Source organism: Psychrobacter jeotgali (assembly GCF_904846315.1).
GTDB lineage: Bacteria > Pseudomonadota > Gammaproteobacteria > Pseudomonadales > Moraxellaceae > Psychrobacter > Psychrobacter jeotgali.
Genome location: NZ_CAJHAF010000001.1, coordinates 980,414 through 1,038,084 on the forward strand (window position 1 = coordinate 980,414; position 57,671 = coordinate 1,038,084).

General features: G+C 43.5%; 40 protein-coding genes, 1 tRNA gene and 1 pseudogene (1 of these 42 cut by a window edge). 25 read left to right on the forward strand and 17 right to left on the reverse strand.

Features of this window, described 5'->3' with window-relative positions; translation table 11 throughout:
• Positions 1 to 44: 44 nt before the first annotated feature.
• The gene (locus JMX18_RS04000; protein WP_201584621.1) at positions 45 to 947 is read right to left on the reverse strand and encodes a hypothetical protein; all 903 of its coding nucleotides are present in this window, start codon (positions 945 to 947) and stop codon (positions 45 to 47) included.
• 264 nt (positions 948 to 1,211) lie between these two features.
• Here JMX18_RS04000 and JMX18_RS04005 point away from each other — a divergent pair, with 264 nt between their 5' ends.
• The 7 genes from JMX18_RS04005 to JMX18_RS04035 all read left to right on the forward strand — a co-directional run bounded on the left by JMX18_RS04005 (position 1,212) and on the right by JMX18_RS04035 (position 10,027).
• Complete coding sequence (locus JMX18_RS04005; RefSeq protein ID WP_201584624.1) at positions 1,212 to 2,213, forward strand: LysR family transcriptional regulator; 1,002 nt, start codon at positions 1,212 to 1,214, stop codon at positions 2,211 to 2,213.
• Between the two features lie 166 nt (positions 2,214 to 2,379).
• A complete protein-coding gene (locus JMX18_RS04010; protein ID WP_201584627.1) occupies positions 2,380 to 3,654 on the forward strand; it encodes an NRAMP family divalent metal transporter in 1,275 nt (424 codons plus the stop codon).
• A gap of 402 nt (positions 3,655 to 4,056) precedes the next feature.
• Positions 4,057 to 4,947, forward strand: coding sequence for a methylisocitrate lyase (gene prpB, locus JMX18_RS04015; protein ID WP_201584629.1), 891 nt, complete (start codon positions 4,057 to 4,059; stop codon positions 4,945 to 4,947).
• A gap of 47 nt (positions 4,948 to 4,994) precedes the next feature.
• Positions 4,995 to 5,585 (forward strand): DUF2059 domain-containing protein, encoded by a 591-nt coding sequence (locus JMX18_RS04020; protein ID WP_201584632.1) that lies wholly within the window; start codon positions 4,995 to 4,997, stop codon positions 5,583 to 5,585.
• Between the two features lie 82 nt (positions 5,586 to 5,667).
• Positions 5,668 to 6,795 carry a bifunctional 2-methylcitrate synthase/citrate synthase gene (prpC, locus tag JMX18_RS04025; RefSeq protein ID WP_201584637.1) on the forward strand — a complete coding sequence of 376 codons (1,128 nt, stop codon included), beginning with the start codon at positions 5,668 to 5,670 and terminating at the stop codon, positions 6,793 to 6,795.
• Between the two features lie 317 nt (positions 6,796 to 7,112).
• The gene (acnD, locus tag JMX18_RS04030; protein WP_201588210.1) at positions 7,113 to 9,752 is read left to right on the forward strand and encodes a Fe/S-dependent 2-methylisocitrate dehydratase AcnD; all 2,640 of its coding nucleotides are present in this window, start codon (positions 7,113 to 7,115) and stop codon (positions 9,750 to 9,752) included.
• Positions 9,753 to 9,874: 122 nt separating this feature from the next.
• The gene (locus tag JMX18_RS04035; protein WP_265088811.1) at positions 9,875 to 10,027 is read left to right on the forward strand and encodes a type II toxin-antitoxin system Phd/YefM family antitoxin; all 153 of its coding nucleotides are present in this window, start codon (positions 9,875 to 9,877) and stop codon (positions 10,025 to 10,027) included.
• Positions 10,028 to 10,114: 87 nt separating this feature from the next.
• On the opposite strand, the gene JMX18_RS04040 is transcribed toward JMX18_RS04035, so the two are convergent.
• Together JMX18_RS04040 and JMX18_RS04045 are read right to left on the reverse strand one after the other, a co-directional pair.
• The gene (locus tag JMX18_RS04040; protein ID WP_201584639.1) at positions 10,115 to 10,405 is read right to left on the reverse strand and encodes a type II toxin-antitoxin system RelE/ParE family toxin; all 291 of its coding nucleotides are present in this window, start codon (positions 10,403 to 10,405) and stop codon (positions 10,115 to 10,117) included.
• 17 nt (positions 10,406 to 10,422) lie between these two features.
• On the reverse strand, positions 10,423 to 10,644 hold the full coding sequence (locus tag JMX18_RS04045) for a TA system antitoxin ParD family protein (protein WP_058368813.1): 222 nt from the start codon (positions 10,642 to 10,644) through the stop codon (positions 10,423 to 10,425).
• 114 nt (positions 10,645 to 10,758) lie between these two features.
• Between JMX18_RS04045 and prpF the strand changes: the two genes are divergently transcribed.
• The 5 genes from prpF to JMX18_RS04070 all read left to right on the forward strand — a co-directional run bounded on the left by prpF (position 10,759) and on the right by JMX18_RS04070 (position 17,016).
• Positions 10,759 to 11,988, forward strand: coding sequence for a 2-methylaconitate cis-trans isomerase PrpF (gene prpF, locus JMX18_RS04050; protein ID WP_201584642.1), 1,230 nt, complete (start codon positions 10,759 to 10,761; stop codon positions 11,986 to 11,988).
• A 107-nt stretch (positions 11,989 to 12,095) separates the two neighbouring features.
• The gene (locus JMX18_RS04055; RefSeq protein WP_227674550.1) at positions 12,096 to 13,943 is read left to right on the forward strand and encodes an ABC transporter ATP-binding protein; all 1,848 of its coding nucleotides are present in this window, start codon (positions 12,096 to 12,098) and stop codon (positions 13,941 to 13,943) included.
• 170 nt (positions 13,944 to 14,113) lie between these two features.
• Positions 14,114 to 14,521, forward strand: a complete 408-nt coding sequence (locus tag JMX18_RS04060; RefSeq protein ID WP_201584644.1) for a hypothetical protein — start codon at positions 14,114 to 14,116, stop codon at positions 14,519 to 14,521.
• Positions 14,522 to 14,674: 153 nt separating this feature from the next.
• Positions 14,675 to 15,286 carry a GNAT family N-acetyltransferase gene (locus JMX18_RS04065; protein ID WP_201584658.1) on the forward strand — a complete coding sequence of 204 codons (612 nt, stop codon included), beginning with the start codon at positions 14,675 to 14,677 and terminating at the stop codon, positions 15,284 to 15,286.
• A gap of 227 nt (positions 15,287 to 15,513) precedes the next feature.
• Positions 15,514 to 17,016, forward strand: a complete 1,503-nt coding sequence (locus JMX18_RS04070; RefSeq protein ID WP_201584676.1) for a bifunctional 2-methylcitrate dehydratase/aconitate hydratase — start codon at positions 15,514 to 15,516, stop codon at positions 17,014 to 17,016.
• Between the two features lie 77 nt (positions 17,017 to 17,093).
• On the opposite strand, the gene JMX18_RS04075 is transcribed toward JMX18_RS04070, so the two are convergent.
• On the reverse strand, positions 17,094 to 17,861 hold the full coding sequence (locus JMX18_RS04075) for an SDR family oxidoreductase (RefSeq protein WP_201584678.1): 768 nt from the start codon (positions 17,859 to 17,861) through the stop codon (positions 17,094 to 17,096).
• Positions 17,862 to 18,058: 197 nt separating this feature from the next.
• Here JMX18_RS04075 and JMX18_RS04080 point away from each other — a divergent pair, with 197 nt between their 5' ends.
• Both JMX18_RS04080 and JMX18_RS04085 read left to right on the forward strand, forming a co-directional pair.
• Positions 18,059 to 19,411, forward strand: a complete 1,353-nt coding sequence (locus JMX18_RS04080; protein ID WP_201584680.1) for a DUF2868 domain-containing protein — start codon at positions 18,059 to 18,061, stop codon at positions 19,409 to 19,411.
• A 182-nt stretch (positions 19,412 to 19,593) separates the two neighbouring features.
• Positions 19,594 to 21,108: a DUF3482 domain-containing protein gene (locus JMX18_RS04085; RefSeq protein WP_406947362.1), complete on the forward strand. Its 1,515-nt coding sequence runs from the start codon at positions 19,594 to 19,596 to the stop codon at positions 21,106 to 21,108.
• A 206-nt stretch (positions 21,109 to 21,314) separates the two neighbouring features.
• Here JMX18_RS04085 and JMX18_RS04090 read toward each other — a convergent pair whose 3' ends face one another.
• The 3 genes from JMX18_RS04090 to JMX18_RS04100 all read right to left on the reverse strand — a co-directional run bounded on the left by JMX18_RS04090 (position 21,315) and on the right by JMX18_RS04100 (position 24,504).
• A complete protein-coding gene (locus JMX18_RS04090) occupies positions 21,315 to 22,322 on the reverse strand; it encodes an ArsA family ATPase (RefSeq protein ID WP_201584683.1) in 1,008 nt (335 codons plus the stop codon).
• Between the two features lie 50 nt (positions 22,323 to 22,372).
• A complete protein-coding gene (locus tag JMX18_RS04095) occupies positions 22,373 to 22,648 on the reverse strand; it encodes a cory-CC-star protein (RefSeq protein ID WP_201584685.1) in 276 nt (91 codons plus the stop codon).
• 176 nt (positions 22,649 to 22,824) lie between these two features.
• Positions 22,825 to 24,504 carry a carbon starvation CstA family protein gene (locus tag JMX18_RS04100; RefSeq protein ID WP_201584686.1) on the reverse strand — a complete coding sequence of 560 codons (1,680 nt, stop codon included), beginning with the start codon at positions 24,502 to 24,504 and terminating at the stop codon, positions 22,825 to 22,827.
• 455 nt (positions 24,505 to 24,959) lie between these two features.
• Between JMX18_RS04100 and JMX18_RS04105 the strand changes: the two genes are divergently transcribed.
• Both JMX18_RS04105 and JMX18_RS04110 read left to right on the forward strand, forming a co-directional pair.
• Entirely contained in the window at positions 24,960 to 25,628 is a 669-nt protein-coding gene (locus tag JMX18_RS04105) for a hypothetical protein (protein WP_201584695.1), read from the forward strand.
• A 111-nt stretch (positions 25,629 to 25,739) separates the two neighbouring features.
• Entirely contained in the window at positions 25,740 to 26,303 is a 564-nt protein-coding gene (locus JMX18_RS04110) for a hypoxanthine-guanine phosphoribosyltransferase (protein WP_201584697.1), read from the forward strand.
• A gap of 67 nt (positions 26,304 to 26,370) precedes the next feature.
• Here JMX18_RS04110 and recD read toward each other — a convergent pair whose 3' ends face one another.
• The 3 genes from recD to JMX18_RS04125 all read right to left on the reverse strand — a co-directional run bounded on the left by recD (position 26,371) and on the right by JMX18_RS04125 (position 37,802).
• Positions 26,371 to 28,575, reverse strand: a complete 2,205-nt coding sequence (gene recD, locus JMX18_RS04115; RefSeq protein ID WP_201584699.1) for an exodeoxyribonuclease V subunit alpha — start codon at positions 28,573 to 28,575, stop codon at positions 26,371 to 26,373.
• Between the two features lie 67 nt (positions 28,576 to 28,642).
• Complete coding sequence (locus tag JMX18_RS04120; protein ID WP_201584707.1) at positions 28,643 to 33,211, reverse strand: UvrD-helicase domain-containing protein; 4,569 nt, start codon at positions 33,209 to 33,211, stop codon at positions 28,643 to 28,645.
• Positions 33,212 to 33,281: 70 nt separating this feature from the next.
• Entirely contained in the window at positions 33,282 to 37,802 is a 4,521-nt protein-coding gene (locus JMX18_RS04125) for an exodeoxyribonuclease V subunit gamma (RefSeq protein ID WP_201584714.1), read from the reverse strand.
• Between the two features lie 459 nt (positions 37,803 to 38,261).
• Here JMX18_RS04125 and JMX18_RS04130 point away from each other — a divergent pair, with 459 nt between their 5' ends.
• Both JMX18_RS04130 and JMX18_RS04135 read left to right on the forward strand, forming a co-directional pair.
• Positions 38,262 to 38,804, forward strand: coding sequence for a hypothetical protein (locus JMX18_RS04130; protein WP_201584716.1), 543 nt, complete (start codon positions 38,262 to 38,264; stop codon positions 38,802 to 38,804).
• A 46-nt stretch (positions 38,805 to 38,850) separates the two neighbouring features.
• Positions 38,851 to 39,714, forward strand: coding sequence for a hypothetical protein (locus JMX18_RS04135; RefSeq protein WP_201584718.1), 864 nt, complete (start codon positions 38,851 to 38,853; stop codon positions 39,712 to 39,714).
• A gap of 103 nt (positions 39,715 to 39,817) precedes the next feature.
• On the opposite strand, the gene JMX18_RS04140 is transcribed toward JMX18_RS04135, so the two are convergent.
• Both JMX18_RS04140 and JMX18_RS04145 read right to left on the reverse strand, forming a co-directional pair.
• A tRNA-Arg gene (locus JMX18_RS04140) sits at positions 39,818 to 39,893 on the reverse strand.
• 79 nt (positions 39,894 to 39,972) lie between these two features.
• Positions 39,973 to 41,112: a M14 family metallopeptidase gene (locus JMX18_RS04145; protein ID WP_201584727.1), complete on the reverse strand. Its 1,140-nt coding sequence runs from the start codon at positions 41,110 to 41,112 to the stop codon at positions 39,973 to 39,975.
• A gap of 879 nt (positions 41,113 to 41,991) precedes the next feature.
• Here JMX18_RS04145 and JMX18_RS04150 point away from each other — a divergent pair.
• The 4 genes from JMX18_RS04150 (at position 41,992) to JMX18_RS04165 (ending at position 47,688) form a co-directional block, all read left to right on the forward strand.
• A complete protein-coding gene (locus tag JMX18_RS04150; RefSeq protein WP_201588212.1) occupies positions 41,992 to 42,648 on the forward strand; it encodes a YoaK family protein in 657 nt (218 codons plus the stop codon).
• 126 nt (positions 42,649 to 42,774) lie between these two features.
• A complete protein-coding gene (locus tag JMX18_RS04155) occupies positions 42,775 to 43,476 on the forward strand; it encodes a hydrolase (RefSeq protein ID WP_201584736.1) in 702 nt (233 codons plus the stop codon).
• A 135-nt stretch (positions 43,477 to 43,611) separates the two neighbouring features.
• Positions 43,612 to 45,498, forward strand: a complete 1,887-nt coding sequence (locus JMX18_RS04160) for an amidohydrolase (protein ID WP_201584737.1) — start codon at positions 43,612 to 43,614, stop codon at positions 45,496 to 45,498.
• A 303-nt stretch (positions 45,499 to 45,801) separates the two neighbouring features.
• On the forward strand, positions 45,802 to 47,688 hold the full coding sequence (locus tag JMX18_RS04165) for an autotransporter domain-containing protein (RefSeq protein ID WP_201584744.1): 1,887 nt from the start codon (positions 45,802 to 45,804) through the stop codon (positions 47,686 to 47,688).
• A gap of 167 nt (positions 47,689 to 47,855) precedes the next feature.
• Here JMX18_RS04165 and JMX18_RS04170 read toward each other — a convergent pair whose 3' ends face one another.
• The 3 genes from JMX18_RS04170 to JMX18_RS04180 are packed head-to-tail and all read right to left on the reverse strand — an operon-like array spanning position 47,856 to position 51,139.
• On the reverse strand, positions 47,856 to 48,614 hold the full coding sequence (locus JMX18_RS04170; RefSeq protein ID WP_201584746.1) for an ABC transporter ATP-binding protein: 759 nt from the start codon (positions 48,612 to 48,614) through the stop codon (positions 47,856 to 47,858).
• Positions 48,607 to 49,836: an ABC transporter permease gene (locus JMX18_RS04175; protein ID WP_227674551.1), complete on the reverse strand. Its 1,230-nt coding sequence runs from the start codon at positions 49,834 to 49,836 to the stop codon at positions 48,607 to 48,609. The genes JMX18_RS04170 and JMX18_RS04175 overlap by 8 nt, the downstream gene beginning before the upstream one ends.
• A 31-nt stretch (positions 49,837 to 49,867) precedes the next feature.
• Positions 49,868 to 51,139 (reverse strand): efflux RND transporter periplasmic adaptor subunit, encoded by a 1,272-nt coding sequence (locus tag JMX18_RS04180; RefSeq protein WP_201584748.1) that lies wholly within the window; start codon positions 51,137 to 51,139, stop codon positions 49,868 to 49,870.
• A gap of 250 nt (positions 51,140 to 51,389) precedes the next feature.
• Here JMX18_RS04180 and JMX18_RS04185 point away from each other — a divergent pair, with 250 nt between their 5' ends.
• From JMX18_RS04185 to JMX18_RS04195, 3 genes and pseudogenes are all read left to right on the forward strand, one after another.
• Positions 51,390 to 51,908, forward strand: a complete 519-nt coding sequence (locus tag JMX18_RS04185; RefSeq protein ID WP_201584750.1) for a DUF302 domain-containing protein — start codon at positions 51,390 to 51,392, stop codon at positions 51,906 to 51,908.
• A gap of 196 nt (positions 51,909 to 52,104) precedes the next feature.
• A pseudogene (locus tag JMX18_RS04190) lies at positions 52,105 to 52,302 on the forward strand (IS3 family transposase); the annotation flags it as partial.
• 256 nt (positions 52,303 to 52,558) lie between these two features.
• Positions 52,559 to 54,037: an anion permease gene (locus tag JMX18_RS04195; protein ID WP_201584754.1), complete on the forward strand. Its 1,479-nt coding sequence runs from the start codon at positions 52,559 to 52,561 to the stop codon at positions 54,035 to 54,037.
• Between the two features lie 169 nt (positions 54,038 to 54,206).
• On the opposite strand, the gene JMX18_RS04200 is transcribed toward JMX18_RS04195, so the two are convergent.
• Both JMX18_RS04200 and putA read right to left on the reverse strand, forming a co-directional pair.
• Positions 54,207 to 54,899, reverse strand: a complete 693-nt coding sequence (locus tag JMX18_RS04200) for an aldehyde dehydrogenase family protein (protein ID WP_201584756.1) — start codon at positions 54,897 to 54,899, stop codon at positions 54,207 to 54,209.
• A gap of 11 nt (positions 54,900 to 54,910) precedes the next feature.
• Positions 54,911 to 57,671: the 3' portion of a bifunctional proline dehydrogenase/L-glutamate gamma-semialdehyde dehydrogenase PutA gene (putA, locus tag JMX18_RS04205; RefSeq protein WP_201584758.1), read on the reverse strand. 476 nt of this gene lie beyond the right edge of the window; 2,761 of the gene's 3,237 nt are visible here — the last part of the coding sequence; its start codon lies off the right edge, out of view — the gene reads right to left on this strand; it ends in the stop codon at positions 54,911 to 54,913.

Below are 57,671 nucleotides of genomic sequence, written 5' to 3' on the forward strand. Positions count from 1 at the left end.
TTTTTCGCATTGCGATTATAACGGACTTTTATTAAAAAATATCGTTATTCTCGATATAAAGTACTTTGCGACTCTTGTTTAAAGTCTTCAATACTGATACCGATAGTTTGGTCTTTCTCCTTGTCAGGAGTTGTTGGCGCTTCTAGGTTTTGATCAGGGTTGGCGTTTTCTACTACTTCATTTTCGATTACAGCTCCTTCCTTTTTTATTATAGTTCCCGTCGTATCCTCTATATCTAAATGGTTGTCTGATATTGTTAGCTCCAACTTTGCTACTGAATCTAATACTGTTGATGCTATCGCCGCTGACTCATCAGTGCTAACCGTATCGCTATCAGCTGGCGGGTTGACCTTCTCTTCTTTAAGTGCTGGTTCAGTATTAATTATTGGAACCTCAGTAGCCGAGTTATTTAAATAAGAGAACTTACCACTAGCTATTACCACCATAATGGCACCGGTGAATAAAACCAAAACGATACTGCTAATAATTAAATTTTTACGACTGATAATATTAAACTTACTCTTCTGTTTATCTTGCTTTGCAGCGAATAAATCTACTTCTGATGGTGATTGTGATACCCCACTGGCATTTATAGAGGGATTACTTTCACCTTGATAGCCAATATCGATATCTGTCGATAAGCTGTTATCCTCTGTTATATCATTTATCGCATTTTGCTCTATAGAATCATTTTCGCCTTGATCTGTATCTTGGTTTTTTAAGTCTTGATCTGAGGTTTTGGAGTAATCCCAAATAGGCAATCCTTCTAGATTTAGGCTTTTGTCCTTGGCGGGGTGTCTGCTTTTTTCTTTATGGCCTATAGCTTCGACGCGCTCAACAAAGCGCTCATAGATTTTATTACTACTTTTCATTCTACGGGTTTTATTACGAGTAGACTTTATTTGATCGGATATGGAATCAACATTATGGTCATTTGAGTCTTTCATAGGCTGCCAAATCAGTTTTATGAATAATCTTAAACACTCGTTAAGGTTACGTTATGCTACTTTATATTACTATTTTGTAACTATATATGATACCTCCTTATAAATCGACTGCTATCTATAGTATTAGGCGGCTTAATAACTCATAAACTGATTAAAATCTGATTAATTAAATACAGCTCACAAAGGCGTGAGACAACTAGCTATAATAAAATACCAGCGATAAAGCCCTTATCGAAAATTGGATATAAAGTTGGAATAAAAATTATGGACCTAAAGCAGCTCAATGCTTTTGTTGCGGTCGCTGATTTACAAAGCTTCAGTGCTGCCGCCAAGATAACCGGACTATCGCAGCCTAGTCTTAGTCGGTTACTTAAGCAGCTGGAAACTGATATGAATGTAGCGCTGATCGATCGTTATCATCGCCCATTACAACTGACTGAAGCCGGCTTATTCTTTTATGACAAAGTTCGGGCGTTACTGATAGAGCTTGATACCATTACTAACATGACCAAGCGTATGTCTGCGCCCAGTAGTGCGCTTAATATTGGTTTTGTACCCTCGGTCCTTTATGGATTATTGCCGGAGATTATCGCCGACTTTAAACACAGCGCGCATCAGGGCGCTAATGAAGCTGACATTGAGGTTAACCTCAAAGATATCAGCTCTTATCAGCAAATCGAAGCGCTTAAGACGGGCGAGATTGACGTAGGGTTTGGCCGCTTTGCTCATCAAGATCCATGGATACAGCAGATATTACTACGTCACGAACGTTATGTAGTGGCGCTGCCAAAGGCCCATCCCCTAGCGCAGAATGAGGAGCAACGCTTAATCGATTTGGCCAATAACCGATTAATTCTATACCATCAAACTCATCTGCCAGTATCAACTACGGCAGCTACTATCATAAAAACCCCAAATGGTATGGATAAAGATATAGATAGTACCGAGCCTGTTACTGAACCCTTGCTACATCTGTTCGCGCAGCACGGTATCACCCCACTTATGACGACTAAAGTCAGTGATTTACAAGTGGCACTGGGTCTAGTTGCAGCGGGCGAAGGCATAACTTTGGTTCCTGCCAGCCTAAAATCTATGCGTACTGAGCAGATAAGCTATCAACCCCTTATCCACGAAAATGTCACCTCTCCTGTCTATTTGCATACGCTAAAAGACTTTATTCATCCCAAAATCCCTGACTTATTGAGATCTGTTTATCAGGTTTATGAGCAGCGGGGTATTACTTACCGAGTTCAGCAGTTTATTTAAGTGTATCAAGCCTATAGCCAACTATTCATTGGCTGTCCTAGTAAAAATAATCATTATCGTCTCAATCTTAGGTATGCTAAAGTCAGCGCTGCTACTTTACATTTGCTTACCTGCAGCTCATCACAAGGCCGTGTTAGCTTGCCATTAGTTAGACTTTGAGGAAGTTATGAACACACAACAAATGAATAATCCCAGTGACGCCAGTGAGGCGAAAGAGGGCTTTAGTTGGCGAATTTTTGGTCCAGGTATTTTGATGGCGACGGCCGCTATTGGCGGCTCGCATCTTATCTCCTCAACCCAAGCTGGCGCTATTTACGGTTGGCAGTTGGCTATTATGATTATCCTTGCCAACGTTTTTAAATACCCATTTTTCCGTTTCGGAACGGACTATGTTTATGATACGGGCGAGAGTTTGATTGCCGGCTATGCCAAACGCTCAAAAGTCTATTTATGGGTTTACTTTATCTTATCCATACTATCAGCGGTTATTAGTACCGGTGCGGTGTCTTTGATTGCAGCGGTGATATTAGGCTTTATGTTGCCTGCTTCTATTGGCTTATCAACGATTAGTTTATCGCTGATAATTGTGGCGGTGTGCTGGGTATTCTTGATCGCTGGTCATTATAAGCTGCTAGATGGCGTGACTAAATGGATTATGATTGCGCTAACCGTAGCCACATTAGCGGCCGTCATTATTGCGGCTGGCAAGCCTACTGTTGTGACCGCAGACTTTGTCGCTACCTCCCCTTGGAATTTAGCGACTTTAGGGTTTATTGTGGCGCTAATGGGCTGGATGCCAGCGCCACTTGAGTTTGCAGCGATTACCTCTATGTGGACGTCTGCCAAGCGAAAAGCGGATCATACCACTCACCGCCAAGGCCTACTTGATTTCAATGTGGGTTATTCAGTCTCTGCTATTTTGGCTTTATTTTTCTTAGCATTGGGTGTTTTTGTTCAATATGGCTCCGGTCAGGAAATCGAAACCGCTGGCGGCGCCTACATCGGTCAGCTTATCAGTATGTATACCAATACTATTGGCGAATGGTCTAGATTGCTGGTAGCCTTCGTGGCCTTTATGTGCATGTTTGGCACCACCATCACTTGCGCCGACGGTTATGGGCGTGCCAATGCAGAATGCTGGCGCCTAATTAAGGGCGAAAGTGAGATTAACAAAAAACAAGTCGCCTTTTGGACCAGCTATGCTATCGGCGGCGGGCTCATTATTATTATCTTCTTCACCGGCCAGCTAGGCGCCATGCTCAAGTTCGCTATGATATCAGCCTTTGTTTCTGCGCCTATCTTTGGTTGGTTGAATTATACTTTGGTCAAAGGTCATCAAAAGATATCAGCCGGTATGAACGCCCTATCGATTGCTGGATTAATATTCCTGACCCTTTTTGCCTTATTATTTTTAGCCAATCTTGCGGGTTTCTTTGGTTAAATAAATAGTACGAAGCGCTCGATTAAATATTGATAAATCAGACCCTTTTAGCTTAGCTATTAGGGTTTTTTATTAGATATGAAATATAAGCCAGAATTACAAATGAAAGCCTGTATAGAGGCAAGATGAAATATATGTAACTAAATGTAAAAACTATCAGCCACTAAGGTTTTGGTTTCCATCATTTTGAATAATGAGAATGGTAAATTACTAATTAATAGATAACACTATTTATTATATGAATATTATTAATTTAAATTAAAATTATTTTTAAAACATCTTAACTATAGAGATAATAACCCCTTCCAAATTGAGGAGATTGCGTATATTCTAAGTCAATAAGGATTGTATCGAAATCCAAGTTTTCCCCCTATGACCTACCCTTTATGCAAGGATTCTCACATGAGCTCATCAGCTGGCGCGCGCTTTCGCAGTGCAATGAAACAAAAAAATGATAATAATCAACCGCTACAAATCGTCGGCACTATTAATGCTTACACGGCGATGATGGCGACTCAAGTCGGTCATCAAGCTTTGTACCTCTCGGGTGCTGGAGTAGCCAATGCCTCTTTTGGTCTACCCGATCTAGGTATGACTAGCCTTGATAACGTCTTAGAAGATGCCCGCCGTATTACTGACGCAGTTGAAACGCCTTTATTAGTGGATATCGATACCGGCTTTGGTGGCGCTTTTAATATCGCCCAGACCATTAGAAAAATGGAAAAAGCGGGTGTTGCTGCTGTGCATATCGAAGACCAAGTGGCGCAAAAGCGCTGTGGTCATCGCCCTAATAAAGAAATTGTTAGTATCTCCGAGATGGTAGATCGCCTAAAAGCCGCCCTAGATGCCAAAACTGATCCTGACTTTGTAGTTATGGCGCGTACGGACGCTCTATCTGTCGAAGGCCTTGACGCTGCGGTTGAACGCGCAGTTGCTTTTCAAGAAGCCGGCGCCGATATGATCTTCGCTGAAGCATTGACTGATATTAAGATGTATCGTAAATTTACCGATGTGCTCGATATTCCGGTACTAGCAAACATGACCGAATTTGGTCAAACTGACCTTTATACTACTGAGCAGTTATACGGTGTAGGCGTTGATATGGTGCTCTATCCTCTATCCGCCTTCCGTGCCATGAATAAAGCGGCGCTCAACGTTTATCAGCATATCTTAGATGATGGCACCCAAGAGAATGTCGTTGACACTATGCAAACCCGTATGGAGTTGTATGACTTCTTAAACTATCATGAGTTTGAGCAAACGCTCGATAAACTTTTTGCTGACAATAAGTAAAAAGCAAACAGCTCTCTTTGCCTCTTTACTTTATTTTTAGGATATTTATGTCGGTTTTATCCAAAGCTGTTTTATCAAAAGTATCAACTCTGCCACTCTCATTGCTTGGCAGCATGCTAGGCGTAGTCATACTGATGAGCGGCTGTGAGCAGAATAGCAGCCGTGGAGCAGAAGATTTAGTGATTACCGACATCGCATTAGAGGGCTTAAATGATGCTTTTTTTACCCCACTTATTAATAGTAGCAGCTTAAGTGATGAGCAAAAATCTTGTCTTGAAGCACGAGATAAGAATTTGGGTCGTGCCGAGCTACAAAGTTTTTATAGAGAGCAGTTCTCTGAGGACGAGATACAAGAGCTGGAGGATTTTTATACCTCTGATGCTGGCGAAAAAATGCTAGATTATAGCAATCAGCAAATACTTATTATGAGCGGAGAAAAGGTATCTAGAGCGGTATCTGCTCCCACCAAAGAACAGCAAGCTCAAATACAAGCATTTATGAAATCACCAGTTGCTATAAAGTATATACAATTGACCAGTGCTGAAGGTGAAGGCAGTACCATGGGAGCACTGATAGCACCTATGAATGCTGAATTTGAGCGCTGTAATATAGATTTAGATATGTCCGAATTCGTATAGTTTTATCTAAATTGTTCATTAATAGTGCTTTGTTAATGAATAACAACGTTACCACCACGCTACCAACAAAAGGAATTTAATCATGGCAGCAAAGAAAGAACTCTCAGGCGCAGGACTACGTGGTCAGGTCGCAGGCAAAACCTCACTTTCAACCGTTGGCAAATCAGGCTCAGGTCTGACTTATCGCGGCTATGATGTCAAAGATTTGGCTGAGCACTGTGTCTTTGAAGAAGTGGCTTACTTGCTACTTTATGGCAATTTGCCGACCCAAAGCGAGCTTGATACCTATCAAGCCAAACTCAAAAAACTACGCGGTCTGCCGCAGCCTCTAAAAGACGTCCTTGAGCGTATCCCTGCTGATGCTCATCCTATGGATGTCCTGCGTACTGGTTGCTCAATGCTCGGTAACCTTGAAATGGAAACCGACTTTGATCAGCAAAATGACAAGACTGATCGTATGCTGGCAGTATTCCCCTCGATCATCAACTACTGGTATCGCTTTAGCCATGATAACGTACGCATCGAAACCGAAACCGATGATGACACTATCGGCGGTCATTTCTTGCATCTGCTCAAAGGTGAAAAACCAAACGAGCTGCACGAAAGAGTAATGAACGTCTCGCTTATCTTATACGCTGAGCACGAGTTTAACGCCTCAACTTTTACCGCGCGTGTTTGCGCATCGACCCTATCAGACATTCACTCTTGTATCACTGGTGCCATCGGCTCACTACGCGGTCACTTGCATGGCGGCGCTAACGAAGCAGCGATGGATATGATTGAAGGCTTTAGCTCGACTGACGAAGCTGAAAAAGAGATGATGGCAATGCTTGAGCGTAAAGACAAAATCATGGGCTTTGGTCATGCTATTTATAGCGAATCTGATCCACGTAACGTCATCATTAAAGAATGGGCTGAAAAGCTTGCCGACGATGTTGGTGATACCGTGTTATATCCAGTATCAGTACGCTGTGAAGAAGTCATGTGGCGCGAGAAGAAGCTGTTCTGTAACGCAGACTTTTTCCATGCTTCAGCCTATCATTTTATGGGCATTCCAACCAAGCTGTTTACGCCGATTTTCGTCTGCTCACGTCTAACCGGCTGGGCGGCGCACGTCTTTGAGCAGCGCGCTAATAACCGTATTATTCGCCCAAGTGCGGAGTACATCGGTGAAGAGCCAAGAGACGTACCTGCTATTGCAGATCGTTAATTTTTGATATAAAGATTGTAGGGTGTGCCTTGCGCACCAATTATTGGATATAACTTCCTTAATGGTGCTGCTTGTCGCACCCTGCACTTCTATTTATTTCGTGAATCCCTTTTATTGAATCATGTTTATTTAGCAAAGCCTATTGCTAAGGATAAGTTTTGCTAAGTAAATGATTTTTATGACTTTAATTTAACCAAATATGTTTAAAGTTATATAACCGTTTTATTTTCAACTCACTATACCACTTTATTTATAAAGGAAAGCACGCCATGAGCGACGATAGCAAGCAGCCTTTAACGCAAGTTAATCCGCAAACCATGAACGAGCAATATAAAAAACCCTTACCCGGTACAGATCTGCATTATTTCGATGTCGAGCAAGCGGTTAATGACATTGAGCCTGGTGCTTATGCCAAACTGCCTTTTAGCTCAAAGGTACTTTGTGAAAACCTAGTGCGCCGCTGTCCACCAGAAGATTTAACCGATGCGCTCAAGCAGCACATTTACCGCAAACAAGACCTTGATTTTCCTTGGTATCCTGCGCGTGTGGTCTGCCATGATATTTTAGGTCAAACCGCTTTTGTCGACTTGGCAGGCTTGCGTGATGCTATCGCAGCGGAAGGCGGCGACCCGTCCAAAGTCAACCCTATCGTACCAACACAATTGATCGTTGATCACTCCTTAGCCGTTGAGCACGCAGGCTTTGAAGAAGATGCGTTTGAGAAAAACCGCGCTATCGAAGAGCGCCGTAACGAAGACCGTTTTCACTTTATCAATTGGTGCCAGTATGCCTTTGATAATGTCAACGTGGTACCGCCGGGTAACGGCATCATGCACCAAATTAACCTTGAGAAAATGTCGCCCGTGGTACAAGTGGTCGCTGACCAAGACGGCGATGCCATCGCCTTCCCTGATACTTTAGTCGGTACCGACAGTCATACGCCGATGGTCGATGCGCTAGGTGTGATCTCAATCGGTGTCGGCGGTCTAGAAGCTGAAAGCGTGATGCTGGGCAACCCCTCATACATGCGTCTGCCTAATATCGTTGGTGTGGAGCTGACGGGTAAGTTGCAAGAAGGTATTACTGGTACCGATCTAGTGCTGGCAATGACCGAGTTCTTACGTGATGAAGGCGTGGTATCGGCTTATCTTGAGTTTTTCGGTGAGGGCGCACGCAATCTAACCGTTGGCGACCGCGCTTCTATCTCTAATATGACCCCAGAATATGGCGCCACCGCAGCGATGTTCTCCATCGATGAGCAAACTATCGACTATTTACGTTTAACGGGTCGTACCGAGCAGCAGATCAAAACCGTTGAAGCTTATGCCAAGCAAGCGGGTCTGTGGGCAGATAGCATGGTAGATGCTGAATATGATCGTGTACTCCGTTTCGATCTATCAAAAGTGGTACGTAACATTGCTGGCCCTTCGCGTCCACATGCTCGTGTTTCTACGACTGACTTAGTAAAAGAAGGTATTGCACACGGCGAAGGTGATAAATTACCTGAGCCAAAGGATGGTTTAATGCCGGACGGCGCTGTGATTATTGCCGCTATCACCAGCTGTACTAACACCTCAAACCCACGCAATATGGTGGCTGCTGGTATTGTGGCTCGTAATGCAGTGGAAAAAGGCTTGGTACGCAAACCTTGGGTCAAGTCTTCCCTAGCACCCGGCTCAAAAACCGTTAAGCTGTATTTAGAGGAAGCAGAATTATTACCTGAGCTACAAAAACTTGGCTTTGATGTGGTCGCTTTTGCTTGTACCACTTGTAACGGTATGAGTGGCGCGCTCGACCCTGATATCCAGCAAGAAATCATCGATCGTGACCTATTTAGCACGGCTGTGCTCTCTGGTAACCGTAACTTTGATGGGCGTATCCATCCTTATGCTAAGCAAGCATTTTTAGCCTCTCCACCACTGGTTGTCGCCTACGCTATTGCGGGTAATATCCGTTTTGATATCGAAAAAGACTCACTTGGCAAAGATAAAGACGGCAACGATGTGTACTTAAAAGACATCTGGTTCGATGATGCTGAAGTAGATGCCATTGTAAAAGCAGCGGTCAAACCTGAGCAGTTTAACCAAGTTTATATCCCGATGTTTGATGAAGCCAAAGCGCAAGCGGGCCGTAACGAAGCTTCTGTCATCGATCCACAGTATGACTGGCGTGAGCTGAGTACTTATATCCGTCGTCCGCCGTATTGGGAAGGCAAGATGGCAGCGATGAATAAGCTAAAAGGTCTGCGTCCACTCGCGGTACTCGGTGACAATATCACCACCGACCATATGTCACCCTCTAATGCCATTATGGGCGATTCGGCTGCTGGCGAGTACCTCGATACTATGGGTCTGCCGGCGGAAGACTACAACTCTTACGCTACCCATCGCGGCGATCATTTAACCGCACAGCGTGCGACTTTCGCCAACCCTAAACTCTTAAACGAGATGGTACGTGACGAAGACGGTAACGTCATCCAAGGATCGCTTGCCAGAGTCGAGCCTGAAGGTGAAGTCATGCGCATGTGGGAAGCGATTGAAACTTACATGAATCGTGACCAGCCGCTGATTATTATCGCCGGTGACGGCTACGGTCAAGGCTCAAGCCGCGACTGGGCAGCTAAAGGTGTACGTTTGGCTGGTGTAGAAGTGGTTGTCGCCGAAGACTTTGAGCGTATCCATCGCCAAAACCTAGTGGGCATGGGCGCACTTCCTGTGCAGTTTAAAGAAGGCACCAATCGCGAGACGTTAAATATCGATGGCACTGAGGTATTTGATCTTGAAGGTGAAGTGTCGGCTGGTGGTGAGATGACGCTAGTTATTAACCGCACTGACGGCACAGTCGATAAAGCGCCCGTTATTTGCCGCTTAGATACCGCTGATGAGGTTAAGATGTATAACTCTGGCGGTATGCTCCAGCGTTTTGCCAAAGAGTTTTTGGCTGGTGAAGTGGCTTAAGCGCTTAGTATTTAGCTAACAAGTAATAAAATAGCCGATGTTGTATTGAGATACGGCATCGGTTTTTTTAAGCTTATATTTCCTAACTATTGGAGTTTTGTACTAGGGCTAGGGAAAATATCATGAAAATTATCAGCTTTGCAGAAGTGAACAAAGACTTTAAAGGCGTTTTAGATACTGTAAATGAAGATACGGATATGGTATTTATAAAGCGTCAAAACAGCCATGACGCAGTTATCATGTCGCTTGCTCATTTGCTCATTATAATAGTTTAATGGATACGCTTTATTTGTTACGGTTAGCTGCGAATGCGGCGCATTTGGCTAAGTCTATTTAGCAATATCGAGCTGGAAAGATTAGCTTTAAAGTATTAACTTAACATCACGATAAAAGTTCTCATGCGTGCCTATCATAAGCAATGTAAGGACTAGCTGACCATCATCTATCTGATAAGCTAATAACGTTAACTGTTTTGCCATTTTAAATTTGTGGACGCGCACAGACGAAAGATCACCTGCTTTGAGTGTTCCTAGATGAGGATCATCGATGATAGCTTGTACAGCACCATCAAGGTCTGATTTTTGATTCTTATGCAAATTTTTAACAGCTTTTTTGAATCCATGAGACTGAATAACACGTAGAGATTGAGTCATAGTTTTTCCAGATTAAACTAGCCAAATTCATAAGGTTCAGTCATACCAGCATCAACCTCTGCTTGTGCAATTAATAACTGACGAACAAACTCATAGGATAAATCTGGATTATCCTCCATAATTTGACCGATGGTTGCCCAATGTTCAATTTGCTTCGGTGGTGTCCGATGTTGTGCTTTTGCAATAGCATGAGCTTTGTCAACTAGTGACTTATTAAGTCGTATACTTGCAGTGGACATAATGCCCTCCTTATTTAATACCCCAATTTAATAGGAGTAAATTTTGTGGTATTTTACCACAGACAAGAAATATTAACTATTCACATTACAATAAAATATAAAGGAATGAGAACCATGACCCAATCAAAACCAAAATTCGCCCCACAAATCTCCGTACCCGCCACCTACATGCGCGGCGGTACCTCAAAAGGCACCTTTTTTAAATTATCCGACCTACCCGAGCGTTGCCAAGTACCCGGCAAGGCACGTGATAACTTTCTACTGCGCGTCATCGGTAGTCCTGACCCTTATGGTAAGCAAATTGACGGCTTGGGTAACGGCAGCTCTAGTACCTCTAAGACGGTGATTTTGTCTGAGGCGAAACAAGCCAATCACGATGTCAATTATCTGTTTGGACAAGTCAATATTGCCAAGCCGATGATAGATTGGGCGGGCAACTGTGGCAATTTAACCGCAGCGGTTGGCGCTTGTGCTATTAATATGGGTATCGTTGACGCCAAAAAAGTAGCGGCCAGTAGCGAGAGCGGTATCTGTGAAGTGCGCATCTGGCAAGAGAATATCGGTAAAACTATTATTGCCCATGTGCCTGTATACCAAGATGAGAATGGCAACGTACAAGTGCAAGAAACCGGCGATTTTGAGTTAGACGGCGTCACCTTTCCTGCCGCTGAGGTCAAGATTGAGTTTATTGATCCCGTTGACTCCTCCAGTGATATGTTCCCCACGAATAATCTAGTTGATGATTTTAATGTCTCCGGTTGTGGTTTGGATAAAGATAGCGTCAAGGCAACTTTTATCAGTGCCGGCATTCCGACTATTTTTATGAAAGCTGAAGATTTGGGCTTTACTGGTACGGAACTGCAAGGTGATATCAATAGTAATAGCGAAACCTTAGCGAAACTTGAGAAAATCCGTGCCAAAGGCGGTGTGGCGATGGGCGTATTCAAAGACATCATTGAAGCACAAAGTAGCCAACATATTCCAAAAATTGCTTGGGTTGCTCCGGCGCAAAGCTATACGGCATCGAGTGGTAAAGCCGTCGATGAAAGTGACATTGATTTAGTCGTCCGCGCCATGAGTATGGGTCAACTTCATCATGCGATGATGGGTACCGCAGCGGTGGCCATTGCGGCAGCAGCAACCACACAGGGCACACTAGTTAACGAAGCGGCGGGCGGTGGCAGCCTTGGTGAAGTTAGATTCGGACATCCTTCAGGCACCTTGTTAGTTGGTGGCAAAACTGAACAAATCGACGGTCGCTGGCAAGCCAAAAAAGTCTCCATGAGTCGCTCGGCCCGTCGTATTATGGTTGGTGAAGTGTTTGTACCTGCCGACGCTTTTTAGTTATAATTTAGCCTTTTCATGACACGCTAATCTCAATTAAACTTGCTTCAATGAGCCAAGTTTAATTGATTAGGTTAAAAAACAACTTAATATAAGCACTTTTAACTATGGCAAACTCTCCCAGACGTGTGCCTCTAGATATAAAGCCGCCCACCAAAAAAACGGAACGGGGGGCTTTGCTGTGGTCCATTTTAAAAAGACTGGGCGAGTTTGCCAGACCCTATCGCGGCCTTTTCATTTTAACCTTGATCCTTACAGTGCTGGGTTCGTTTACTGCGCAGGTTAACGCCTTTGTACTGCAGTACACCATTGATACCTTAACTAATATTGTTGACTTGCCCGATCCCTGGGAAGAGGGTCTAAGGCTACTCACGCTCATTAGTACTATTTTGCTGGTAAAAGAGGTGCTAAACGTTGGTATTACCTTTGGTCAGCGCTATTTTGGTGAACGTATCCGTATTAATTTATCGCGCGACTTATCACAAAAAGTGGTTGATCGTATCCTGTCTTATAAAATGGCCTTTTATACCAGTGACGAAAACGCTAGCGGTAAGCTGCAAACCCGTATTGATTTGGGTGTAAGCAGTCTGACTCAGCTGGTGCAAAACTTTTTTATCGACATGCTGCCGCTATTTGCTAGTGCGATTGTGTCGTTAATCATTATGTTTAATGCCAACTTTTGGGTAGGTATGGTTGGTCTAATTATCGTTCCTATTTACTTTTTTGTCAGTCAAAAACAAGCCAACCGTTTGCAAGGGTTTCGCAAACAGATGCGCCAATATCGTGAGACTAAAAGTGGATTGGTGATCTCAATAATCGAATCTATTACGGTTATTAAGTCATTTGTGCGGGAGCCCATTGAGTCCGATAAGCACTGGGAAATTCAAAAGGATATGACTGCCAACCAGCTGCGTATTCGCAGTATCGCATTTTTGTATAACGCTGGTAAAAGCTTTATTGAGCAAATCGGTGTGGTGGTTATTATTGTCCTAACTGCTTATTTCGTGCTCAATGGACAGATGACCATTGGGGCGATTATGTTCCATATCTTGCTGTTCCAAAACGTCGCCGCTCCTATTCGTGAACTACACCGTATTTATGACCAAATCAATAATGCCCTTACTTATGCCGAAGGGTTCTTTGATATCTTAGATGATGACCAAGCGATTGAAAGCGAGGGCAAAGTCAAATGTACCGACCTAAAAGGTCATATCGAACTAACAGATGTCAACTTCTCCTACCCTAATGGCAAACAGGCGCTCAAGGATGTCAGTTTTAATATTTATCCTAATCGCATCACTGCTTTGGTGGGTTTAAGCGGCGCAGGAAAAAGTACTATTATTAATCTACTGGTCAAGTTTTATGACCCCAGCAGTGGTACTATTTGCCTAGATGGGCGCGATTTAGAAGACTACAGCACCCATGATTTGCGTGAGCAAATTGGCTTGGTGCTACAAAAAAACCATATTTTCTCAGGGACTATCGCTGACAATATTCGTTATGGTGATATGCATGCCACTGATGACGATATTGTTGATGCCGCCAAACAAGCTTCTATCCATGAGCAAATACTAGGTATGCCTGAAGGCTATGAAAGTGAGGCTAAATTACTCTCAGGTGGGCAGCAACAACGTATTGCGCTGGCACGGATGTTTCTGAAAAACCCACCCATCGTGTTCTTAGATGAACCAACCGCCAGCCTTGATGCTATTGCTACTCAGCAGATTAAGCAAAGCTTAGACTTGATCAAAAAAGATCGTACCGTAATTATAGTCTCGCATAATATCTCACAAATTATCGATGCTGATGACTTGGTAGTTATTGAAGATGGGCAAGTTATGGAGACCGGCACCCATGAAGAGCTATACGCCAATCATGGTAAGTACTATGAGATATTTAATGCGATGTCAGACAGTTTAAACTTGGATAAAATCAGTCAGACTATTAATGGTTGATAAGGCTTTATCCATACTGCTTATTCATTGCAAACACATCTGCTATGTTTACCGCTCCGCTAGTTCTGTATAGATTGATTGTTTTTGGTATAAATACGCCACTTGGGAGTTGCTAATCACGTTAAGCGGAGTAGAATGCCTTTACTATTCATACTAAAAATGAGACATAAATGATCACTATTCCAGTGCTTACCCTTTCAGCGCCTAGTTTAAAGCTGCAACAAAAGGCTTTGGCTATGTATTGGTCGGTCCCACAAGTTATGGCTTCTCGTATTTGGAGAATTGCCACCACTCCGATGGACTCTAAAGCCCAACAGAAAGAGATTCATAGCATGATAGCGGAAAAGCAGACGGCTTTTATCCAGTCTATTGGTGATATCAATTCACAAATTATCGCCTCACAAATTACCTTGGCGCATGAATGGATGAGCGATTGGCAACGCCTAATGCTAGGCAACTATAAGGCATTCAATAACTTTGGTATCCAACTTGATCAAGAAGCAAATAAAGTTATGGATAAAGGTATCAATCCGTATGCTAAAACAGTAAAAGCCAATAAAGACCGCCTTTCAAATTAATCATACTTTTATAGTTTATACCTTTATAATAACCCCCTATCCTCTCTTCATCGAGGGGATAAAGTTTTGAGTTACTATTAAACTCATCTGACAGCGTCCTATCCGTATACCGCTATTGCCTTATTCGTTTAAAGCCCCTAAGAAATTCTAGTTATGACCCGTAATTTTACTATAAAAGCATTTGATGATTTGACCTCGGTTGATATCTATCACATTTTAAGAGCACGCTCGCAAGTGTTCGTGGTTGAACAAAACTGTCCTTACCAAGATATGGATGAAGTGGACTTTGATTGTCTGCATTTGGTTGTCCATCAAAACGAGATGCTTATAGCCTACTGCCGTATTATTCCGCCCGAATTCAATAAAATGACCTCCAACCTTTCTATAATTGAGCCTTCGAACAAAGCTTATCAATCTATGCCAGCTATTGGTAGAGTGCTGGTACTGCCTGAGTATCGAGGTCATGGCATAGCCCGTCAAATCATGACTGAAGCTATCAAGTATTGCCGCAAAAAGTACGGCAAAAAACCGATTATTATTTCAGCACAAACTTACTTACTTAGCTTTTATGAATCGCTAGGGTTCGTCCCTGAGGGTGGTTTTTATCTTATAGATGGGCTTGAGCACGTCAAAATGGTGCTATATGTTAATAAAAAGGTTAAAGTGAAAAAGCAAGGCTCTAGTATGGTGTCAAAAATCTTGGGGTTATTACTTTTAATACTGGCAGTAGCGTTTGTCGCCGGCTTAATTTATCTCATGATTTAGCCTAAAGCCTGCTTGAGGATTGATAGATGGGTTATTTAATGAGATTATTAAGGTAAATTCTATCTACTGTTTAATTCATAATAAATGATTTCACTAATGATCGACTCCCGTTACTAATCTTAGTTACTTACTTCTTAACATAATTCAATTGGCTCTGCATATTGAATATGCTACTTTTATATAATAAAAGTAATATAAAAGTGAATTTCAAGGAAGAGGTAACGATTATGTCTAATGTAGAAAGCAATGTCCGTCCAGAATACGACAGCGAGATTCAAAAAATTGCCGATTACGTCCTTAACTATTCAATAGATAACGACTCACCCAACAGCGATAATGCTTGGCATACCGCCCGTTACTGCTTAATGGATACTTTAGGCTGCGGCCTGCTTGCCCTGCGCTTCCCCGAGTGTACTAAGCATCTGGGCCCTGATTGCGCGGATCAAATCACCCCCAGTGGCGCGCGGGTTCCGGGTACTTCTTATCGACTTGACCCGATCAAAGCAGCCTTCGATATTGGCTGTATGGTGCGCTGGCTCGATTATAATGATACGTGGCTCGCTGCTGAATGGGGACATCCTTCAGATAATTTAGGCGGTATTTTGGCGGTAGCCGACTATATCAGTCAACAAAATATTAGCCAAGGTCATAAACCGCTGGTTATGAAAGATGTCCTTGAAGCGATGATTATGGCGCACGAGATTCAAGGCGTTATGGCGCTGGAGAACTCTTTTAATCGCGTCGGTCTCGATCATGTGTTCTTAGTAAAACTAGCCTCAACGGCTGTAGTCGCCAAGCTCTATAATTTACCCCGTGAGCGTATTATGGCGGCGATTTCACAAGCACTGGTCGATGGTCAAGCGCTACGTACTTATCGTCATGCGCCCAACGCCGGTAGCCGTAAGTCTTGGGCGGCAGGTGACGCGACCAGTCGGGCGGTACGCTTGGTCGATATTACCAAACGCGGCGAGATGGGTGTTCCTGGAGCTTTATCCGCATCGCAGTGGGGCTTTTACGATGTGCTGTTTAGCCATACCAATAAGGATTTGGCGCTCAAGCCTGAAGAAGATCGCCGCTTCAAGTTTCAGCGGGACTTTGGCAGCTATGTGATGGAGAATATCTTATTTAAGCTTAGCTTCCCTGCTGAGTTCCATGCTCAGACCGCTTGTGAGGCGGCAGTCATTCTACACCCTCGGATTGAGGATAGAATTGATGAGATTGAGAAAATCGTATTAACTACCCATGAGTCGGCGATTCGTATTATCTCTAAAGAAGGAGCGTTATCTAATCCAGCTGACCGTGATCACTGTTTACAATATATGGTCGCGGTGCCTTTATTGACTGGCGACTTGATGGCGGAGAATTACGAAGATGACTATCATGAGCAGCATCATATATTGATTGATGGTTTGCGTAGTAAAATGGTAGTAGAAGAAGATGCGGACTATACCAAAGACTATCACGACCCTAGCAAACGCTCGATTGCCAATGCGATTCAGATATTCTTTAAGGATGGCAGTAGCACCGATAAAGTGGCTATCGAATACCCTATCGGTCATAAACGTCGCCGCAAAGAAGGTATTCCGGTACTAAAAGCTAAGTTCAGAGCCAACCTTGCGACGCGCTTCATAGAGGAGCGTTGTGACGATATCATCAGGCTGTGTGATGATCAGCAGCAGTTGGAACAAACGCCGGTCAATGAATTTATGGACTTGTTTGTAGCTTATTAGCAATCAGGCCTTTATATCCCAATATAAAGCAAAAGGGCATGTCTTAATTAATGACATGCCCTTTTTTGATTTTGCTATTACCAAGCTATCGACTCTCCTGCCCAATCGACAAAGCTGCCGGATTGATCCGCATTCATAGCCGATAACACCTCAAGCAAAGATTCGGCGCTATAGGCTGGCGAGAATAGCTGTCCTTCTGCGACATTCCCTTGAAACGGAGCCGACAGCTGAGTATTGACCGTGCCCGGCTGCATAACTACCACACAGACCTCTTTTAGCGAGCGTTTCCATTCGATACTTAGGTTTTTCATGCCCATATTGAGCGCCGCTTTACTCATTCGATAGCTATACCAGCCACCCAATTGATTGTCGCTGATACTACCGACCCGGGCTGATATGGTTGCAAAAATAGCGGGATTATCATGACTACGCTCAGCCTTTTTTAACAACGGTTTGATATGCTTAGCAATCAGCATGCTGGCTAAAGCGTTGACTTGCATATTCTGTAAAAAGAAATCGGTCTCAATTTTCCGTAGTGCTTTTTCTGGTTGCGCCGCTTCTGTATGCAGTAAGCCGACACAGTTAATGACCCAATCGATATGGCTGGTGTGCGGTTGAATCTCATCGATAGCTTGCTCGATACTCTGCTCATCGCTGATATTCATCTTTAGCCAATATAGGTGATCGGCTTCAATATCAGGCACACTGTTATGATAAGTAGCAAATACTCGTATACTATCGCTGCTATTGGCTTGATTGTTAGCGGTAGCTTCCACTAATTGCTCGACCATAGCTTTACCGATACCGCCAGTCCCGCCAATAATTAGATAAGTTTTATTATTCATCGTCATTCCCTATAATTTCTTTTTTCCGTTTGAATGTTCAACACGCCCTAGCTGTTTTATTATCTTGACTGATTTTTCTATCTTTTACTATGAACAAATGCTATTTACCGCTCTTTCATAAAACTTAACGGATTATCATGATTTATACGCTACAATAATCCTTAAAAACAACGCCTTTATTTGGATATCACCTCATCATGCTATCACCCCAAGACCAATTAACTGAGCTGGTACGCACGCTTGAAACCAAGCAACATGTTTTTGCCACCGACCCTTTATTAGTCACCGAAAAGCTGCAGACCGAGGACGGCACACCTATTCAAAAACTGCACCGACGCGCCTCGCGTATTGATAGTAATGGCAATCTTGCTCGGGTATTAGGCAAGATTGATGGTCGTATTAAAGGCATTATGACGGTTATGAGTATCGTCTGGTGTGTGTCAGGGTTTTTGGGTTTGTTTACTTTGCTGCAAGCCAATGTGGTCAATTTCTTTTATGTGCTGGTTTGTCTGCTGGGTTTTCATAGCATTATGCTGGTGGGCTGGCTGGTTTTGACTCTGATGAATAGAGGTAAGCAATCCTCTAATTGGTTCGCCAATTTTGTTAGTCCCAGTCGTTTGATTCGGGGTAAAGACGATGTAACCTTAGCGGCGACCGAGCTGTACGAGCGCCAGCTTGAGCATAGCGGTATGCGCTGGTACTTGGGCAAGTTCAGCCATCAGCTGTGGCTTGCGACCTTGACCGGTATGCTGCTGGCTATTATATTTTTGCTCATCGTGCGTCAGTATAGCTTTAGCTGGGAGTCGACTCTGCTCTCTGACCAAGCGCTGATTACCTTGACTCAAATGCTGGGATGGCTGCCCAGTATGGTAGGCTTTGATGTCCCTGACAATACCGCCATTGTTCAAAGCCGCTTGGTCACCGATGCCCTGCCCTTATCTGTAGCGCGTCAATGGGCAAGCCTTTTAATCGGTAGCTTGCTGATGTACGGTATCGTCCCACGGGCGCTGGCATGGATATTTTGTGCGCTGATGTTCCGCCGTAAAAAGATGCGTTTGGATATTAACCTACCTTATTACCAAAAGATTATTAACTTTTGGCAACGTAAAGTCATTGATGCTGATGACTTTAAACAAGCTCCAGCCCCCGTTGCGCCCAAAGCTATGGTTAGCGCCGGCAAAAAGCTAGTGGCATTACTAGAGTATCCTGCTGATCAGAGCAATTGGTGGCAAGCAGGTCTTGATGACAATCATAGCAATGATGAGATTGAAGACTTTGGTATCGTGGATGATCGTGACGATATGGCACGTCTGCTCACTTATTTAGACGCTCATCCCGTACAAGTTATTTTAGGTATCCATAGCAAGGCACTGCTTGACCGTGGCACCTTACGTAAGCTTGATCAGATAGCGGCTCACGCCAAACATGGTGCAGTGGTCCAGTTATTAAACGGTGATATTATTGATATTGATGAAAAAACGGGACGTTATCAGCAGTGGCAGACGGCACTGGCGGCACGAGAGATTGGTTTAGTAGACAGTCATCATTAGGCGTGATTTGCTATTGAGCACTTATTTTACTAACCCTTTATATTAAGGTATGTTTAATGCTCAATACCTATTAACTATCTAACTTTTAATTACCTAACTTTGTAAACTATTTACGATTTATAAAAATATAAGATTTTATTATGAATAATGACAATAATAAGCAGGTAACAAGTCAGGAAGCTATGGCTAATGGATCCTCTCAACCGCTCGATTTAGCTAAAGAAAATAATAGCAGCAAGACTACCATTGCTAGCGGTGAGCCGCTGAAACTAGCGGTCGTTGGTCATACCAATACTGGTAAAACCTCTATTTTGCGCACTTTACTGCGTGATGTCTATTTTGGGGAAGTCAAAGACGAGGCGGCGACCACTCGCCATGTAGAGCGTGCCCAGTTAACCGATAGCCAGACAGGTGAAGTGCTGGTTACCCTGTATGATACGCCTGGACTTGAAGACGCTTCAGGTCTGATGGATTGGTTGGAGGATAATACTGCCAGTCGCCGTGATGGCATCGAGCGTTTGCAGCAGTTTTTGGCGGCAGATATTGCCCAAGGCGGTGATGGTTTAAAGAGCTATGACGATTATAGCCAAGAAGCCAAAGTGATTCGTCAGCTGCTGGCAAGTGACATGGCCATTTATGTGGTTGATGCACGCGAGCCGGTGCTGGGTAAGTACAAGGATGAATTAACTATTTTGTCGTGGGCGGCGATTCCAGTGATGCCGGTATTTAACTTTACCGATAGTCAACAGGCTAATATCGACGATTGGCAGACCATGCTGGCACGGCGTAACTTGCATATCTCAACCCGCTTTGACTCAGTTGCTTTTGAGTTTGAGGATGAAATGCGACTTTGGCAAAATCTAGCGACCATGCTCACTCATTCAGAAATGCTTGAGCAATTAATGCAGCGCCGAACTGAGGACTGGGCACGCCTATATGATGAAGCCCATCTTATTATTGCTGATTTTTTATTAAATGTAGCCGCTTTTGTGCGTGAGATCAACGAAGACGATGATCCGCTACCCGTATTACAACAAATGCAAGAGGCCGTTCGCCAAAGTGAGCGTGCAATGCAAAATAAATTGTTAAATCTCTATAAGTTTTATGATAATGATGTGGCGGCAACTCCACTTGAGCTCCAAGCCTATCAGCAAGATCCCTTTGATCCTGAATTGCTAAAAAGCTACGGTATTCGCACCACTTCTGGCGCAGCGGCGGGTGCATTATTAGGTTTAGGTATTGACGCAGCGGCGCTAGGCACAACTATGGGATTGGGCGCTGCTATCGGCGGCATCGCTGGCGGAATATTATCAAATACTGGTAGTATCGCCGATAAGCTTAGCGGGGTAAAACGGCTTTATATCGACCCGCCGACTTTGACTTTACTAGCGACACGGGCGCTTGATTTGTTGACTGCATTGCGTCACCGCGGACATGCGGCAACTGATGCGACCCAATTGCTTTATAAGGGTGAGCCAGCGGTTCAACAAAATGAGCAGCATGAAGAAGTTAAGGATGAAACCGTAGTCACTCCATGGCAGACTCATAAGTTACCGAGCGAGCTTAAAAGAGCACGCGGAAAGCCGCAATGGTCATCACTTAGCAGCGGTAACTCCGAACGCGCTCAAAGTTTGCGGATAGATGAAGCGTGGTCGCTTGCCCATAAGTTACAGATACATAATTCTGAGCGTCAATAACTGGTTTTATTATAAATTTTTTAAACTCTGATGGTGCGCATCGATTATCTATTATATTCCTACTAATGGTGCGCGGGGCGCACCCTACAAGGCTTTAACCCAGTTTAAAACTTTACAGTTAGCGTAGGCTGGGTTTTTAACCCAGCATTTTAGTTCTACAAATTTTTATGTCAATTCGATTTAAACCATTCTTCTTACAAATTCACTTAACTCAGCAATTCGCTCAAAGCCTCGGCACCACGTACATCGGTTTGTTGTAGATAAATGGGATATACGGGATAATTTTTAAAGTTTTGCTCAATCTCGCTCATTAATTGCTGTTGTCTATCGGCGCGTTGTTGCCAGAATTCATCCGTTTGAGTTGGCGTTATAAGTTGATTCACCACGATTTCCGCTGGCGTGAGCTTCGCCTCCTCTAATTGTGCCACTGCACGTTTGGTTTCTGCCATTGGCAAAGTATCGGCAGTCATGACCAGCACAATGGCGGTTTGCTGACGGTCATGCAGTAGCAATCCTGCTTGACGAAATAACCGTTTGCGTTTTTCTAGCACCGATACCGCTTGCTCCCAGCGGTCAGGTTTATGTTTAGCAAACGGATTTGATATGTTTTCACTCTTGGTGTCTTTATTATGGCTATCTAAATGGGTAGCAACCGAGCGCAGTTTAGCTTGCCGCCGCTGCTGAGCGAGCAGTCCATCCGTCCACGCGCCCATCATCTCTGGTAATACCAGCAAGCGTAGCGTATGTCCTGTTGGCGCAGTATCAAAGATAATATGTTCATAGCCTGCACTTGCTGCCGAAACCAAATGCTGACACATAGATTCCAGCATGGCTGCTTCCTGCGCGCCGGGTGCTGACTTTGATAGACGCAAATGCTCACGAATTTTAGGCATCATATCGGGATTGGCATAGCCTTTAATAGTCTGCTCAACTTGCTTGAAATGCCTATCTACGATCACATCAGGATTTAATTCAAGCGCATCAAGATAAGGAGTAACGGCGGTTTTTTCATTACTAAGGCGTATGTTTAATACATCACCCAAGCTATGCGCAGGATCGGTTGAGATAATCAGGGTCTTTTTTTGCATAGCAGCGTAGCGGCTGGCGAGCGCCGCTGCGGTCGTGGTTTTACCTACCCCGCCCTTGCCCCCAATAAATATAATTGGCTGGCTTGCCAATTTCTCGACTAATGCGCTTAATGGTTGTAATGCCATAGCTTATACTCCACTTTTACTGCAACTTTCTTAAATAATTATAAATATCACTAGCAGCAACCAATATGATCAAAGGGACATTTCTCCATCCCCATGCGAGTATGCCACTCGTGGAAATTCTCTAAAAATAATGGCTGTAACTCTAGGGTATAAAAACTGGCAGGATTATCAATACCTAAGCTCTCAGCGAACATCATCAGCATGAAAAAATCTTCCTCATCACGAGCCGCGCGAGCCATCGTTTGTCGATAAGGGGCATGATAGAATTCGTTGAGTCCTGTTAAAAATCGCTGCCATAATGGTAAATTGATTTTGCTATCGTCCATAATTTCGCCTTTTATCAAAATACAATAATGCGTCAATGATAGCCGTTCCTGAACCCCATAGACCAGCATACCATCCTCCTCTCTTACTATACCTTATGTTTATCCAATACAAAAATAGACCATAAAAAAACGCCAGCAATTGCCAGCGTTTTTTAGTCAAATACTCTTAGTTCTAATCAAAGCTCATTCTTACCTTTATGCTGTGACCACTCACGGCGCAGTACCGAAAAGCTCTCAAAAGTCACCATAATGGCAGCGATTAAAATTATCAGATCCATAATGATAAGCAACCAATTACCATCAGTGTAAAAAGTTCTTAGCTGAATTAATAATGCCAATACGGTCATTACTAGCAGAAATGACAATGGCGCCAAGGTATACCAAACTGGCTTGCCTTTTCGTAACAAAATCACAGTCACAATCATTAAAGTTAAGGCTGCCATCAATTGGTTAGTCGTACCAAATAATGGCCAGATAATCATCCCCCCTTCACCACCGATACCGCCTGCACCAAAGGCTAATAGCAGGCAAGTTCCGACGGCTAAGAAGGTGGCGACCACGCTTTTACTTAAAATAGGCAGGTTATAGAACTCACCAAACTCTTGGAAGATATAACGCTGCAAGCGGACCCCAGTGTCCATAGTTGTACCTGCGAACAACGCTGCCATAACTGTCAGCATGGTTTGTGATAACACCATATCTATACCAATGCCAGCATTAAGTATAGTCGCTCCGCCATCGATAAAGGCCCCAATGGAGCCATCACCGAACTTTTGATAAACTGCTTGCCATTCACCGAGACTAGCAAAACCTGCGGTTGCGGCTAAAATTGCTCCCAAGGCTAGCAGGCCTTCGCCAAGCGCACCAAAGTAGCCTACAAAACGTACATCCTGCTCTTTATCGATCTGCTTAGATGTTGTGCCCGTCGCTACCAGCCCGTGGAAACCAGAGATAGCCCCACAAGCGATAGTCACGAATAAAAGTGGTACGATGGATGGTGTACCCATAGGCAAATCAGTATTAATAGCTGGAGCAGCAATATTCGGTGTCGATATAAAAATGGCTGCATATAATAAAATTAGACCAACAAATAACTGTAGACCGTTAATATAATCACGTGGCTGCAACAGCATCCATACCGGTAACAAAGAAGCTATAGCAGCATAAGTAAATAAGATAATGATCCATATTGCGTTATCAGGTAATCCTAAAAAAGTCTCAGGTAGCACAATTGGAAACATAGGCCCGAGATAAATCAACCCATATAAAGCGGTTACGCCGATGATGGATACCCAAACTAGACTCATATTATAGCGATAAATACATTGTCCAATAATAAAAGCAACGACTAATGCACCCCACACTGGTAGGACCGCTGATGGCGTTTTGATCAGCATATTAGCAATGGCAACTCCAAATACGGCGTTAACCATCAATAACAATAAGAAAATAACGACCATCATTAAACTACGTACACGAGTACCCATAACGGTCCCAGCAATAGAACCGATCGACTGTCCTCGATTGCGTACGCTTGCCCATATCGCTGACATATCATGGACACCTGCCATGAGTATCGTTCCAAAGACTACCCAAAGTACAGCAGGCACCCAGCCCCAGATGACGGCAATCGCAGGCCCAATAATAGGTGCTGCTCCTGCTACTGAAGTAAAATGATGGCCCCATAGGACATATTTATTGGTAGGTACATAATCCACTCCGTCTTTCATAGTATGAGCTGGCGTGGGACGACTATTATCTAACGCTAATATTTTGGTGGCGATAAATTTAGAATAAAAGAAGTAACCGCAGAGCATCGCTGCGATGCTAAATAACAATACAATAGCACTGTTCATCTTATCTCTCCCTAGATGTAAAAGGACGAACTGTAGTCTTCTGCCTATAAAGTTAAAACAGAAGCGATAAAATTACTGATATATTCAAAAGTTAGAACGTTATAATCGATACTAAATAAAATTGACGCCTTATATGATGACGTACGCATGGTATAAATGTCTCTTGCGTGCTGCGCAAAACACACTGCAGTTACACAGTAACGCTCCTATATTGAACAGATTATAAAAATACTCCAAACCTTAATCTGCAAACGTATGTCGTCAATTGTAAACTATCTGACATAATATGTAACGTTTAATGTCTGCTATGTAATACGCTTTTTAAGCTAATTAAGTAAGCGGAGCTACTTCCAGCGCGCTACTTTTATTATTTTATAGAGCAGCCATGTTTTAACAGTGAAATTTAGCTATACTAATTTCCATAAATATAAACCACCAATAATGAAGAGAGAGTAATGGCACAATATTTTGGGTTCATACCCTCAGATAAACTGAACGATATGATAAATGAAGCTGAACGTATTATTAACTCAAACGAACAAGTAGACTACTACCCTTATCGTAACGAACTTACCCAACAAATTGCTCGTGAGCTGATTGATAACTTATTGGTAGGTTTGATCGATGTTATTCCCAATCCTGAACGTCAGGCAGCTATGGGTAAAATTGTCAATACTATCGAGCGTACTACTGAAACTTTACTCAATGTCTTACTGGGTAAAGATAAAAATGAAGACATTATTCCTAGCTTTGAATTTTTGAAAAATGAATCGATGTTTCTAGATAATGATGGTGAGCGCCGTGTAGGTTTTAAGCTATCTGATAGGGCCGCTCAAACCATTAATGAAGGTTATGCGGCGGTAACTCCTGATAATGTGGATTTGGTTAAGTTTAAAGCCGCACTTGAAACTATGAATGAAGTAGCGCTCACCCATTTTATCACTCGATTCACTGAAACTCTGAAGCTTGGCATGATTAAACGGGGTTCTATTCCAGTAGCCAAAGCGGGTATTGATAAAGGAATGAGCCTAGCGCTAAACAAACTCCTGCCCCAGCTCCCTGATGCTGGACTTAATCGTCTGGCAGGGTTTTATCGCCCTTTTTTTATAGAAAAGGCTGAATGATAAAGTATCCGTTAAATTATAAGATTAATTTGCTCTAAATAGCATATGACGTTGGGCAAATATACTAAAATTTGCTAGAATAAGCAGCACTTTTTATCGAAGGCGCACCTCATGACCCAAATCAGTAATCAAGAAATAGAAAAGACCCTACGCAACTCAGAGTGCCTTATCAGCAGCATTGAAGTGGCGGCTGCTTATGAGCGTCTTGCCGCTCAATTAAACCTGCATTATGCCGGTCTTAATCCCATCGTAATGGTAGTCATGAATGGTGGTTTGATACCAGCTGGTCAACTGCTCACTCACCTTACTTTCTATCATCGCATGCACTACATCCATGCTTCGCGCTATCGTGATAACGAAGGCACTAGCGAGCTTGATTGGAAATATAAACCTGAAATTAATCTGGAAGGTGAGCATGTATTACTGATTGATGACATTTTTGATGAAGGTATTACCTTAAAGGCAATTGTAGAAGAGTTAGACAAAGAGAGCCCGGCTTCTATTAATTGCTGTGTGCTACTTAATAAAGAGCACGACCGTAAAATCGAAGATTTCGAAGTGGATTTCGTTGGTATCAATGTCGCTGATCGCTATGTCTATGGCTGTGGTATGGACTTTCATGGTTATCTGCGTCACCTGCCTGGTATCTATGCTATTAAAGAAGATAAAGTTTAAACTTATCTTCTAGTCAAATAAAAAAGCATCCGTTTTGGATGCTTTTTTGGTTTTCCTATTCAATTCCCTATTTAATATTAGAGAACTGTAGTGTCAAACCTGTGTAGCGCTCTGTTGGCGTTTGAACCGCCTTCTCCAACGTTGGTTTGGTGCTGTATATAGTAACTTGCTCTTTAGCACGAGTAACCGCCGTATAGATAAGCTCTTTACTCAATAATTTTGCATGAGTATTATCAAAAGTAATCGCTACATGATCAAACTCAGACCCTTGCGACTTATGAATGGTCATCGCATAAGCCGTAGCAATCATATCTTCGTTTAGTAAATTAACCGCTATCCCCTGTTTTTTGTTTTCAAAGAATACTTCCATTCGGCCTCCATCATCGCCCGTTTGTAAACAAAAACCAATATCGCCATTGAACAGTCCTAGCTCATAGTTGTTTTGTAGAACCATAATTGGCCGACCATGAAACCAAGTGTTTTGACCTAACGGTAGCTTTAGCTCAGTAAGATGCCACTGCGTAAGATAGTTATTAATATAATGATCACCCCATTCACCATTGTGACCAGCACACAGAATTCTAAACTCATTAAAGGTTTCCATTAAGGAAGTGATTGTGTCTTTAACCGACTCTGGCACGGATTTTTCTATTGGGTTTTCTAGGAGTTTTTTAATCTTTACTATGTAATTTTGATATTTTTGGGATGTTTTTGATATGATCCTTCGATTGCTTAGGCTATTTTTATGACTTATCGATGTTAACGATTTGTTTATATACTGAAAATTCAGCGCCTTATCCTGTTCCAACAACTGCCAAATAGTATCAATGTTGGTCTCTGCTTTATTGATTTGATACGCAAGCTTACCAATACCAGAGTCTGAGTCAAAACGCCTACTCTCTGTTAGCTGTACATGGATGGGTTGTAATAGTGGAATGCGGCACAAATCAGACAATACTGCGCCTGCATCCACCGCAGCCAATTGATTGGCGTCCCCTAGCAATATAAGTCTGGCGCCTGGCTTAACCGCGCTTACCAAATAATTAGCCAACTCCACCCCGAGCATAGAAGCCTCATCAACAATAATAATATCTTCGCCAAGTGGATTGCTGGCATCGTAACGCGGCCTACCCGTTCGACCAATACCTAACAAGCGATGGATGGTTTTAGCTTCTTGCAATTGTATATCCACATTCGCTGCGTCTAGAGCGCTTTGCAGAGATTCTTGCATACGTTGGGCCGCTTTACCAGTCGGCGCTACCAACGCAAGGCTGGCACTGTCGGTGCTAAATTTAATATTTTTATGCTCATTCGCCCTACCCTCTGCCGCTTGTTGCAGCGCCATCACTAATTGAGCAACGGTATAAGTCTTACCTGTGCCCGGGCCACCAGTAATAATACTAAAGGCATTATTATTAGCCACATTAATAGCGTTTACTTGCTTCTCGTGTAGGCTTTTAGGTATCGATAGGGGTAAAGGTGTCACTTGCTGCATTAAAATATTATTAATGTGTTTCGCTAAGTTAAATTCTGCTTGCCAAGAGCGATGTAGCCAAAACGTAAGGGATGTTTTTATGTTATTAGTGTTTGGGCTATTGAGAGTTTGGATTTGATAGATTATTGGTTGGTTATTTTTGCTTAGGCTATTTATATTATTACCTTTACTTTCAGCATCAAGGCTAGCAAATAAAGGATGGCTATGAACCAACTGGATGAAAGAAGGTAAATCCGTATTCTTTAACGCCTGAAATAGCGTTACAACCGTATCCAAACGTTTGACCAAGTTATCTTTTTCATGATTACTAAGTGCCAACGACACCCATAACTGCTCTCGTTTGCTAAGCAAAGTATTGAGTGAATCAAACAACGAAGGTTCAGCTATAAAATCGTTTTCTAAAAAACTATCTTCTGCTGGCGTCTGTATTGGAGTATCAATAAGGGTTAGAATTGGCGTTGCCAGCATCTCGAGCAATTGCTGTTGCCAAGCATATAGTGTAACTACTTCGCCATTAACTTCACCTTGTAATGGTAGTTGATGCTTTTCAGCTTCAATAGTTAATACTGTATGCCCCTCTTCTAGATGAGTAGCCAACATAGTGAATAAAGCGCTGAACAACACACTTGCTACTACTCCATCAATTTCTTTATCCTTATCAGCTTTTATGTCATACGCTAAATACGTTTGCTGACGGCGCAGCAAAATGTAATCACTAATATTACCTGCCCAGCTTTCTTGTAAGCTAATGGCTGCCCTACTCTGGTTATTACTCATAGTATGCTTGTCTCTAGTTTATTTATTCAATTACTGTAATAGTTATTATTTTTAACCCGTAAATCTGCTAATTAGGAATGCCAAACAATGCATCTAAGGCCTTAATAAAATCAATCGGAATATCCCAAGTGACTAATCCATAACGATAATTGAACATCGGGTCGCTACGATCAGAGCTATCATTACTGGGTGAGACAGTAGCGTTTGAGTCATAAGTACCTCGCAGAAAGACGTATTCGACCGCACCTAGATACTTATCTTCATTGCCTTCGTAATCACTAATTCGTATAGCAAGGAATCGATGTAACGCCACTTGATAAATGGCCGCTTGTAACCAATAGCCTGCTTTAGACATCGCTTGTTTGAGGGTGTTTTCATTATAATCGCTTAGGCTATTTCCTAAAAAATTACTCTTATAATCGACCACATAATACTTGCCAGCATGCTCATAGACCAAATCAATCTCGCCGCGCAGGTAACGATACAAATGCGCTTTGTTTTGCGGGACGAGGTTGACGTGTTTGTCAGTCTCATTCGGGAGATACTGCTCAAAGAGATTATTAATATCCTGCGCTCTAAAGGTCTCAGACAAGCCCATGTTAAACTCTAATTCAGCAAAACGTTTGTTTGCATCAATAGACTGCAAAGGCTGATTTGAGGCTAAGAGCGGCGCTGCAAGCACCTCCTCAATCCAAGTTATCAAGGCCTCATGTGCGCTTACATCTATGGTTTTTAAATCTATGGTTTTTAAATCTATGGTTTTTAAATCTATGGTTTTTAAATCTATAGTATCTAAATCTATAGTATCTAAATCTAGCGAATGACTCCCTTGCTTCTGCTTGGCTTGTAATATACGGCTTTGCTGCTCAGCACTGCTATAGACCAGTGGCAACTGATAGCTACTAATCGCTCTATCGATAACATGTGACCAATTGCTTTTATCATTGAAGTCTATTTTTTCAAATATCTCATGCAAAAAAGTACCAGCATTAGCGCCTTTGACAAAGGTAAAGCGGATATCGTCTGTTGACTTGAGACTTAATTTACCAACGGGTTCAAGAGATTCATTGATATTAAGTGAAGTCCCAACCGCTACGGAAGTTTCTGTCATATCAATATCTATAGCATCATCAATACGCTCATCCACTACTGCTATCGCCTGCGTCGATTCATCAAGCTGACGGGCCAAAGCGGTAAAACTGGTCTTGGCCCAGCCATAGAAATAACTGGTCTTCATGACCTCTGCAAAATCAGCGTACTCAATAGGCTCCGTTGTCGGCTTGGTAGTAACAAGCTTGGCATCGTTATTTAAACCTTTCGTTTTAGCATAGTTATTATCGTAAAAACCATTAACATTGTGCGCTCTAAGCATCCCTATCGTTCCTTTGAGCCTATCCGGTAATTCAAACTTTGCTTCCTCGGAATCAAACCAATAAAACACGGGCTTTAAATCAAATCCTGATTTATTGGTTGGGTCTTTTAATACCACATAAAGCTGCTCACTGGCGCGAGTAAAGGCAACGTAGCCGAGCCTGCGCAATTCATCAAAACCCTCTTGAGTTTCGATATCCGTAAAATAACTCTCAGTAGTCGCAGAAGCTTGCACAGGTGAAAAGCGGCGCTGATTGCCTGTCGCTTGCTGCGCTAGCAGGGTTGGAGCTTGCTGGTTGTTATATAGATATAGGCCATACTGCTCCTTATTGCCCGACTTCCTACTGGCATCGCCCATACCGAGCACATAAACAATGGGAAACTCCAGCCCCTTTGACTTATGAATGGTCATCAGCTGCACGCCTGACTCTGTGGGTAGCGGATACTGCTTAGCCCAATCGCTATTGGGCGCCGCCTCTATATGTTGTCTGAACCACGCCAATAGCTCATGCTCGCCCATGCCAATACCGAACTGCGCCAAGACGTCCATCACGTGACGCAAGTCCATGATGTGACGGTCACCGTCCTTGTGCGCGGCTAAGGCTTGCCAGACGCCTTGTGACTGTACGGGGCTTTTATCTAGTAAGTAATGTAGCGCTGACAAAATACCAAAGTGCTGCCAACGCTGCGCGCCTTCTTTTATATAGCTAATAAAGTCTTGATAGCTTTTTTTGTTATCGATAGTTTTATTATTAATAGTTTGGTTGTTCAATACGGTATTGCTAGTATCCAGCATCTTTGATTCATGGCCTGACTCATGAGCTGTCATCATGGCTTTGACATCTTTGATACTCAGGCCATACAGATGACTGGTCAGCACCCGATTGATGATGTCATGACGATACGGATATAACATGGCGCTTAGTAGTGCTGCCACATCTTCTGCCATAATCGTCTCAAAGATGCTGACATCACTGGTGGTCAAGGTCGGCACATTGAGCTTTACTAGCTCGTCTTCCACCCGTTTTAAATCTTTTTTGGCCCGTGCCAGCACGCCAATATCACTAGGCTGAATTGGTTTGCCATCCAAGGTTTGCGCACTATTAAGTAAAGTGGCAATATGCCGCGCTGTGATTTCAAACTCATCGTATTCAAGCTCAGTATCTTTACCATCAGGCAGATGCAATAAGCTCACAGGCTGATTTGATAACACTTCAGTTACTAGCTGACTTTGAGAATTTTGAGAATCTGGCGCATTAAACCAAGACAGCTGGTTTTCTGGTTTTGCAGCTTTGATATGTTGATAATAAATACCACTCCCTAGTTGCGCTAATTTATTATCAGTAGTCGTTGCCGCTGGCATACCAAACCAGCAGTTTAGCGCATTAATCACACCAGCATTTGAGCGACGATTGATATCTAGTGTCCAAAGGCTGCTTTTATCAAACTGAGCTTTCATATAATTGTAGTTAGCGACATCGCCACCACGAAAGCCGTAAATAGCTTGCTTGGGGTCACCAACTAACAGCAAAAACTCATGACGGGACTTTTTAGTGGCTGACGCTTTATCAGTTGCTGATGGTTTGCTTCTTTTGGGCAAATAAATACTTTCAATCATAATGGCCTGCTCGCCATTGATATCTTGCGACTCATCAATCAAAGCGACGGGGTAATGATGACGAATATAACGCGCCAGCTTTTGTCCTTGCCTGCCCGTTAAAGCTTGGTTCAAACGCACCATTTGTAAACTATAAGTGGTCTCGCCGCGCTCTTCTAAAATGACTGGTAATCGATTACGTACCGCGAGCACAATATGGCGGTTAAGAGTGGCGAGTAAAAAAATGATATGTCGGTCTAATTTTTCGACCCTATCCAATATAGCCATTAACTTTTTAATAGTTTCTAACTTATAAAACGCCTCATGCTGCTTTTCTGTATTTTTTTTAAAGTTCTTAATTTTGCCTTCTTCATTGGGATATCTAGAATCCTTCAACGAGGTAAGAATTTTGGTCTCACGCTCACTTAAATGGCTAGTAAATCTAAGCTGATGTTCCGCTATTTTTTGCTGCACTTCAACAATGGCGTCAAACTGTTTGAATAAATTAGAACCGCCATGAAACCCTTGCGATTTTCTATAGTCAGGATCTAAATAGGGTTGAATATCTGCTAAATCCAACTCTCCAAACTCATCAAGTAGCTGCTCATAGGCACTAAAATCGAAGTCCTCATCGAGACTTATCTCATCAATAGGCGCAGAGATAAAGTTGAGCGAGCGCGTTACAAACTTTTTATGGTCGCTAACCGCTGTCAGTTTGCCCTGCTGGTCTAATAGCGCATACAGTTTGGGCTGCTCATAATACAGCCGACTCTGAAACTGGCGCAGCTCATCATGGATAATACTGTCAGTGACTTGTTCGATGGCGCTATCTTCGATAATCCCCATGCCTTGCTGATGCCCGGTCTCGCTACTGTACTCCTTCAACCACTTTTGCGCCAAGCTATCGAGCGTACCGACGAATAATCTATCAAGCGTGGTCAATACCAGTGCCGTGCGGCGAGTAGCTTCAGCTATCGAATAGGTGTATACATTATCGAGTAAATAACCGACCAAATGCAGATTAATGCGATCTTGCATGATATCTTCTAAACGCGCATATTTAGCTTGCTCTACTAACCAAGTCTCACGCTGTTTTTTTGCCTGTTCCTTTATTTGAGTGCACTTTTGAGTCGCGGCTTTTTTATCATAAGCAAGGTCCTGGTTAAGACTTTGATTAAAACCGGTAGCGTCAGTCTCATCAGTTGAGTGACTACCTTTTTGGTCTTGCTTTTCTTTACCCTCATCAGGTTTTACCTGTAATGCACTGGGATATAAATCGTCCTTATTATCAGGATTAGCGCTTAGGCTATTTAGCCACTGCAATAACTGATAAAAATCGACCAAACGGTCGTGAATACGCTGACGCATCTCCGCAGCAGCCGCTCGGGTAAAGGTAGTAGCAATGATTTGCTCTGGTGCGCGCCGTGCTTCAATCAGCAGACGCAGCACGATACCTGTTAGCGTCCACGTTTTACCCGTACCCGCTGAGGCTTCAATAAGGTGCCGACCGCTCAGCGCAACCTCAACCGCGGGCACTACATCTGCGCTACTCTCACTACTATTATCTTCCTCAGACTTATTAGTAGGCGCAGCAGATGATTCTGAAGTGCCATTTATATTATCGTTAGCTAAGTTCAGCGGCGTGTCGATATCAGTAATGTCGGTCATAGGGTCATACACTTTTAATTATGGTTTATCAAATCAAGGTGTCAAAAATAGGTCAGCGAAACTAATTTAATCAACTGTCTAAACATTCTAAGGCCCTAAACATCGGCGCATACAGTGGCTGTGCCAAAGTCGTTAGCGCCATAGATAAGGCATTAAACGCATCTTGCTCACGTAATACGTATTGCCAAATCGCATGCTGCGAGCAAGTATCATATACCGTATCTACATGGTAGCCCGGTCTTAACCAGTCTGAAAAATCGGCACGTTTTGGCCAATAGCCGCCGCCACCATTCTCTTCAACTTTTAGAGACTTATCAAGGTAGCTAAGCGCATATTCTGGCAACAAAGTAATAGGTACTTGACCTGCCAGCTTCCCAAAAATTGCCCATTTAATGAGTTCAATCACTGCCTCTTGATAAACTATCGGGCTGAGCTTAAAGGCAGTCACATTCTCATATTTCTTGACTTGCGAGCTGGGTTTATTAAAGCGCCAAATGCTCACCCCATCACCCAGCGCTACTTGCTCTGCCGTAGTACGTCTCGCCACTTGCCAATACAGATGCGATAACCAAAACTTGAGTAAATGCTTAGGACTGGCAGAATTGGGTAAGATATTTAACCACTGCTTGGGCGACTCATCGCTATAGGATAGATTGGAATGCGAGTTAGAAGTATCTACTGATTTTGATACTGACATTGGCACTGATATTGGTACTGGGCCCTTTATCTTAATAGTCTCTGGCAGTAGTTTAAGTAACGGTTTGCTATCAGTATGATTTAGCACAGCCGCCAGCTCTATTTGCACCGGACGCTCAGTGGTTGGCGTCAGTAGTTGCAAGCCTTTAACGCTATCTTCTGTACCCTCATTAGACGCATTAAAATCATCAAAACCATTAGCTACTAGCTGCTCTTTAAATTCCAGACATTGCTGCTGCAACTTTTGTTGTTGATTGGGCAAAGTAGTTTGGCGAGCCACGCCTGCGGGCATGATTTTTTGATACATTAGGGTTTGACTGGCCATTTGCGCTGCGGCATTGTCCGTAGCAATATTATCGCTAGCCGTACCGTTCACCATGTCATTAATCAAATACTCTTTAATCTTATAAGTATTTAAATGGTCTAAAAACAGCGGCTCCTGCAAGGTCGTGGCCTCCTCGCCTTGCACCACATGCACCTTTTGAGTACGCAAAAAAGCCTTGGCAGGATGACGCACTTGATAAGCCAGCACCCCTTCGATATCTATCTCAGCGATATTAAATACGCTATCAAATAGAGCTTGATTAAGCGTTTTATTCCCTTCGCTAGCATCAGAATTAATATTTAAAGAAGCATCTAGCTCTAACATATCTGCCAATGACGCCAAGTTTTTATTAAAAGCTTGGTTAAAAGTTTGAGTATCTATTTGGTCTAATTGTCCAAGCTGCCCTTGACTAAGCAGTTGAGCAATGGATTCGTACTGCGCTTTTGTCGGTAAACTTACTAATTGGGCGTGTACGCTAGACTCTCTGTTCTTCAAGGTTTTAAATACCGCTTGCCAAAGCGGCGCCGGTGGAAATTGCTTTTTTTGCGCCAACTTGGTCTTACGCATGGCTTTATTCAAGATAGCGTCAAGCTCATTGGCATCGTCGGAAGCGTTTCTTTCTTTGCTATTGGCTTGAGTACGGTTCTGAGTGTTGTTTTCAGTTTGAAGTTCAGCTTGTTGTTGAAAGTCCTCAGCGTCTTCAATCTCTGTTTCGAACAGACTTTCATGAAAAGGCAATGCTGGATGCTCAGTCACCAGCCACTGTTTAATTAGCTTAGGCAAATAGCGTTTTAGGCTTTCGGTAGTGGGGTCAATATGTTCAGGTAAGACCTCCAATGCATCTAGTGAATTTATCTGCCACTGCACCTCGCCTTGCAAAAACTGTAGCAACTCGCTCACCGGATTAGCGGGCAGGTGCTCATGGGTATCCGTCAGGCTTTGACCATTATAAAATATCCAGCACGCACTACGCGCGCACAGCATTGCATCCAAAAATGCACCATTATCATCATCCTCACTAACTCTATCACCACGGCGGCTAATGGTCGCTTTCATCAAATCATAGCGGTTATCACGGTCCCGCGCAGGAAACTCAGATAAGTCCATGTTGAGCATAACCACCAGCTCAAAAGGCACGTTCCTTAAAGCCCCAAAGCGCCCAAAGGTAATCACCCCCGTAGGCTCAGCACTGACTTGCTGACTCTCAAGCTCAGCCTCGATACTATCTAGCATAAAGCTTAGTTTGAGCGGCAACTGTTCAACCCCTGCCAGCTTTTGTTCCACTTCTTTATTGGCGCTATCGCTACTGGCATATTGCCGATAATGACGATTGGCGCGTAGGCCAGATTTAAAGCCGTTCATCGCATTATAGATAGCACGCATGGTGCGGGTCTGATCGACATCGCCAAAATAGCGGTGAATTACTTGGGTCTCAATTTGCTCAAGCCACTGCTCTGCTTTCATTTTTTGGGTGTGGTCATGACGTCTGTCATTCAAGCCGCTATAAATGCGGCAAAGGGCTTCCACAATCATCGCATCGCTCAGACTCACTTGTGGTAGCGGCAAGCTCATCTCAGGCATGGCTGTGCTCGGCCAATCACTCTCTGCCAAGGGATATAAGCAATCACTGGCGCTCGCCTCTGGCATCACAAACCCCAAAGTCAATCTATCTAAAGCCTGTGCGAAGCTAAAACGGTAATCAAAGTCGTTACTATCCAGCGTTTGCTTGAGATGCCCCTCGTCAAAACCGCGAATAAACCCTGCCTCAACCAATAAATCGCAACCTCGGCTCATTTGCTCATGGGTCAATCCAAAACTTTCAAATAACGGCGGTAGCATCAGCCAGTCCAAAACCTCAGCGGCCTCAAAACGGGCGCTATGACTGCCTAGCAGTTTATAAAAGCCGATAATCGCTTCCCATAACTGGCGAATATCGGCATCGACGACACCGGTCACCTTTGCAGGCAAGGTCAAACCGTCTTGACCCTTCCCGCTAACGAAAATAGAGCTAATCAGCGCATGGTGGCGCTCGACATCGGGCATTAATACTACAATTTCTGAGATATGGCGTTTTTTCTCGCCAGATTTGATAGGTTCGTTTAGCCAGCGCCCAATCATAATACGCAGCACTTCAAGTTGTCGTTGCAGACTATGGCAAGAATGAATGCTTAGGCTATTATCCTGCGCAGATAAGTTCCAAAAGCGCTCTTTCTCAAAGCGTTTATTCTCAAGTACCTCATCTTCATACCATGGGGTTTGCTGCTTCTCTTGCTCAAAGCTTGGCTCTATTTGCGCGCTCATCGCTTGTGAGACCTTTGCAGCGGTGGCTTGCTGGGTTGCCTTCTCATCAAGCATTAGCACATCATTTTGCAGGCGCCTTAGTAAACTGGGAATATCTTGAGGGTTTTGAAAGCTGCTGGGTTGATTAAGGTTATCAGCATCATAAAGCTGGTCATCGAATTTATCTTGCCAGTCCACAAGGGCATCTTGGTAGTGCTCATTCCCCGATAAGTTAGCCAGCATAGCAAAGGTATCGCGCGACTGCTTACCCAAACGCGATAGTAAGCTGTGTCCATAATCGCGCAAAAACACACTTTCAGGATTGATAATCTGCTGACGTTGTAGCCAAGACTTGTCAACGATATCCGCCCAAAATAGCTTGGAGGGATTATAGTGCAATAAGGTGATATCCATGTACTGTGATAAGCGCTGCAAAAAATCAAGCTCAGTCTGCGGCAGCTGCTGAATGGTAAAAATACGCAATACTTTAGGCAACTGTGCACGCTCATTTGCCTTATTGTGCTTAAGAGCTGACCAAAACACCTCTTCTAGCGCTACCCGGTGCAGATGTACATCAGCAAATAAGTTCGACCACAAAAAACGCTGGGCAACCTCCAATTCAATATAATGCTCAACCAGCCATTCAGGAGTGCCACGTGCATACTTATCGAAGCGCAGTGACAAGGCATCTTTATCGGCTATCAACGCATCTACATCCAGCGCTTTATTATGCGACCACAGTGCTAACCAATCTTCACGATGGGTTAAATAACGGTTGAACACCCGCGCCAAATCGCTTGCCAGCTGCCAAATACGGGCATCTTGCTGGGCTTTATCTTGTTGAGCTTTATCTAGATCGAGCTCCTCTTGCGGCTCATCAATCAAAGACGCCAGTAGTGGATTCACCGGATGTTTTTTATCTGCAACAATCGATTCTTGATAGTAGGTCAAGTAGCCAAATAAGCGCCACTGCATCACTGTAGGTGACAACACCGCCACTTCAGGCACATTCAAGATTGCCGCTTCAGAGTTTTGCGCTAACAAATAGGTGTTGTGGCGGCTTAATACATCTTGCATCAGTGTCCATTGATACTGGCCCCAAAAGGTCGTTGTCACCAAGGTGCTGATACCGGCGCGACTGGCAATGGTTTTATCCAGCCAATCACCCAGTACCATTGAGGGTACAATGACGATAAATTCTGCAAAGATAGGCTGGTTTTTGGCCTGATAAGCTTGTAACAACTCATCAACCAAGCGTTCGGTACGGTGCGACTGAATGATATTAAACATAAATGACAATCTAATAGGAACAATGGAGTTTACGTTATATGAGGACAGTGACTCTCACAGCAAGTAGCTATCAGCTCAATAAAAATCTATTCAATAAAGGGGAAAAGCTAATAAAGGGGAAAAACAAAATAATTATGAATTCTCTTTTATCTATCGTGCCCGTTTTGCTTTTCTGCTAAGATGGCTGCGCTTAATATAATTAATAAGTGATTATTTATAGCTAGCTATAACTAGAAATTCGTTTTTAGTGCTAACCTGTCAGTAAAACACAATACAGTTTGCCATTGATAATGTTTATTTACTAGTATAGAAGCTTAGCCATGAAGCGTTTGACGACACCTATTGTCGCAGAGGTACGCTATAGCTATACTGTTACAAGCTTCACATTTGTACATTAAGCTCATTATCATCTATCGTTATATTTTATACTTTCTTTAACCAAGAGATCACTTTAACATTATGCCACTGCGTCCTATTGATGCTATTTTTGTCCATCCTGAACAGCGTTTATACGTCGTTTATTATCGCGGCGAGCTTTGGCAATTGCCACGGATGAAGATTGATGATGCCGCATGGCAGCGACGTCTACCTTTTAAAGGGAATAAAAACGAGCTATATTTGAGCCAAGAGCAAGCTATTCATGATTTAGTACTGGCGCAAAAGCTACGTACGTTGAATCTACCTATCGCCGTACGAGGTAGCACTTTAGCCAAATTTGAAGCATGGTGGGAATTCTACGGTTTTAAGTGGCTTAAGGACTTACTTGACGACGGTAAATCACCTTTGGCGGCGCATGCGTCATTATCAGAGAACAAAGCTATTCAGCAGACTACACCAGTAAACAAGATGTCTGTCAATAAAAGCAAACCAGATCCGACTGAACAAATTCTGTCGCCTACAGAAACAACTATCGTAGAGATAAATAACAAAAACGACGACACTGATATTTTCGCTGACATGCTAGCCGATTTAGCTGATGAGGTATTAAACCAGCGCCATTAGCCTATTATTAAATTGAAATTTATCGCCAAATAAGACGCAATTATCTATGAAAGACTATAAATGGTTATTGGTGGGAATCGTAGTCGTATTACTCATTATTCTACTGGGCATTTTTGTTTGGTTATGGACCAGTAATCAAAAGAATATAGATCCTTTACCCATTATGGTTAATGATAATGGTAGTACTGACTCCTCTACGGGCATTGCAAAAGATGACGATGAGAGCGATGCGGTTGCTAATAGCATATTGTACTTACAAGCAGAAGAGACGCTAAAAACACCCTTAAATGATATTATTAACCGTTTTGAGTCCCGTTATCCAAGTGTGCAGGTATCAGTACGCTATGTGCCCTCTACCTCTTTAATAAACTTACCCGCAGTCAGTATTACCGAGGTTAGTGCAGATAGTGAAGACATCAGTGCTAAAAACGACAACGTTAATTTCGCTAATAAATCAGTACCTTCAGCGATTACTATTGACATAATCATTGCTGACGATACTTTAAACCAAACTCAGTTATCAACATTACAAGCACTATTAGATCATACTCAATCAAAAAGGAATGCTGAACAAGATAATAGCCTTAGTCAATCTAATAACGACGTTGAAGCAGCGAGTAATACTACAAATGATAGCAATACTGCACGTAGTCTTACTAAGTTTAGTTACGCTATAAAAAACTCACAGGCTATAGATGGAGTGATTTTAACAGACCATTCTGCTGCCGTAAGCTTCCGTAACTTTTTACTCTCAAGTGCTGGACAAGATATTTTAGAAAAGTATGACTATAACAATATCGATGGTTATAAAAATAGTATGGATGATTTATTCAATGAATCATCTAGAGCTAAAGCCAACGGCGATGCTGATCCTATAGATGTTACTGACATTCTTAGTAATAGCGAATAAGAGCTGTGAAGAGAGAGTTTTATATTTTGAATATTATTAGAAAAAAGAAACTGTTGAAACGCATGGTTTGCAACAGTTTCTTATGAAGCATATACATATTTGATGGTGCGCCCACCAAGACTCGAACTCGGATCGATCGCTTAGGAGGCAACTGCTCTATCCTGTTGAGCTATAGGCGCATTATTAAAGTGCCATTGTAGAAAAAAACATTTAAAAAAGCAATCGATGAATACTATACTGTGAATACTAAATCACTAACTAGCGCAAATCATCAACAACCGCTAACATGGCAATTAGCGACGCCTCCCCTAATTTAATGGAGCGCTCGGGTGACCATCCTGTATCTTCGTCAGGTAAGTCATTATTATCTTTAAAAGGCATCTCTAAAGTATTGGCCAGGCAGTCGAAACGTTCTGCTACCCAGTTAGTAGCAACAGTCATATTTGCTGTACCTGGTGCATCAACGTCATAGCCAAATTCAGACTGAAAATCAGCACTAGCCAACTTTAACACCTCTGAGAATTTATCACGTAAACCTGCAAGGCGCTCATTATAACCTGGTGTCCCTTGGGAGCCCGCCAGGAATACATAAGGCAGTGCTTCATCGCCGTGCACATCATAAAATAGATCCACACCAGTCTTTTGCATTTTATTGATAACATGAAACACCTCAGGACTTTTTTCTAAACTTGGATCTGCCCATTCGCGGTTTAGATTAGTCCCTACTGCGTTGGTACGCAGATGTCCGCGCACACTACCGTCAGGATTCATATTAGGCACAATATAGAAGTTGGCTTTTTCTAACAATAACCTAGCAGTGGCATTATCCTCATCTAATAAGCTATACAATAGACCCTCGACTAACCATTCCGCCATGGTTTCACCTGGATGCTGACGTGCAATGATCCAAATCTTGCGTTTATTGGCCTCATTACTGCTATCACTATTACCAATTTTAACTAAAGTTAAATCGCGGTTATCGAGCGTTTCACCCAAATGCTCCAAAGTAGCTAATGGATGCATTTGTACGGCGGCTAATAAATCTTGATGACGCTCATAACTATAAGGGGCAAAATAAGCGATTTGTATGCTTTCGCACTCCATATCTACTGTTATAGTCAACTTGCCGTCTTTATAAGAGGTTGGCAGACGGAACCAATACTGCCGATCATATGAAGCAACCGCTTGATAATTTTCCCATCCTTTAACATAGGACGCCTCTCCTGCATTAACGATATTGAGAACATACTGCTCGCCAATCTCCCCTGACAAACGAAAGTTAAACCATTGGAAAAACTCGCCGCCAACGTCTGGACGAATAGCTAATTGAATGTCTTTTTTATTTTCTAAATTGATAACGTCGACATTACCGGCATCAAAATTGGTAGTGATACGCATAGCCTTTCCTTACTTATTTTTTATGAGGCTGTTTTATTAAGCTATCTATATTAACACCTTCCCTTCCTTCTTATGAAATATCATCAAACCAATTATTGTTTTGGTTATATGGTAGAAGGCTTTCCTCTCGGACTACAACTATTTTAAAACAGTGTATACCAAAGGGCTACTAAGAGAGTATCGCTGGAGCGTGGGGGCGGGGCTACTATCTATACGTAAACCGCACAGCTTCAATGATTATATACTACAGCTTAAAAATAGAGACGTTACTTTAAAAAAACCTCTCAGGTGTCTAAAATTATTTGAGCACTATAGCTAGCAGGTGGATTTTGTACGGCGTAGGCAGTGACGCTTATCGCTCCTGCAAGCAAGATTAACTTCTTCATAATGAAAACTCCTTTTTTATAGTTTATTGAGCTGCTTTTAGTTAGCAGCTAGTTAGCATTTAAGCCAATAAAGATCCTGTCTTAGACAACAATCCTCATCATAATATTTTTAATTATCACATATTAAGAGCATAAATATTGTTCCAAAAATTAGAACTTATATTTGTAAATACTGTTATTTATCAATTTTTACTTAACCGTTAAGATAGCTCACTCTGATTTTATTACTAATAAAAAGTAGCATATTTCGCAGTTCATTTAACCATTAACTACAAGGTTAAAGCGTGCCTACTAGCTTTAAGTTATAACTATAAAATGAGACTAAAAAGCTAATTTAATTATTACATTCGATGAGATTTTATCAACTCATTTACATCATGCTTGGGAGAACAAAGTGGCTAATCTTATTAAAGAACAAGCGACAGGTGATAAAGCTGAAGATAGCGATGCTTTTTCTAAGTTGACTTTTTGGCAGCGTTATCAGATACCGGTGATGCTAACGACGGTGGGCGGAGCCATTGATACCATCGGCTTTATTGGGCTGCTGGGCTTTTTTACCAATCATGTCACTGGTAACTTGGTGATGGCTGGAGGTGGCTTAGTCCAAGGCGGCAACGGGCTTTGGGTCAAACTTGGCGCCCTGCCAGTATTTTTGCTTACCGTCATTATTACCAAGCGTCTTATCAATATAACTAGTGCTAATAAACCTATTCTTAGTAACCTACTATTTGCAGAAGTGGTTTTTTTATTAGCATTTTTAGCCTCAGCGATTTATTTTGGCCCTTTCGAGCAAGCAGGTACTTTAGAGGTAGCGTTGACTGGTTTCTTAGGTTTGACCGCTTTTGCTATTCGTAATACCGCGGGCAAAACCATCATGGGTAAGATGAAACCTACCCTACTCATGACCGGTAATACCACTCAGCTAGGTATCGACTTATCGGACTATGTATTCGATCGTAATAACTGCAACATGGACAGCCTAAGACATAGCTTTACCTTGGTCTTTAGCTTTACTGCCGGCGCTTTTATTGGTGCTGTACTATTTATTTATATCGGACTATGGGCGATAGCACCTTTCATTGTGCCCGTACTATATGCCGCGATAAAAATGCGTGATAAGCAGTCTTTAAAAAATGCCACTGGCAAATAAATTTTATTGTTCTCGAAACAAGAATTTATCTTTGTACGTAATAGTATTTATCCTTATATGCTTAACCATTACTATAAATTAAGTTTTAACTCAACTGCACTTCAACTAACCAAAAGGAATACCCTGATGTCAAATGGTCTTTTAGAACTATTAAATCCGCAAAACAGCCAAATCATCTTTATCGATCAGCAGCCGCAAATGGCTTTTGGCGTACAGTCTATTGATCGTCAAAGTCTAAAAAACAACGTGGTTGGCCTGGCAAAAGCGGCCAAAACTTTCGGTATTCCGACGACTATTACTGCTGTCGAGACTGCGAGCTTCTCTGGCAATACTTTTCCTGAGCTGTTAAGTGTTTTCCCTGATAACGATACGCTTGAGCGTTCTTCTATGAACTCTTGGGATGATCAAAACGTTCGTGACGCGCTAGCTGAGCACGCTAAAACGGGTCGGAAAAAAATTGTAGTATCAGGTCTTTGGACGGAAGTTTGTAACTTATCTTTTGCGCTCTCTTGCTTGCAGGATACTGATTATGAGATCTACATGGTTGCTGACGCTTCTGGCGGTACCTCAGTAGAAGCTCATCAATACGCAATGGAGCGTATGATGCAAGCCGGTGTTATTCCAGTAACGTGGCAGCAAGTGCTACTAGAGTGGCAACGTGATTGGGCTAATAAAGACACTTATGATGCGGTTATGGATATCGTCAGAGAGCACTCAGGCGCTTATGGCATGGGTGTTGACTATGCTTATACTATGGTACACAAAGCCGCTGCCCGTGCTATGTCTAAAGGTAGCATAGGTCCTAATCCGGCACTTAAAAAGATCTAATTGTTTTAGCCGCTTTCAGCGCTGAATATAATTAAAATCTCTGTTAAGCAAAGCATCAATCAAGTGTTTGGAATATTTTATTCACAGCTCGATTGGTGCTTTTTTTATAAGCCAATAAATGAAAAGGATATAACAATGACAAGCCCAGATATTATTTATTATAACGGCAACATGACTACCCTAGATCCGGCTAAGCCTAGCGCTAGTGCGGTCGCTATTAAAGACGACAGATTCATCGCGGTTGGTAATGACCAAGACGTACGCGCGTTGGCAGGTAGTAATACCAAAGTCATCAATCTCAATGGCCGTAGCGTCATCCCTGGTCTGTTTGATAATCACACCCACGTCATTCGTGGTGGACTTAACTACAATATGGAGCTGCGCTGGGATGGAGTGCGCTCCTTAGCCGATGCGATGTCGATGCTCAAAGCGCAAGTCGATAAGACTCCTTCTCCGCAGTGGGTGCGCGTAGTTGGCGGCTTTACCGATCAGCAGTTCGCTGAGAAACGTCTGCCGACGATTGATGAGATCAATGCCATCTCCCCAGATACTCCTGTGTTTATCTTGCACTTGTATGATCGGGCGCTATTGAACGCAGCGGCTTTGCGTACAGTAGGCTACACCAAAGATACTCCTGAACCACCAGGAGGTAAAATTACTCGTGACGCTAATGGCAATCCAACGGGTTTGCTAATCGCTCAGCCTAACGCTACTATCCTCTATGCTACTCTTGCCAAGGGGCCAAAACTTCCCTTTGATTATCAAGTCAATTCGACCCGCCACTTTATGCGCGAGCTCAACCGTTTAGGTATCACTGGTATTATTGATGCCGGTGGCGGCTCGCAGAATTTCCCTGATGATTATGAAGTGGTACAAAAGCTCAATGATGAGAATTTGCTTACCGTACGCATGGCTTATAACTTATTTACCCAAAAGCCAAAAGAGGAAAAAGAAGACTTCTTACGCTGGACGCAGACTACCAACTATAAGCAAGGCGATGACTACTTCCGTCATAATGGTGCTGGCGAGATGCTGGTATTCTCCGCGGCTGACTTTGAGGATTTCCGCCAACCACGCCCAGAGATGCCGCCTGAGATGGAAGGCGATCTAGAAGAAGTTATCCGTATCTTGGTACAGAATAAGTGGCCTTGGCGCATGCATGCCACTTATGATGAGACCATTGAGCGCTCATTAAATGTGTTTGAAAAGGTTCATAAAGAGATGCCTATTGATAATCTCAACTGGTTCTTTGACCATGCTGAAACCATTTCACAGCGTAATATCGATCGCATCGCTGAGCTGGGCGGTGGTATCGCCGTACAGCACCGCATGGCGTATCAAGGTGAATATTTCGCTGAGCGTTATGGCACGGCTGCGGCTGCCAATACGCCGCCGGTCAAACAAATGCTCGATAGCGGCGTCAATGTTTCAGCTGGTACCGATGCTACCCGCGTCGCCTCATACAATCCGTGGGTATCTTTAGCTTGGCTTATTACGGGTAAAACCGTCGGTGGTATGAAGCTTTACGATCAAAACAATTTGGTTGATCGCGAAACCGCGCTACGGATGTGGACGGAAAAAGTCGCTTGGTTCTCTAATCAAGAAGGCGAACGCGGTCGTATCGAAGTTGGTCATTTAGCGGACTTTATTGTTCCAAGTAAAGACTTCTTTACAGTCGCTGACAATGAGATTCCATTCTTGACCTCAAACATGACGGTAGTCGGCGGTAAAGTGGTTTATGCTGATGGCGAATTCTCCGATTATGACACGCCGATCCCGCCTGCAATGCCAGATTGGTCACCGGTCAACCAATACGGCGGTTATGGTGCGTGGGGCGAGCCTGAAGGCGCGGGCAAAAATTCATTATCGCCACTCATGAATCAAGCGGCAATGGCTTGCGGCTGTGCGAGCTCTTGTACGCTGCACGGACATAACCATGCCAAAGCTTGGAAGTCCAAAGCGCCTGTGTCTAACTTTAAAGACTTCTTTGGTGCCTTTGGCTGCTCATGCTGGGCGGTGTAGAAGATTAGAAGTTCTTACCAGAGCTTTATAGAAGCTCACTAAAATTGAACTAATCCTAGTTATAAGGGTTAGTTCAATTTTTGGTGGTACTCTAAAAAGTATGCTGGCATCAGACATAACTATAATTAATAATTAAAGATATAGAAATCGGGGTTACCGGCCTCACTAAGCAGAAAGTAGATTTTTGTGATTCACTCTATTGATCCCAATCTTTCACCACCAAACCAATTGCTAGCATCTCGAAAAATAGATACACTTAAACGTAACACTCATCACCTTATGAGTCATCACAAGGAAGTCGATATGTCCTGTAATACTGCAAAATCCGCCGCTCAATCCATAACCCTTAAGACCCTTACCAAAAGCATGCTTGCAATCACCCTGTGCGCTACAGGCTGGGCTCATGCCAGTAATTATAATAGCGTGACTTTTTTTGGTGATAGTTTGACTGATGGCGGTTACTTTAGTTCCATTACTCAAGGGCAGTTACAAAATGCAGAGTCTGGTCAATTTACTACCAATCCCGATAATACTTGGGCGACCTCTTTTGCTGCGCAGCTAGGCAGCGTGGCGGTTGCCAACACCTTTAATGGCGAGAAAACGGGTAATAACTATGCCATTGGCGGTGCTAGAGCTGGTAAAGACGTGGTTAACAATGACTTTGGGATCAGTGTCCCGATTGCTTCGGCAAATACTCAAGTTAACGACTATATATCCAATAACACAGTAGATCCTAATGGATTATATGTGGTCTGGGCAGGTGCTAACGATTTGAGCGCCGCCGCCGAGGATCCTGCTAACTTTCAAAGCATTATTGGATCCGCTGTAGGCAGTCAAATTGCAAGCATTAACGCCCTTAAAAATAATGGTGCCAACTATATTTTGGTGCCGAACGTCCCTGATATTGGCTTAACTCCTAGAGCTATTGAGCAGGGTAAAGCTGCTCAAGGTCAAAGCACCTTTATCACCAATCAATATAATCAAGCTATGCTGGACGGGGTCACGGCTACTGGTGCCAATATCATTCCGCTAGATACCTTTAGTTTGTTGCAACAAATCGCTGCTGCCCCGCAAGCTTATGGCTTTGCCAATATTACTGATAGAGCCTGCGGTACGACCAGCTCTTTGCTGTGCGGACGTGATGATTTGGTAAGCGCAGATGCCAATGATAGCTACTTTTTTGCTGATGGCATTCATCCCACCGGACGCGCGCACCAGATGATAGCCGATTATGCTACTGCAGTGGTGACGGCGCCCAGTCAGATTGGACTGTTGCCGCATATCGCCACTCTATCAGGTTTGACTACCAATCAGCGCCTCCAAAACCGTATGGATCAAATTCAAATAAGTGATAAGCAGCCTACACGTACGCTATGGGCAATAGGTAGCGTGCAAAATCAAGACATTGCAGGGCTTGAGAGTAATGGCGATAGTCAGGCGCTGCTAGGCGTTGATTTTGCTTATCCTAATAACCCCTCTGCGGTCACTGGACTTTATGCCAATATTAGTCAAAAACAGTTCGATACCCCTAACGTCAATACCGGTCTTAGCGATATAGAGCTTGATGAGATCGGCTTTGGTGTTTATCACACCAATACCTTAGAGCAGCTGGGCGGTATCAACATCAATGGCGCTATCGGTTATGACTCTATGGACTTTGATGTCACGCGTGCGGTCACCTTGAGCGATTATAGACAGGAATTTAAATCAGAGGCGGATGGCAAACGCTATTATGCCAGCTTGCAAGCGGGCTATCCTATACAAATAAAAGGTACTGGCATTATGCCTTACCTTGGAGCGATGGTTAACCGTGTCAAGATAGACGCGCTTAATGAACAACAGGTATCCGGCATTGCTATGCAGTTCGATGAACAAAAATACACCACCACTTATGGCAAAGCGGGTATCAAAGCAGATTATGAGTTAGAAAGCGCTGTGACTCTCTTCGCTGATGTAAATTACCAAAAACGACTCGATGACAACCGCGAAGCTGTTTCAGCACGGTTAAATACGCTACCAGACATCTCTTTTGAGACCCCTATCATAGCCACCGACGATGATAGGTTAGCTATGACCCTAGGATTCTCCAAGAAGTTTGGTGCGCTTGATGCCAATTTAGGCTTTACCCATCTCAGCGGCGATGATGATGAATCAACCAGCGTATTTATCGGACTTAGCGGGCCATTTTAGAGAGATTTATTATTAAATGACAAAACGCTGACCTAAATGGGTGGCGTTTTTTTGGTAAACACGCCCGCCGCCATAACCAATTCAATCGATAAAACTTCTATCCCTTGATAAATGCTAATTCTCACCAAGCGCTGTAAACACATCATCTGATGCTAGTGGAATAAAATTTAGGCGTTCATTGAGTCACTCTCAATAGAGCCATCTACCAAGTTGATGGTACGATCACAAGAGACGGACAGACGTGGGTCGTGAGTAACCAATAGCACCGCGCAATCACGCTCTTGGTTGACCTTACGAAACAATTCAAACACCTCGCCTGCGGTAACGGTATCAAGATTGCCCGTGGGCTCATCAGCTAATAATAGTGCAGGTTCAGTAATGAGTGCTCTAGCGATCGCGACGCGCTGCTGCTGTCCCCCTGAGAGCTCGTTTGGTTTGGTATTAGCAAACTTCTCAAGCCCAACAGCGGCAAGCAAATCCCGCGCCTTTTGTACTGCCGCTTTACTCGGGCGACCACGGGTCAACATCAAGGGCATCAATATATTATCCAGAGCGCTAAACGCTTGAATCAGGTGATGAAATTGAAAAACAAAACCAATACTACTGCCACGTAGCGCGGTGCGTCCGGCATCATCCATAGCGCTGGTAGGCTGCCCTAGTAAATAAAGCTCGCCGCTAGTAGGCTTGTCTAGTAAGCCCAGCACATTTAATAAGGTGCTTTTACCAGAACCTGATGGCCCGATTAAGGCGGCAAAGTCATTATTAGCAATATACAAATCAATACCATGCAACACTTCAATCTCATTGGGCTGGCCGATATTGTAAGACTTTTTGAGTGCTTCTAGGCGCAGTACCTCATGAGGCGGCTTGGCTACTATCTTTTGATCAGAACCGCTAGATGCGTTTATAAACCTATCGTTAGACATAGCGAATGGCCTCCACAGGATCCAACCGCGCCGCCCGACGCGACGGTATAGCAGCCGCTATTATGCCAGTGATTGTCGCAAGGAGCATGGTTGTCAAAATAAGTTCTATAGAAATGACAATAGTAAATAAACTAGGCCCAAAAGTATTAAAGCCCCATACCAGTACATAACTGACAACGCTACCCATTATCGACCCAAGCAAACCAAATGCTGCCCCTTGGATTAAGAATATCCGTAGAATTTGCTGGCGAGTGGCACCCGTTGCGCGCAAAATTCCAATCTCGCGTGTGCGCTGTACCACGCTGACTGACAATACACTGGCGATACCAAAAGCGACCGATATGGCCACAAAAACCATAATCATATTAGTCGATAAGCTCTGCGCTGAAAGACCGCTCATCAACTGTGCGTTGGTTTGAATCCAGCTTTCTGCTTGCAGGGAAGTCAAGCGCCCTACTTGCTCTGCGATGTCCTCGGCCTCAAAGATATCCTCAACGGTTAAATCAATCACCGTAACCCCGCCTGGCAGAGCAAGTAGCGACTGCGCTTGTTTTAGATCTAAATAAACGTAGCGCTCATCAAGCTCACGCACTCCCAGCTCAAAGATACCGGCGATATTGACTATCGCGCTGGCATCACTCTCTTGCCCAGTGTCAAGACGCAGCTTACTGCCAACCGCTACGCCCAAGTTTTTGGCAAGCTCACGACCAATCAAGACGTTATTAGCCCCTATTCTAAGCTCGCCACTACTCATGTATTCATCAAGGGGTACAATTTCTTGATAACGCTCAAGTTCAGTACCAATCAGCACCACTGATTCTATAGCCTCACCGCGCCTAACAAAGGCAGGACCTGACACGATCGGTGAGACTGCTGTCAATTGTGGCAATTGATCTAAAGCTTCGGTAATTTGTTGCCAGTTATTGATAGAGCGCAGGCGCTGGGGCCGTTTGTCCTCTTGCACCAGTTGCAGCGTGCTGGCATCAGCTCTAGCTATGATGTTGACTTCATCTGGGGACACCAGACGAATATGGGACTGACTGCCAAGCGTGCTATCAATGAGATTGACCTGTAAGCCTTGAATGAGGGAGGTAATAAATATGATAACGGCGACGCCTATCGCTACCCCTAAGGTAATCATCAGGGACTGTACTCGTCCTTCGCGCAAAAAACTAATGGCGATGGTTGAGTCGATCCAAAGCTTGCCAAAAAAAGATTTCAATTTAATTTACCGTCGGTTGATTCATCGCTGCTTAGTTCATCGTTGTTTGGTTGCTAGACTGAGGATTGGCATTTATCTCATTAATATTATTAATATTATTAACATTATTAACATTATTAACGTTATCAATTAGAAAAGTTCTTTGCGTCTCTACCCGCACCTTAGTACCATCCTCTATGTCAGATGTCGCATCCGTTAGGACTTGATCGCCTGCATTTAATCCTGACACCACCTCAGAAGCTGTCAGCCCGCGCAGACCTAAGGTCACGATCTGACGCTGAACCCTACCATCACGCACCAGCATTACTTGCGCTTGATCGTCCTGACCCTCAATAAACGCATCGTTAGGAATGACTAAAGCTTGCTCGCGGCTATCGGTTTCAACGTTTACCGACACCGTCATGTCTTGACGGAGAAATTCAGGCACAGGATCAACCGCTAATCTCACCTCGACCGTACCGTTTTGCGCATTGATACTGGGGGCAATAAAGTTAATACGCGCCGCAAAAGGTCTGTTAGGATAAGCGTCGGCAATGACTACCGCTGCTTGTTGCAGCGCCAGCTTAGATAAATTGCGCTCATCAAGGGGCACTTGAATCTCGGTGCTACCCGCTTGTGCAATAGTAAACAAAGTGCGCCCCGGCTGCACTAAGTCGCCTGGCTCCACATCGCGGGTCAGAACTGTACCGCTCACCTCGCTACGTACCTGCGCTTTATTTAGCTGTGCTTGGAGCGCCGCAATACGCTCGCGAAGTAGCTCCTCCTCGACTCCGCCAGAGGATAAGGCCGTCGCTCGTAAGCGCGCATTTTCAACATTATTACGCGCCTGCGCTTCTGCTTGTAGCGCTTGCTCCATCTCCTCATCAGAGATGGCATCGATTGCCGCCAATTCACGCCTACGCTCTACATCGCGGCGAGCCTGCGCCAGCGCTACCTCAGCATTGGCCAAGTCTACTGCTGCTTGAGGACGTGTGCTACTGGTCAGCTCGCTAAGCTCAGCCTGTGCCTGACGCACTTGGGCAGCCACGTCTTCTGAGCTTAACACCAGCAGCAAATCTCCCTTTGCTACTTTATCGCCTTCTTCTACCAAGCGCTCAAGCACCACCCCTGTCACCTCACTCCCTATCTGGGTTCGGGAGGTCGTTATCACTCGACCCGTCGCCACCACCGTCTGCACTAACGGCATAGAAGATACGCTATAAGTGGAGACCCGTGGGCCTTGTGACCAACGAAACACGGCAAAACCAACCACCAATACCAATAGTAAGAGGACGATCATCAATTTGTAGCTGATAGTGCGCAACGCATCTCTCCAGTTTCAGCAAGGGGTAGGATTACTCAAATATACTTTATTCTATAGCTTACCCTATTCTAAGATAAAGTGAGGTATAGTCAGTTAAAAACTCGGTTAAATATCCAACCAAAAATAACATAGGTTGCAATAGCCAAGCTTATTACACACAATAAAGATCTTGGCTTTATAAGCAGTAACAACTGTTTATTAATAACACCTTCTTAATAATAACTTTTTAACGACCAATAAAGGCCTCTTTATGCGAAAAATTATCCCTCTCACCGCTCTCGCCGTGCTCGCAACCTCGTGCGCCAGTGTCAACAATGTTTTAAATACAGCAGACAGCAATGCCACCGCTCAACAAACTATCCCCGCTATCAATGCCAAAAAAGGACTGGTCACCATGCAAAGCAGCCATTCTGTCAAAGATACCGCTGATAAGCTGGTGTCAGTAATTGAAAGTAAAGGGATGAAAGTATTTGCTCGAGTGGATCATCAAAGCAACGCCGCTGGCGTGAATTTAGAGCTAAGACCCACGCAAGTGATTATGTTCGGTAATCCAAAAGCGGGTACACCACTGATGAATTGTGAGCCAAGCGTAGCGATAGATCTGCCGCAAAAGATACTGATCAGTGAAGATGCCACTCAGCAAGTGTGGTTGTCTTATAATAATCCTGAATATCTCAAAGATCGACATAACATTAAAGGCTGCGATACCGTTATCGATAATATGTCAAACGCGCTTAACAGTGTCAGCCAAGCGGCTATTACTAAATAAAAAGCTACTAGACATTGAGATATTTGAATGCAGGGTGAAAATTGAGCTCAGCGAAGGCTAAGCTCAATTTTTACCTTTAATATTAGAATTAGGTTTGCAGTATATTTACTATGTTATCTACGGTTTAGTGAGTCTTGATTATATAGAGTTTGGGATGGTCTCGAATGCTGAGTTTCCGATATACTCGGGACGGTTCAACACTCCGATAGAGAGCTTCTGGGGCGTATTAAAGAATAAGCTGGTATATCATAAAGATTATAAAACCAGATTTGCCGCCATCAATGACATTATCAGTTATAACGAGCTGTACTATAACCAGACGAGAATTCAAAAGAGCTTGGGCTATAAATCGCCAAGGCAGGTGTGGTTTGACTATTATCATCAAGCTGCGTAACTAAAATTTCCCAAGTTTAACTGTACGGATTTGACGGCAGGGGTCAAATAGAACCAAGCAAATCCACCTGTAATAAAGTCAAGACAGGCAAGTCAAAAAGAAAAGATAAAAGTCAACAATCTTACACAGTAAAACAAAAGTAAAGGTTATAATGCCTCTACCTAAATGCTTATAACTTGTAGGGTTTTAATTTTATTATTTTATAAATCTAAAAATTTTGACGCTACTCACTGTATTAATAATACTAGGAGGCCTGATGTCTGAATCATCAAATAAATTTCCTTTTAATCCCATACCTTCAGCTATTGCTATAGCCATTGGGCTTATCATCTGGTTTGTCATCCCTGTTCCAGACGGGGTATCTACTGATGCTTGGCATCTATTGGCATTGTTTGTAGCCACGATTGCCGCCATTATTGGTAAAGCGTTACCACTTGGGGCGTTGGCTATCATTGCGGTAACCTTAGTCGCTGTGACAGGGGTAACAGCAGATACTCCTGGAGAAGCTATAAACGACGCGCTATCGAGCTTTGCAAGCCCTCTGATTTGGCTCATTGGTATCTCAGTTATGATATCGAGAGGACTAATAAAAACCGGTCTTGGCTCTCGAATTGCTTATTATTTTATATCTATATTTGGCAAAAAGACCTTAGGAATTGGCTATTCCCTTGCCGCAGCAGAGCTAATGATTGCGCCCATCACCCCCTCTAACACTGCTCGAGGCGGTGGTATTATCCACCCTATTATGCGTTCAATTGCCTTAAGCTTTAACTCAACCCCTGAACAAGGGACGCAGAATAAAATTGGCCGCTATTTAGCGATGGTCAACTACCATTCTAACCCCATTACCTCCGGTATGTTCATTACCGCAACAGCGCCAAACCCTTTGGTCGTTGATTTAGTAAACAAAGCCACAGGCGGCAATATTGAGTTGTCTTGGACGACTTGGGCTTTGGCAATGTTTGTGCCAGGTATGCTATGTATCCTAGTTATGCCGCTGGTGGTTTATTTGGTATATCCTCCTAAAATTAAAGAGACTCCTGATGCCAACCAATACGCTCGTGAAAATTTAGCAAAACTAGGCAAGATCAGTACTCACGAAAAAATTATGCTCGGAGTTTTTGCTTTAATGCTATTACTATGGGCAAATATACCTGCTTTATTGTTTGGCAACCAGTTAGCCGTTAATGCGACCACTACCGCCTTTATTGGCTTATCATTGCTAATCATTACTGGCGTGCTTAGCTGGCAAGACGTACTAAAAGAAAAATCAGCATGGGATACTATTATTTGGTTTGGAGCATTGGTAATGATGGCCAACTACCTAAACCAGTTAGGACTTATCTCTTGGTTCTCCTCTAATATAGAGTCAGCGATTGGACTGACTGGCGTGGGCTGGGTTGGTGCTGTAACCATCTTAACCCTAGTTTATTTATACATGCATTACTTCTTTGCCAGTACCACCGCTCATATTACCGCTATGTTTGCTGCTTTTTATGCGGTGGGTTTAACGCTTGGTGCACCGCCGATGCTATACGCCTTAATCCTTGCCGCAGCCGGTAACATTATGATGACCTTGACCCATTATGCGACAGGTACTGCGCCTGTTATTTTCAACTCAGGCTATACAACATTACGTGAATGGTGGACTATCGGCGCGGTAATGAGTGTGGTTAACTTAGTAATATGGATTGGCGCTGGTTTGATTTGGTGGAAAGTGCTTGGCTATTATTAATCTCATTTAACGTTAGTCTTGAAGGCATTCGCTTGTGAGCATTTACCATTGAAATTAACGGTTTAAAAAAAGAGGCCCATCAAATTGATAGGCCTCTTTTTAGTAACTGCTAACTAGCTTAGTAACTTTTATCACAAATAAAATCTACTGCAAGTCAATTATGAGCGCTTTAATCTGTACCCAGCTCCAGCAGGCTAGCATTACCACCGATAGCAGTAGTATTAATGGTTTTGACTCGCTCAGTGACAAAGCGATATAGATAATCTGCGGTGAGCATTTCTGTAAACCCTTGCATATCAATTACGGCGATAACTTGAGTCAAGATGCCATCTGTATCAGCGAGCGTTTGACTGATTTTTTGTACTTCAGCGGCACTACCGGCTACCGCCACTTGTGCTAGACGATCGATATATAACAAAGTAATGGTTTGCGAGTCATTGGCGACGCTCAACACATCTTCACTAATACCGACCTTATAGAGTATTTTTGCCGCTGCAGCGCTCATCTCATCTTGGCTTGGGCAATGTAATATAACTTCATTACCTGTTAATAAGGCGGCCATAAGCTGCCCAAGTACCGCCATCGCTTTAGCTGATTCTGTACCAATAACCATAGTTTTGCCACGTGCAGTCACATATAAGTCATTAGACTCACCAGTGGCACCGGTCATGCGCTCTACTTCATCAAGCTTAGGCGCAAAGCTTAGTAAGTGACTAAATAGCCGTTTGGCTTTATTAGCATTACCAGTCAACAGTGCCAATTCTGCAATAGCTGTTTCAAGATAAGCGGCACGATTGACGGCGCCAAGTAGTCGCCAGGACTCACAAACTTGGGCATGATTTTTTTTGAATTCAGTCGCCATAGTGCTACTCCTTATGCGATATCGGTTGATGGTGAAGAATAAGTTTGATCATTTTCAGTGCTAAGCGGTGTAGTGCTCAGCTTCATAAGCCGGGCGACGTAGTGTGGCCCGCCAGCTTTAGGTCCGGTACCAGAGAGACCACAGCCACCGAAGGGTTGCTCGCCTACTACGGCTCCAATCTGATTACGATTAACATAGGTGTTACCTACCACAGCGCGGCGCTCGATATGATCGGCGACACTTTCAATACGGCTATGAATACCTAAAGTTAAGCCAAAACCAGTGGCGTTGATAGCATTAATAAGCTTATCCAAATCACGGGATTTATAACGCAGTACATGCAATATGGGACCAAAGTGCTCACCACCAATAACATCGATACTGCGCACCTCAATCGCCGTTGGCAATACAAAGGTAGACTGCTCCTCGCTGACCAATGAATTAGCACTCATTGGGGTCTGCGCCAGAATATTAGCAGTGGACTCAGATTGCATACGCTCAATATGCGCCTCCAACGCCTCTTTGGCAGTAGCATCAATCACCGGACCTACATCAGTCGCTACATAAGTTGGATTGCCTACTACCAGCTCCGCCATATTGCCTTGTAATAGCTCAATCAGCTCATCAGCAACTTCTTCTTGTACGCATAAGATACGACAGGCCGAACAGCGTTGCCCAGCTGAGCCAAACGCTGATAGAACCGCATCCTTGATAACCTGCTCAGGCAGTGCGGTTGAATCGACAATCATAGCATTCTGACCGCCAGTTTCGGCAATCAGCACTGGCAGTTCGCCACTGCTTAACGCATGATTATTGAGGCTTTGATTGATAAGCTGTGCCGTTTGAGTTGAGCCAGTAAAGACCACACCCGCTATACTATCTGCTGCCGTCAGCGTCCCACCGACTTCGCCTGCACCGGTCACAAACTGCAAGGCCGTCGCTGGCACGCCGGCTTGATACATCAATTGCACGGCAAAATGAGCGATTAGGCTGGTTTGTTCGGCAGGTTTGGCGATCACGGTGTTTCCAGCGACTAGCGCGGCAACGATTTGTCCGGTATAAATAGCTAACGGAAAGTTCCACGGGCTAATACATACAAAAGTACCCCGTGCTTGATAAGCTTGACGTATAGGCATGCCCGCTAAATCGGTAAACTCATGGGTGATATCAACTAAGCGCTCGGCTTCATCCGCATAAAATCGGCAGAAATCTACCGCCTCTTTGATCTCATCGATACTGTCCTGCATGGTCTTGCCCGCTTCAACTTGGCATAGAGCCATTAGCTCAGCATAATTTTCTTCATATAAATCAGCAATTTTGCGCAAAATATCAGCACGCTTAGATGTTGGTACGGCTTGCCACTGTTTTTGACCAGCAACGGCGGCATCGATGGCCTGACCTGCTATTTCAGCATTACCGTACTTTACTTCGCCAGCCACCACGTCATGATTCCAAGGGGCTCGTACCGTATGACTTTCAAGGCTACTGTTAGATTCAGAAGCGGCCTCAACTGTCTGTCCATTAATAATGGGCGCTGCTGACCATGTTTTTTGTAGTTGCTTATCAATAGCGGCTTTGAATGGTTGCCACTGCGATTCAACAAAGATATTCGGCCCAAAGCTGGCACGGCGTCCGTCATAGATATCTAGTGGCAAAGGAATCTGCGGATTATGCAAAGTCTCATTTTCCAGCAGCTTGTCATAAGGGTGTACGGTCAGCTGCTCAATGGGATAAGACTTATCTAATAACTGATGGACAAATGAGCTATTGGCACCATTTTCAAGCAAACGGCGCACTAAATACGGCAATAAATCTTTATGCGCGCCTACAGGAGCATAGATTCGTACCGGGATGTTATAAGCCTGCAAGATATGATCATAGAGCGCATCGCCCATACCGTGCAAACGCTGGAACTCAAAATCTCTATGAGCACTCATAGTCATGACCGAAGCTAAGGTATGCGCATTATGAGTAGCAAACTGTGGCCAAATTAGCCCGCGCAAATGCTCTGATAATAAGAAGCGTGCACAAGCTAAATAAGCGGTATCCGTACCTTCTTTACGGGTCCAAACCGGATAGCCTGACAGCCCTTTTTGCTGTGCCAGTTTGATCTCAAAGTCCCAATACGCACCCTTGACTAGGCGAAGTGGAATACGGTCGCCCACCTCTTTAGCCAAGCGCGCCAGCCAAGCAAAGATAGCGATAGCACGTTTAGAATAACCTTGTACCACCAGACCCAAACCATCCCAGCCTGCGGTCAAAGTATCCCGGTATAATGATTCAAACAGCTTTAAGGATATCTCTAAGCGATCCGCTTCTTCAGCATCAATACTAACGTCAACATTGACTTCACGTGCCGCCTCTATTAGCAGCAAACAACGCTGACGCAGCAGTCCCATCACTTGAGCTTCTTGAGTGGCCTCATAACGAGGATGTAGCGCTGATAATTTTATAGAGACTGACGCTTTAGGCATGCCGTCTTTAACTTTGATATTAGCCGTCGATTTGATCGCATGCAGATAATCATTGAAGTATTTTTCAGCATCTTTATGAGTAATGGCAGCTTCACCGAGCATATCAAAAGAATAGGTATAGCCTTTATTACGATAAGATTGACTGTTTTTATTAGCTTCCTCGATGGTTTCGCCGAGTACAAATTGATGCCCCATGATGCGCATAGCTTTTTGCATCGCTCCGCGTATCATCGGCTCGCCCATCTTTTTGGTCATCCGATCCAAAAAGCTTGATGCGGTAGTACGCTCGTCAATACTA

What these genes read in the sequence shown, in the direction of transcription:
- JMX18_RS04075 (WP_201584678.1), bottom strand. Translation starts at nt 17,861, where the DNA reads ATGAATAATAAAACTTATCTAATTATTGGCGGGACTGGCGGTATCGGT.
- JMX18_RS04060 (WP_201584644.1), top strand. Translation starts at nt 14,114, where the DNA reads ATGATCACTATTCCAGTGCTTACCCTTTCAGCGCCTAGTTTAAAGCTG.
- JMX18_RS04110 (WP_201584697.1), top strand. Translation starts at nt 25,740, where the DNA reads ATGACCCAAATCAGTAATCAAGAAATAGAAAAGACCCTACGCAACTCA.
- JMX18_RS04090 (WP_201584683.1), bottom strand. Translation starts at nt 22,322, where the DNA reads ATGGCATTACAACCATTAAGCGCATTAGTCGAGAAATTGGCAAGCCAG.
- JMX18_RS04070 (WP_201584676.1), top strand. Translation starts at nt 15,514, where the DNA reads ATGTCTAATGTAGAAAGCAATGTCCGTCCAGAATACGACAGCGAGATT.
- recD (WP_201584699.1), bottom strand. Translation starts at nt 28,575, where the DNA reads ATGAGTAATAACCAGAGTAGGGCAGCCATTAGCTTACAAGAAAGCTGG.
- JMX18_RS04005 (WP_201584624.1), top strand. Translation starts at nt 1,212, where the DNA reads ATGGACCTAAAGCAGCTCAATGCTTTTGTTGCGGTCGCTGATTTACAA.
- JMX18_RS04035 (WP_265088811.1), top strand. Translation starts at nt 9,875, where the DNA reads ATGAAAATTATCAGCTTTGCAGAAGTGAACAAAGACTTTAAAGGCGTT.
- JMX18_RS04085 (WP_406947362.1), top strand. Translation starts at nt 19,594, where the DNA reads ATGGCTAATGGATCCTCTCAACCGCTCGATTTAGCTAAAGAAAATAAT.
- prpB (WP_201584629.1), top strand. Translation starts at nt 4,057, where the DNA reads ATGAGCTCATCAGCTGGCGCGCGCTTTCGCAGTGCAATGAAACAAAAA.
- JMX18_RS04200 (WP_201584756.1), bottom strand. Translation starts at nt 54,899, where the DNA reads ATGGCGACTGAATTCAAAAAAAATCATGCCCAAGTTTGTGAGTCCTGG.
- JMX18_RS04055 (WP_227674550.1), top strand. Translation starts at nt 12,096, where the DNA reads ATGGCAAACTCTCCCAGACGTGTGCCTCTAGATATAAAGCCGCCCACC.
- prpC (WP_201584637.1), top strand. Translation starts at nt 5,668, where the DNA reads ATGGCAGCAAAGAAAGAACTCTCAGGCGCAGGACTACGTGGTCAGGTC.
- acnD (WP_201588210.1), top strand. Translation starts at nt 7,113, where the DNA reads ATGAACGAGCAATATAAAAAACCCTTACCCGGTACAGATCTGCATTAT.
- JMX18_RS04135 (WP_201584718.1), top strand. Translation starts at nt 38,851, where the DNA reads ATGAAAGACTATAAATGGTTATTGGTGGGAATCGTAGTCGTATTACTC.
- JMX18_RS04040 (WP_201584639.1), bottom strand. Translation starts at nt 10,405, where the DNA reads ATGACTCAATCTCTACGTGTTATTCAGTCTCATGGATTCAAAAAAGCT.
- JMX18_RS04160 (WP_201584737.1), top strand. Translation starts at nt 43,612, where the DNA reads ATGACAAGCCCAGATATTATTTATTATAACGGCAACATGACTACCCTA.
- JMX18_RS04195 (WP_201584754.1), top strand. Translation starts at nt 52,559, where the DNA reads ATGTCTGAATCATCAAATAAATTTCCTTTTAATCCCATACCTTCAGCT.
- JMX18_RS04105 (WP_201584695.1), top strand. Translation starts at nt 24,960, where the DNA reads ATGGCACAATATTTTGGGTTCATACCCTCAGATAAACTGAACGATATG.
- JMX18_RS04020 (WP_201584632.1), top strand. Translation starts at nt 4,995, where the DNA reads ATGTCGGTTTTATCCAAAGCTGTTTTATCAAAAGTATCAACTCTGCCA.
- JMX18_RS04145 (WP_201584727.1), bottom strand. Translation starts at nt 41,112, where the DNA reads ATGCGTATCACTACCAATTTTGATGCCGGTAATGTCGACGTTATCAAT.
- JMX18_RS04000 (WP_201584621.1), bottom strand. Translation starts at nt 947, where the DNA reads ATGAAAGACTCAAATGACCATAATGTTGATTCCATATCCGATCAAATA.
- JMX18_RS04080 (WP_201584680.1), top strand. Translation starts at nt 18,059, where the DNA reads ATGCTATCACCCCAAGACCAATTAACTGAGCTGGTACGCACGCTTGAA.
- JMX18_RS04185 (WP_201584750.1), top strand. Translation starts at nt 51,390, where the DNA reads ATGCGAAAAATTATCCCTCTCACCGCTCTCGCCGTGCTCGCAACCTCG.
- JMX18_RS04150 (WP_201588212.1), top strand. Translation starts at nt 41,992, where the DNA reads ATGCTAACGACGGTGGGCGGAGCCATTGATACCATCGGCTTTATTGGG.
- JMX18_RS04065 (WP_201584658.1), top strand. Translation starts at nt 14,675, where the DNA reads ATGACCCGTAATTTTACTATAAAAGCATTTGATGATTTGACCTCGGTT.
- JMX18_RS04045 (WP_058368813.1), bottom strand. Translation starts at nt 10,644, where the DNA reads ATGTCCACTGCAAGTATACGACTTAATAAGTCACTAGTTGACAAAGCT.
- JMX18_RS04165 (WP_201584744.1), top strand. Translation starts at nt 45,802, where the DNA reads ATGTCCTGTAATACTGCAAAATCCGCCGCTCAATCCATAACCCTTAAG.
- prpF (WP_201584642.1), top strand. Translation starts at nt 10,759, where the DNA reads ATGACCCAATCAAAACCAAAATTCGCCCCACAAATCTCCGTACCCGCC.
- JMX18_RS04170 (WP_201584746.1), bottom strand. Translation starts at nt 48,614, where the DNA reads ATGTCTAACGATAGGTTTATAAACGCATCTAGCGGTTCTGATCAAAAG.
- JMX18_RS04120 (WP_201584707.1), bottom strand. Translation starts at nt 33,211, where the DNA reads ATGACCGACATTACTGATATCGACACGCCGCTGAACTTAGCTAACGAT.
- JMX18_RS04095 (WP_201584685.1), bottom strand. Translation starts at nt 22,648, where the DNA reads ATGGACGATAGCAAAATCAATTTACCATTATGGCAGCGATTTTTAACA.
- JMX18_RS04125 (WP_201584714.1), bottom strand. Translation starts at nt 37,802, where the DNA reads ATGTTTAATATCATTCAGTCGCACCGTACCGAACGCTTGGTTGATGAG.
- JMX18_RS04100 (WP_201584686.1), bottom strand. Translation starts at nt 24,504, where the DNA reads ATGAACAGTGCTATTGTATTGTTATTTAGCATCGCAGCGATGCTCTGC.
- JMX18_RS04010 (WP_201584627.1), top strand. Translation starts at nt 2,380, where the DNA reads ATGAACACACAACAAATGAATAATCCCAGTGACGCCAGTGAGGCGAAA.
- JMX18_RS04155 (WP_201584736.1), top strand. Translation starts at nt 42,775, where the DNA reads ATGTCAAATGGTCTTTTAGAACTATTAAATCCGCAAAACAGCCAAATC.
- JMX18_RS04130 (WP_201584716.1), top strand. Translation starts at nt 38,262, where the DNA reads ATGCCACTGCGTCCTATTGATGCTATTTTTGTCCATCCTGAACAGCGT.